The organism is Paraburkholderia terricola, assembly GCF_900142195.1.
In the GTDB taxonomy this organism is placed as follows: Bacteria; Pseudomonadota; Gammaproteobacteria; order Burkholderiales; family Burkholderiaceae; genus Paraburkholderia; species Paraburkholderia terricola.
Map to the genome: position 1 here is coordinate 1 of NZ_FRAB01000039.1, position 56,204 is coordinate 56,204.

At 65.4% G+C, this 56,204-nt stretch carries 54 protein-coding genes (1 of these 54 running past the window's edge); 28 read left to right on the plus strand and 26 right to left on the minus strand.

Going from position 1 to position 56,204, the window contains the following annotated elements:
• Both BUE39_RS25710 and BUE39_RS25715 read left to right on the plus strand, forming a co-directional pair.
• The coding region (locus BUE39_RS25710; RefSeq protein ID WP_200799515.1) for a transposase at nt 1-316 on the plus strand (316 nt) is incomplete at its 5' end.
• Between the two features lie 241 nt (nt 317-557).
• Entirely contained in the window at nt 558-1,151 is a 594-nt protein-coding gene (locus tag BUE39_RS25715; RefSeq protein ID WP_073431532.1) for an acyl-homoserine-lactone synthase, read from the plus strand.
• Between the two features lie 162 nt (nt 1,152-1,313).
• On the opposite strand, the gene BUE39_RS25720 is transcribed toward BUE39_RS25715, so the two are convergent.
• Entirely contained in the window at nt 1,314-2,003 is a 690-nt protein-coding gene (locus BUE39_RS25720; protein WP_073431533.1) for a FadR/GntR family transcriptional regulator, read from the minus strand.
• 288 nt (nt 2,004-2,291) lie between these two features.
• On the opposite strand from BUE39_RS25720, the gene BUE39_RS25725 reads away from it, so the two are divergent.
• From BUE39_RS25725 to BUE39_RS25735, 3 genes are all read left to right on the plus strand, one after another.
• Nucleotides 2,292-2,771: a universal stress protein gene (locus BUE39_RS25725; RefSeq protein WP_073431534.1), complete on the plus strand. Its 480-nt coding sequence runs from the start codon at nt 2,292-2,294 to the stop codon at nt 2,769-2,771.
• A gap of 210 nt (nt 2,772-2,981) precedes the next feature.
• A complete protein-coding gene (locus BUE39_RS25730) occupies nt 2,982-3,770 on the plus strand; it encodes a helix-turn-helix domain-containing protein (protein WP_412534871.1) in 789 nt (262 codons plus the stop codon).
• A 130-nt stretch (nt 3,771-3,900) separates the two neighbouring features.
• Nucleotides 3,901-5,205 (plus strand): SUMF1/EgtB/PvdO family nonheme iron enzyme, encoded by a 1,305-nt coding sequence (locus BUE39_RS25735; RefSeq protein WP_073431535.1) that lies wholly within the window; start codon nt 3,901-3,903, stop codon nt 5,203-5,205.
• 66 nt (nt 5,206-5,271) lie between these two features.
• Here BUE39_RS25735 and BUE39_RS25740 read toward each other — a convergent pair whose 3' ends face one another.
• Nucleotides 5,272-5,898: a TetR/AcrR family transcriptional regulator gene (locus BUE39_RS25740; RefSeq protein WP_073431536.1), complete on the minus strand. Its 627-nt coding sequence runs from the start codon at nt 5,896-5,898 to the stop codon at nt 5,272-5,274.
• Nucleotides 5,899-6,033: 135 nt separating this feature from the next.
• On the opposite strand from BUE39_RS25740, the gene BUE39_RS25745 reads away from it, so the two are divergent.
• The 4 genes from BUE39_RS25745 (at nt 6,034) to BUE39_RS36040 (ending at nt 7,612) form a co-directional block, all read left to right on the plus strand.
• A complete protein-coding gene (locus BUE39_RS25745; protein ID WP_073431537.1) occupies nt 6,034-6,345 on the plus strand; it encodes an H-NS histone family protein in 312 nt (103 codons plus the stop codon).
• A 69-nt stretch (nt 6,346-6,414) separates the two neighbouring features.
• Nucleotides 6,415-6,570 (plus strand): NAD-dependent epimerase/dehydratase family protein, encoded by a 156-nt coding sequence (locus BUE39_RS35645; RefSeq protein ID WP_235004969.1) that lies wholly within the window; start codon nt 6,415-6,417, stop codon nt 6,568-6,570.
• A 98-nt stretch (nt 6,571-6,668) separates the two neighbouring features.
• Complete coding sequence (locus BUE39_RS35650; RefSeq protein WP_227470565.1) at nt 6,669-6,845, plus strand: hypothetical protein; 177 nt, start codon at nt 6,669-6,671, stop codon at nt 6,843-6,845.
• 146 nt (nt 6,846-6,991) lie between these two features.
• Nucleotides 6,992-7,612: a serine O-acetyltransferase gene (locus tag BUE39_RS36040; protein WP_279613267.1), complete on the plus strand. Its 621-nt coding sequence runs from the start codon at nt 6,992-6,994 to the stop codon at nt 7,610-7,612.
• A gap of 80 nt (nt 7,613-7,692) precedes the next feature.
• Here the strand turns inward: BUE39_RS36040 and BUE39_RS25760 are convergent, their stop codons facing one another.
• The 7 genes from BUE39_RS25760 to BUE39_RS33835 all read right to left on the minus strand — a co-directional run bounded on the left by BUE39_RS25760 (nt 7,693) and on the right by BUE39_RS33835 (nt 15,460).
• Nucleotides 7,693-8,610 (minus strand): hypothetical protein, encoded by a 918-nt coding sequence (locus tag BUE39_RS25760; protein WP_235004962.1) that lies wholly within the window; start codon nt 8,608-8,610, stop codon nt 7,693-7,695.
• Between the two features lie 131 nt (nt 8,611-8,741).
• The gene (locus BUE39_RS25765) at nt 8,742-8,996 is read right to left on the minus strand and encodes an RNA-binding protein (RefSeq protein ID WP_073431540.1); all 255 of its coding nucleotides are present in this window, start codon (nt 8,994-8,996) and stop codon (nt 8,742-8,744) included.
• Nucleotides 8,997-9,019: 23 nt separating this feature from the next.
• A complete protein-coding gene (gene fabI, locus BUE39_RS25770; protein ID WP_073431541.1) occupies nt 9,020-9,811 on the minus strand; it encodes an enoyl-ACP reductase FabI in 792 nt (263 codons plus the stop codon).
• Nucleotides 9,812-9,823: 12 nt separating this feature from the next.
• A complete protein-coding gene (locus BUE39_RS25775) occupies nt 9,824-11,002 on the minus strand; it encodes an acetate/propionate family kinase (RefSeq protein ID WP_073431542.1) in 1,179 nt (392 codons plus the stop codon).
• 4 nt (nt 11,003-11,006) lie between these two features.
• Nucleotides 11,007-12,053: a phosphate acetyltransferase gene (locus BUE39_RS25780; RefSeq protein ID WP_176035764.1), complete on the minus strand. Its 1,047-nt coding sequence runs from the start codon at nt 12,051-12,053 to the stop codon at nt 11,007-11,009.
• Nucleotides 11,978-14,299 (minus strand): DUF3141 domain-containing protein, encoded by a 2,322-nt coding sequence (locus BUE39_RS25785; RefSeq protein WP_073431544.1) that lies wholly within the window; start codon nt 14,297-14,299, stop codon nt 11,978-11,980. Before BUE39_RS25785 ends, BUE39_RS25780 begins: the two co-directional genes overlap by 76 nt.
• Before the next feature lie 453 nt (nt 14,300-14,752).
• Nucleotides 14,753-15,460, minus strand: coding sequence for a YadA family autotransporter adhesin (locus BUE39_RS33835; RefSeq protein ID WP_083082825.1), 708 nt, complete (start codon nt 15,458-15,460; stop codon nt 14,753-14,755).
• A gap of 72 nt (nt 15,461-15,532) precedes the next feature.
• On the opposite strand from BUE39_RS33835, the gene BUE39_RS25805 reads away from it, so the two are divergent.
• Nucleotides 15,533-16,237 carry a response regulator gene (locus BUE39_RS25805; protein ID WP_083082827.1) on the plus strand — a complete coding sequence of 235 codons (705 nt, stop codon included), beginning with the start codon at nt 15,533-15,535 and terminating at the stop codon, nt 16,235-16,237.
• A 59-nt stretch (nt 16,238-16,296) separates the two neighbouring features.
• Here the strand turns inward: BUE39_RS25805 and BUE39_RS25810 are convergent, their stop codons facing one another.
• A complete protein-coding gene (locus tag BUE39_RS25810; RefSeq protein ID WP_073431545.1) occupies nt 16,297-16,554 on the minus strand; it encodes a hypothetical protein in 258 nt (85 codons plus the stop codon).
• A 433-nt stretch (nt 16,555-16,987) separates the two neighbouring features.
• Here BUE39_RS25810 and BUE39_RS25815 point away from each other — a divergent pair, with 433 nt between their 5' ends.
• Both BUE39_RS25815 and BUE39_RS25820 read left to right on the plus strand, forming a co-directional pair.
• Nucleotides 16,988-17,833 carry an autoinducer binding domain-containing protein gene (locus tag BUE39_RS25815; RefSeq protein WP_073431546.1) on the plus strand — a complete coding sequence of 282 codons (846 nt, stop codon included), beginning with the start codon at nt 16,988-16,990 and terminating at the stop codon, nt 17,831-17,833.
• A 118-nt stretch (nt 17,834-17,951) separates the two neighbouring features.
• Nucleotides 17,952-18,884 (plus strand): helix-turn-helix transcriptional regulator, encoded by a 933-nt coding sequence (locus BUE39_RS25820; RefSeq protein WP_073431547.1) that lies wholly within the window; start codon nt 17,952-17,954, stop codon nt 18,882-18,884.
• Nucleotides 18,885-18,948: 64 nt separating this feature from the next.
• Here BUE39_RS25820 and BUE39_RS25825 read toward each other — a convergent pair whose 3' ends face one another.
• The gene (locus tag BUE39_RS25825) at nt 18,949-19,845 is read right to left on the minus strand and encodes a helix-turn-helix transcriptional regulator (RefSeq protein WP_073431548.1); all 897 of its coding nucleotides are present in this window, start codon (nt 19,843-19,845) and stop codon (nt 18,949-18,951) included.
• Between the two features lie 123 nt (nt 19,846-19,968).
• Here BUE39_RS25825 and BUE39_RS25830 point away from each other — a divergent pair, with 123 nt between their 5' ends.
• Nucleotides 19,969-20,820 carry a LysR substrate-binding domain-containing protein gene (locus tag BUE39_RS25830; RefSeq protein ID WP_073431549.1) on the plus strand — a complete coding sequence of 284 codons (852 nt, stop codon included), beginning with the start codon at nt 19,969-19,971 and terminating at the stop codon, nt 20,818-20,820.
• 49 nt (nt 20,821-20,869) lie between these two features.
• Here BUE39_RS25830 and BUE39_RS25835 read toward each other — a convergent pair whose 3' ends face one another.
• Nucleotides 20,870-21,502, minus strand: a complete 633-nt coding sequence (locus BUE39_RS25835) for an FMN-dependent NADH-azoreductase (protein WP_073431550.1) — start codon at nt 21,500-21,502, stop codon at nt 20,870-20,872.
• A 410-nt stretch (nt 21,503-21,912) separates the two neighbouring features.
• Nucleotides 21,913-22,596, minus strand: a complete 684-nt coding sequence (locus BUE39_RS25840; protein WP_073431551.1) for a zf-HC2 domain-containing protein — start codon at nt 22,594-22,596, stop codon at nt 21,913-21,915.
• On the opposite strand from BUE39_RS25840, the gene BUE39_RS34470 reads away from it, so the two are divergent.
• Together BUE39_RS34470 and BUE39_RS25845 are read left to right on the plus strand one after the other, a co-directional pair.
• Complete coding sequence (locus tag BUE39_RS34470; protein WP_143031997.1) at nt 22,597-23,115, plus strand: hypothetical protein; 519 nt, start codon at nt 22,597-22,599, stop codon at nt 23,113-23,115.
• 14 nt (nt 23,116-23,129) lie between these two features.
• Nucleotides 23,130-23,534, plus strand: coding sequence for a hypothetical protein (locus BUE39_RS25845; RefSeq protein ID WP_073431552.1), 405 nt, complete (start codon nt 23,130-23,132; stop codon nt 23,532-23,534).
• 116 nt (nt 23,535-23,650) lie between these two features.
• On the opposite strand, the gene BUE39_RS25850 is transcribed toward BUE39_RS25845, so the two are convergent.
• On the minus strand, nt 23,651-24,589 hold the full coding sequence (locus BUE39_RS25850; protein ID WP_073431553.1) for an SET domain-containing protein: 939 nt from the start codon (nt 24,587-24,589) through the stop codon (nt 23,651-23,653).
• A 265-nt stretch (nt 24,590-24,854) separates the two neighbouring features.
• Between BUE39_RS25850 and BUE39_RS25855 the strand changes: the two genes are divergently transcribed.
• Nucleotides 24,855-26,201 (plus strand): hypothetical protein, encoded by a 1,347-nt coding sequence (locus BUE39_RS25855; RefSeq protein WP_073431554.1) that lies wholly within the window; start codon nt 24,855-24,857, stop codon nt 26,199-26,201.
• Between the two features lie 112 nt (nt 26,202-26,313).
• Here the strand turns inward: BUE39_RS25855 and BUE39_RS25860 are convergent, their stop codons facing one another.
• Nucleotides 26,314-28,041 carry an amidohydrolase family protein gene (locus BUE39_RS25860; RefSeq protein ID WP_073431555.1) on the minus strand — a complete coding sequence of 576 codons (1,728 nt, stop codon included), beginning with the start codon at nt 28,039-28,041 and terminating at the stop codon, nt 26,314-26,316.
• A gap of 223 nt (nt 28,042-28,264) precedes the next feature.
• A complete protein-coding gene (locus BUE39_RS25865; protein ID WP_073431556.1) occupies nt 28,265-32,158 on the minus strand; it encodes a hypothetical protein in 3,894 nt (1,297 codons plus the stop codon).
• A gap of 299 nt (nt 32,159-32,457) precedes the next feature.
• Here BUE39_RS25865 and BUE39_RS25875 point away from each other — a divergent pair, with 299 nt between their 5' ends.
• The 4 genes from BUE39_RS25875 to BUE39_RS25890 all read left to right on the plus strand — a co-directional run bounded on the left by BUE39_RS25875 (nt 32,458) and on the right by BUE39_RS25890 (nt 39,206).
• Nucleotides 32,458-35,745: a hypothetical protein gene (locus BUE39_RS25875; protein ID WP_143031996.1), complete on the plus strand. Its 3,288-nt coding sequence runs from the start codon at nt 32,458-32,460 to the stop codon at nt 35,743-35,745.
• A 316-nt stretch (nt 35,746-36,061) separates the two neighbouring features.
• Complete coding sequence (locus BUE39_RS25880; protein ID WP_073431559.1) at nt 36,062-36,871, plus strand: hypothetical protein; 810 nt, start codon at nt 36,062-36,064, stop codon at nt 36,869-36,871.
• 90 nt (nt 36,872-36,961) lie between these two features.
• The gene (locus BUE39_RS25885; RefSeq protein ID WP_073431560.1) at nt 36,962-38,002 is read left to right on the plus strand and encodes a hypothetical protein; all 1,041 of its coding nucleotides are present in this window, start codon (nt 36,962-36,964) and stop codon (nt 38,000-38,002) included.
• 307 nt (nt 38,003-38,309) lie between these two features.
• Complete coding sequence (locus tag BUE39_RS25890; protein ID WP_143031995.1) at nt 38,310-39,206, plus strand: DMT family transporter; 897 nt, start codon at nt 38,310-38,312, stop codon at nt 39,204-39,206.
• Nucleotides 39,207-39,281: 75 nt separating this feature from the next.
• Here the strand turns inward: BUE39_RS25890 and sctC are convergent, their stop codons facing one another.
• The 10 genes from sctC to BUE39_RS25940 all read right to left on the minus strand — a co-directional run bounded on the left by sctC (nt 39,282) and on the right by BUE39_RS25940 (nt 48,847).
• Entirely contained in the window at nt 39,282-41,366 is a 2,085-nt protein-coding gene (sctC, locus tag BUE39_RS25895; RefSeq protein ID WP_073431562.1) for a type III secretion system outer membrane ring subunit SctC, read from the minus strand.
• A gap of 11 nt (nt 41,367-41,377) precedes the next feature.
• A complete protein-coding gene (locus tag BUE39_RS25900) occupies nt 41,378-42,826 on the minus strand; it encodes a helix-turn-helix transcriptional regulator (RefSeq protein WP_073431563.1) in 1,449 nt (482 codons plus the stop codon).
• A gap of 151 nt (nt 42,827-42,977) precedes the next feature.
• Entirely contained in the window at nt 42,978-43,808 is an 831-nt protein-coding gene (gene sctT, locus BUE39_RS25905; RefSeq protein WP_073431564.1) for a type III secretion system export apparatus subunit SctT, read from the minus strand.
• Between the two features lie 3 nt (nt 43,809-43,811).
• On the minus strand, nt 43,812-44,303 hold the full coding sequence (locus tag BUE39_RS25910; protein WP_073431565.1) for a hypothetical protein: 492 nt from the start codon (nt 44,301-44,303) through the stop codon (nt 43,812-43,814).
• The gene (gene sctN, locus BUE39_RS25915) at nt 44,300-45,622 is read right to left on the minus strand and encodes a type III secretion system ATPase SctN (RefSeq protein WP_073431566.1); all 1,323 of its coding nucleotides are present in this window, start codon (nt 45,620-45,622) and stop codon (nt 44,300-44,302) included. Before sctN ends, BUE39_RS25910 begins: the two co-directional genes overlap by 4 nt.
• Nucleotides 45,619-46,440 (minus strand): type III secretion system stator protein SctL, encoded by an 822-nt coding sequence (gene sctL, locus BUE39_RS25920; protein WP_073431567.1) that lies wholly within the window; start codon nt 46,438-46,440, stop codon nt 45,619-45,621. Before sctL ends, sctN begins: the two co-directional genes overlap by 4 nt.
• The gene (locus BUE39_RS25925; RefSeq protein WP_073431568.1) at nt 46,425-47,135 is read right to left on the minus strand and encodes a type III secretion protein HrpB4; all 711 of its coding nucleotides are present in this window, start codon (nt 47,133-47,135) and stop codon (nt 46,425-46,427) included. The genes sctL and BUE39_RS25925 overlap by 16 nt, the downstream gene beginning before the upstream one ends.
• On the minus strand, nt 47,132-47,902 hold the full coding sequence (gene sctJ / locus BUE39_RS25930; protein WP_073431569.1) for a type III secretion system inner membrane ring lipoprotein SctJ: 771 nt from the start codon (nt 47,900-47,902) through the stop codon (nt 47,132-47,134). Before sctJ ends, BUE39_RS25925 begins: the two co-directional genes overlap by 4 nt.
• A gap of 29 nt (nt 47,903-47,931) precedes the next feature.
• Nucleotides 47,932-48,363 carry a hypothetical protein gene (locus tag BUE39_RS25935; protein WP_073431570.1) on the minus strand — a complete coding sequence of 144 codons (432 nt, stop codon included), beginning with the start codon at nt 48,361-48,363 and terminating at the stop codon, nt 47,932-47,934.
• A gap of 16 nt (nt 48,364-48,379) precedes the next feature.
• Entirely contained in the window at nt 48,380-48,847 is a 468-nt protein-coding gene (locus BUE39_RS25940; RefSeq protein WP_073431571.1) for an HrpB1 family type III secretion system apparatus protein, read from the minus strand.
• 308 nt (nt 48,848-49,155) lie between these two features.
• On the opposite strand from BUE39_RS25940, the gene sctU reads away from it, so the two are divergent.
• The 8 genes in view from sctU to hrpD5 are tightly spaced (at most 44 nt apart) and all read left to right on the plus strand, a layout consistent with a single transcriptional unit that may run on beyond the window.
• Complete coding sequence (sctU, locus tag BUE39_RS25945; protein ID WP_073431591.1) at nt 49,156-50,223, plus strand: type III secretion system export apparatus subunit SctU; 1,068 nt, start codon at nt 49,156-49,158, stop codon at nt 50,221-50,223.
• A gap of 18 nt (nt 50,224-50,241) precedes the next feature.
• Complete coding sequence (locus tag BUE39_RS25950; protein WP_084561493.1) at nt 50,242-52,167, plus strand: FHIPEP family type III secretion protein; 1,926 nt, start codon at nt 50,242-50,244, stop codon at nt 52,165-52,167.
• A 14-nt stretch (nt 52,168-52,181) separates the two neighbouring features.
• Nucleotides 52,182-53,003, plus strand: coding sequence for a type III secretion system protein SctP (gene sctP / locus BUE39_RS25955; protein WP_073431573.1), 822 nt, complete (start codon nt 52,182-52,184; stop codon nt 53,001-53,003).
• 13 nt (nt 53,004-53,016) lie between these two features.
• A complete protein-coding gene (sctQ, locus tag BUE39_RS25960) occupies nt 53,017-54,093 on the plus strand; it encodes a type III secretion system cytoplasmic ring protein SctQ (protein ID WP_084561489.1) in 1,077 nt (358 codons plus the stop codon).
• On the plus strand, nt 54,077-54,724 hold the full coding sequence (gene sctR / locus BUE39_RS25965) for a type III secretion system export apparatus subunit SctR (protein ID WP_073431575.1): 648 nt from the start codon (nt 54,077-54,079) through the stop codon (nt 54,722-54,724). The genes sctQ and sctR overlap by 17 nt, the downstream gene beginning before the upstream one ends.
• Before the next feature lie 4 nt (nt 54,725-54,728).
• Entirely contained in the window at nt 54,729-54,989 is a 261-nt protein-coding gene (gene sctS, locus BUE39_RS25970) for a type III secretion system export apparatus subunit SctS (protein WP_073431576.1), read from the plus strand.
• A complete protein-coding gene (locus tag BUE39_RS25975) occupies nt 54,986-55,858 on the plus strand; it encodes a hypothetical protein (protein WP_073431577.1) in 873 nt (290 codons plus the stop codon). The genes sctS and BUE39_RS25975 overlap by 4 nt, the downstream gene beginning before the upstream one ends.
• Nucleotides 55,859-55,902: 44 nt before the next feature.
• Nucleotides 55,903-56,204, plus strand: the 5' end (the start) of a protein-coding gene (hrpD5, locus tag BUE39_RS25980; protein WP_143031994.1) for an HrpD5 family protein. 709 nt of this gene lie beyond the right edge of the window; only the first 302 of its 1,011 coding nucleotides appear in the window; its start codon is at nt 55,903-55,905; the stop codon falls past the right edge of the window.

Consider the following 56,204-nt stretch of genomic DNA (forward strand, 5'->3'; position numbering starts at 1 on the left):
TGAGACGCTGAAGAAGGACCGGGAGAGTCTGCTGGCCTTTTACGACTTTCCGGCCGAACACTGGCAGCACCTGCGCACGACGAATGCGATTGAGTCGACGTTCGCGACCGTGCGTCATCGCACCACGCGCACGCGCAACTGCGTGTCGCGACCGACCTTCCTCGGTCTGGCATTCAAGCTGATCGAGGAAGCCGAGAAAACCTGGCGCCGCATCAACGGCCCTGAGCAGATCAAGCTGTTGCTGGAGGGCATTGCCTTCAGGGACGGCGAGCCGGTGCAAGGCGACCAACCGGTTCAGCAGAAACTCGCCGCTTGACGTCGCCGGCCATCAACCGCCCATACACCAGACTTGACCTTATCTCAATATCGGTTTGCGGTTTCCAGTGATTTTCGAGGAGTTCCATTGTCGTGTCCCGTCGGTTATGTGCAGATGCTGTCTCGAATTCTGCGTTATCCGATAAGCATGCACACCTATCCAGGTAGGTAGGTAGCGCAAAGATTCAGAATGCATAAGTTTTCCTGCGTATTGGGTACCCCAACACGTTCAGGAGAACGTCATGCAAACAGCAATCCGGATTGGAATGCGGCAGGAATTCGACAACGCCGACATCAACGAAATGTACCGTCTACGAGCCCGCGTTTTTCACGGGCGTCTGGGATGGGACATCCCCACCATCGCGGGCATGGAAATAGACGGCTACGACGCACTCGGGCCGCATTACATGCTGATTCAAGGCGAGGACCGGCAGGTGCGCGGCTGTTGGCGCCTGATGCCCACCGAAGGCCCCAACATGCTCAAGGACACGTTCCCGCAATTGCTGCACGGCGCGGAGGCGCCGGTCGGCAGGCACATCTGGGAACTGAGCCGCTTCGCGATCGAAACCAGCGGCGAGGAGCAGTCGTTCGGCTTTGCCGATGTGACCATGCAGGCGATTCACGAGCTCGTCACGTTCGCGGACCGCATGGGCATCACGCGCTACGTCACGGTGACGACGACGCCGATCGAACGGCTGCTGCGCAAGACCGGCATCGAGATCAGCCGGCTCGGCGCGCCGTTGCAGATCGGTGTGGAGCGGGCCGTCGCGCTGGACATCGCGGTGAGTCCGAAAACCCGTACCGCGCTGTTCGGGCCGATCGCCGCCGCGGCTTAGTGGCTGCTTGGTAGTGCCCGCTTAGTCGTGCCCGCTTGGTGGCAACCAAGCGGGCAAATCGCACGCCCCGGGCCGGGAGCTGGACGGCCCGGTGGTGCGGCGACGCAGTGCCGCTCCATGCTCCGCCCGCAACACTGCGGTGAAGCACGCGAACGTCCCAGCCTAGGAGCCGAACATCCGCTCCAGCGCATTCTCGAGATGCGCCCGCATCGCCCTTCCGGCCGCGGGCGCGTCCTTACGGCGAATCGCGTCGAGCACCGCCATATGCTCGGCCTGCACGAGCCGTTGGCGCTCCACCGTTTTCACGAGCGACAGATTGCGCGACAGGTTCATGCTGAACACGATTTGCTCTTCGATAAACGACATGACCGTGATGAAAAACGGATTCTTCGATGCGCGCGCCACCGCCAGGTGGAACATGAAGTCGTCCTTTGCGCCGATACCCCGTGTTTCGATGATGCGCTCCAGTTGCTCCCACGCGTGCTGGATCGCGGCGATGTCGTCGGCGTCGGCCTTGAGCGCCGCCTGCTCCGCCGCGCCCGCTTCCGTCACGATACGAAACTCATAGCAGCGGCGGATGTCGGACAGCGTTTCGAGCGGCGCGAAACGGCGCACATCCGGATCGGGCCGCCGCGCGACCGTGGTGCCCGAACCATGCCGCGTCATGATGATGCCGTCCGCCCGCAAGCGCGCCAGGGCTTCGCGCACGGTCGGCCGCGAAGTCGCAAAGCGTTCGGCCAACGCATGCTCGGTGGGCAGCCGTTCGCCTTCCTTGTATTCGCCTTCGAGAATGCGATTGAGGATGTCGCCGTAGATTTTGTCGGGCAAGCCCGTCGTTTTGCGCTCGTTCATCAGCGGGGCTGAAGCAGCTTGTCTGAGTAGGTTTTGATTGTAAGGCAAATCATGTTTCACCCTAGCCGGCGATATGCGTCATGGATTGCGATGAAGGCCGCCAGTGCTTGCTGCACGGCGCTCTCGCGTCAGGCGGCGGTGTCGTCGAATTTGACAAGTGTTTGATTTACATCCTGCCGCATGGCCGTTTTTCAGCGATCATTAAAACTCGAAGCGGTCATGCACCGTCAAGCCGCCCGGTCCGCCAAGCGGCTGTGGCAATCCGAATCCTTCTGACACGGAGTCGATATGTACCAACGCATCCTTGTAGCGGTCGATGGCAGCCAAACCTCGCGCCGTGCGTTCGAAGCAGCGCTCGCGCTCGCCAAATCCTCGGGTGCGGTTTTGCAGCCGTTGTATGTGGTCGAGAACACGCCGTTGTACTTCGAAGCGCCGGGCTACGACCCTTCGGTTCTGCGCAATCGTCTCATCGACGAAGGCAAGGAACTCGGCGCGGAGTTCGCCAGGTTCATGGCCGCGCAAGGCGTGAAGGGCGAACTCGTGGTAACCGAAGCGTCGTCGCTCGACGACGTTTCCGCGGTCGTGCTGAAGGCGGCCGCCGATTTCAACGCCGATCTGCTGGTGATGGGCACGCACGGCAGGCGCGGTTTCCAGCGTCTGATTCTCGGCAGCGTGGCCGAGCGTTGCGTACGGCAAGCGAGCTTGCCCGTGCTGCTGATTCCATCCGCCGCGGCCAAGGAAAGCAAGGAAGCCGGCTCGGCGTCGTGACGCGCTTCGCGGCGCATCACGAGTGCGGCGGCGCTGCGTCGACGGCTAGAGCCGCGAGCTCCGCCTTCTCACGACGCGCGGCAATTCGCGACGCCAAACAGTCTGACGTCGCGCAAGCGACCCGACCGTGCGAACGCGTCGTTTTGCCGCTAAGCGGCGCGCATGGCCGGTGGGACAATCCGTTGTCATCCCGATCAATGGCTGCCGAACATGCTGACTCCCACCGTTGCTGCTCGCTCCATCGGCAGTGCCGAACCCGCCGCGCAATCGCCGCTGCGCGGCCGCCACATCGCGCCGCCGAGGGCGACCGCGCGCACCGCCGCGCGCTGTTCGAGCTGTGCGATGCGGCAGCTCTGCATGCCCCAAGGTTTGTCGTCCGCCGAACTGTCGAAGCTCGAAACGCTGATCTGCGCCGCGCGCTCCGTGCGGCGCGGCGAAGCGCTGTATCGCAGCGGCGACCGCTTCGACAACATTTACGCCGTGCGCTCCGGCTCGATGAAAACCGTCATGGCGCATCGTGACGGCCGCGATCAGGTGACCGGCCTGCGCATCGCGGGCGAGGCGCTCGGTCTCGACGGCATCAGCGACGACGTGCATGCATGCAGCGCGCTCGCGCTCGAAGACAGCACCGTTTGCATCGTCCCGTACGACGCGCTCAAATCGTTGTGCCGCGAAAGCGGCCCGATGCAGGAGCGTTTGCATAAGCTGCTCGGCGAGCAGATCGTGCGCGAGGCCGCGCAGATGATCGTGCTCGGTTCGCTGTCGGCGGACGAACGTGTCGCCGCATTCCTGCTCGACGTTTCCGAGCGCAATGCGCAGCGGGGCTATTCATCGGCGGAATTCAACTTGCGCATGACGCGCGAGGACATGGGCAGCTATCTCGGCATGACGCTCGAAACCGTGAGCCGCACCCTGTCAAGATTTCAAAAGCGTGGCCTGATCGACACGCAAGGCAAGCGCATCCGCATCGTCGATCTCGAAGGATTGCGGCAGGTCTGAGCCGCGAGCCGGGGACTGGCTCGCGCCGCCGGACCCCCGTCCACATGCTTTTTCAGCGCGCTTTCGCCTTGGCATGGCTGCTGCGACCGGGTACAGTCTTAGTCCGTCCCCCGCAAGGAGACCCGGCGAAATGAATCGCGACCCCGCCCCGCACCACCCGCTCGTCCAGCGTCTCATCGACGCGCGTCAAGTCACCGACGCATTGTTTTCCATCGTCAAACCCGAGTTTCTGTACGAACGGCCGATCCGGGAGCGCCACCGGATCGTGTTTTACATCGGCCATCTGGAAGCGTTCGATCGCAATCTGTTCGATCAGCGTTTGTGCGATCTGCCGGCGTTCGACCCGCGGCTCGATCAGCTCTTCGCTTTCGGCATCGACCCCGTCGACGGCGGTTTTCCGACCGATCAGCCAGGCGACTGGCCGTCGCTCGACACTGTGCGCGCATATGGTTCGCGCGCGCGCGAACAGATCGACCGCGAGCTCGATGCGCTGACCGACTCGGCGCGTGTCGGCCGCGGCGGCACGCAAGCCGACGCGTCGGAGCAGTTGCTGAATGTCGCGATCGAGCATCGGCTGATGCATGCCGAAACGCTCGCGTACATGCTGCATCAGCTACCGCTCGAACAGAAGGTCACGGACTTGCGCGAGCCGGTACGCACACGTGGCGAACGCGGCGGCGAATTGTCTTCGATGGTCGGCGTGCCGGCCGGCGCCGCGCTGCTCGGCATGCCGCGCGACGGCGGCCGCTTCGGCTGGGACAACGAGTTCGGCGAAATGCGCGTCGACGTGCCCGCCTTCGAGATCGATCGCTACATGGTGACGAACGGCGCGTTTCGCGAGTTCATCGAGGCAGGCGGCTATCGCGAGCGCAAATGGTGGTCGGATAACGATTGGGCGTGGAGGCAAGCCGAGCAGATCGAGCACCCCGCCTGCTGGTCGCGGCCCGACGGAGATCAAGGCGCATGGATGCTGCGCACGATGTTCGACGAAGTGCCGCTGCCGCTCGACTGGCCCGTCTACGTGAGCCACGCCGAAGCGAGCGCCTACGCACGCTGGACCGGCAAGGCGCTGCCCACGGAGGCGCAATGGCAACGCGCGGCGCAGGGTGCGCCGCATGCCGCGTCGGGCAATTTCGATTTTCGCAGTTGGGACCCGCAGCCGGTCGACGCGTATCCGGATAACGTCAGCGCGTTCGGTGTCGAAGGTCAATTCGGGAATGGCTGGGAATGGACGTCGACGCTGTTCGACGCACTGCCGGGGTTTGAAGCGTTTCCGTTTTATCCCGGCTATTCGGCCAACTTTTTCGACGGGCAGCACTACGTGATCAAGGGCGGGTCGTCGCGCACCGCGCGGTGCATGTTGCGACCGGCGTTCCGCAACTGGTTTCAGCCGCATTATCAGCATGTGTATGCGGGGTTCCGGTGCGTGAGGTGATGACTCATCAAGCGGAAGTTGGAAACAAACTCCGGCTTCCGCTTTAACGAAGGTCATTCTTGCAGATCAGCGCACCCGCGGCGCCGCGGCCAACAGGCTGCGCAGGAACACCATGATCATGTGTCCAATGGGCGCCTCGGCCAGCATCGACCGCTGCAGCGCGAGGCCTTGTGAGAGACCCATGAAGGCCGCCGCCAATACGGTCGGCGATTCGGGCGGCACTTTTTCCAGCCTGGCGAAAATCTGCCCGATGCAATAGGCAAGGCCATCACGATGAGCGTCCAGCAGCGCCTGTGAGGCCGTTGCAAAAACGGGGTTGCGGCGTCCCTGAAGCTTGAATTCAACGCCCAACACAGACCATTCGGGCTCTGCATCGAGCGTCTGCGCCCAGACCTCCAACGCGTTCAATATGTCGTCCGCAGACGCAGACGGGTCGCTCAACGTTCGGCCAATGTCGCTCACTTGCGTCCTCGACCGCTCTCGCATCAGTTCCACGAACAGATCTTCCTTGCTCGCGAAGTTCGAATAGAAAGCGCCCTGCGTATAACCTGCCTCGGCCGCGATATCCCTGAGAGACGTACCACCGAAACCTTTCTCGACAAACAGCCGCTTCGCCGCAGCAAGCAAATCTGCCCGAGTCTGCAATCGACTTTCTTCGCGGCTCAGCCGCTGGGGTTTGGTCGCCGTGTACATGGCCGGAAGGATATCAGTTGATATTTAAAATTCAACTCGATAGTATTACGATTGCATTTCACATCTCACTTGAAATCTCACAATGTGGTTATCGGACTCTGGCGACAACTTGGTCATGTATTACGGAAAGAGAACATGAGCAGCAGGGTAAAGATGCTGAAGCAGCAGCTCGCGCAACTCGATGAGCGGATATCGGTCGCCTGGCAGCAGGAGCAGAACGCGGCTATCGAACACGTCCGCCAGGTCATGAACTTCTTCAACCTCGTGCCTAACCAGTTACGCGTCGACCGGCGAGGCACCTACAACACCAAACCGCTTCAGATGAAATACCAGGACCCCGTGACCGGTGCCACCTGGAGCGGCCGCGGACGCGCGCCGTCCTGGATCCGGAACCGGAGCTACAACGATTTTCTGGTCAAGCCGTCCGACGACGCCGAATCGGACTAGCCGTGGCCGGTCCTAGCGAGCCCAGCGCAAGACGAGTGCGCCGAGGCGCCGGGCGATCTCGACGAGGCTCTGCCGGTATCGACCACTCATTGCTCGAACAACTACGGCCCCTACCAGCATGAAGAGAAATTCATCCCGACCGTCGTCAGGCGCTGCCTCGAGGGAGCCGATATTCCGGTGTGCGGCAATGGCTCCAACATCCGCGACGGTGGGAGAAACCTATAACGTCGGGGGTGCAACGAATGGAGAAACGTCGATATCGTGGCGCTCATCTGCACGCTGATGGACCGGCTCGACCCGACGGAGCGCCGCATGCGCGTCTCGTGAAATTCGTCGCCGACCGTCCTGGTCATGATTGGCGTTACGCGATCGATGCGAGCAAGACGATGCGCGAACTGCAATGGCGTCCGATCGAGAGCTGTGAAAAAGGGATAGCAAGAACGCTGGAATGGCACCTGAATGGGTCGTCGGCGCTACGGAATGCCGGGCAACGTGGTTGAGTTCCTTGCTGTACCGATGGTGCGATTCGCCGCAAATGGATTCGCCGCATGCTCGTTACGCTAGGGGGCAGGGGCCTGCTTTTACTTCCCACGGATGGTTTTGTACCTCACATATCCTGGCGTCGAATGGGTATAAGGTACCGGAGGTGAAGACTTTTCAACGGTTGCCAAAAACGATGAAAACAACTATTGAACTGATAAAAAGCGACCTCTTTCGCGTGGCGGGGCGAATCGACTTGAAATGCTTCATGAGGAAGTTCATTGGCAACGAGGGCTTCAACTACATGTTCTGGTTTCGCCTGGCGAGCGCTCACCGGAACGGCGTAATCGGTTTCATGCTTCGGGCAAAGTTGCGTGCGACTCAACGAAAATTTGGAATCGTCATTCCCGTTGGAACCACGATTGGTCCGGGCTTCTTCATTTCGCATTTTGGCGGCATCGTGGTCAATGAAACCGCCGTGTTCGGTTCGAATTGCAATATTTCCCAATGCACCACGATTGGCAGCAATCACGGCAAGGCCGCCACGATTGGGAACAACGTATATATCGGCCCTAACGTCTGCATCGTCGAAGCAGTGACTATCGGCGACAACGTCACGATCGGAGCGGGCAGCGTAGTGACGAGAGACGTGGTCGCAGGCGTAACCGTCGCCGGTAGCCCGGCGCGCGTCATGACCAACGACGCGGCGCTGAACCGGGAAGGGCGATACATCACGCGGCGTTGGGTGACGTCGCATCTCGAGCCTCGTCAACGATCAGAGGTTTAGCCGCCGCCCTTCATTCACACATTCGCCCCTTTGACGCTTAAGGCACCCCGACACACGATGCGATAGCGTTCGCGGCGGCGTCAGACCAGGAACTTTCGCTCTTCATCGGCCATGCTGGGCGCCGGCAGTAAATCGACGCGTGCGAATCGCACCAGCGCAAACGCCCGCATCGCACCCGCTGTTTCCGGCATGCTTGCGAGCCTCAATTCGATCGTTGCGCCCTCGCGAGCGTATCCGTTCTCCGCGATCACGTTCATGTGATCGAGCCGCAGTTCCCGCTTGACTACATGCAGGTGTTCCGCAGGCGAGCCGAGTACCTCGGCAATAGTCTCCAGACGACGGTCGATCGCCTCGGTCGCGAGTCCCAGACGCGCCATCTCCGCGTCGTTCTTTTCCAGCTCCGCTTGCAGGTGCGCCACCTCCACGAAACTGGACAACGGCTGCGCGCCCAACACGGCGCTCATCCCGCTGCCTTGCCGCTGCAACAGAGCCAGGCGCGTCTTGAGCAGCGCACGCTCCTGCTCGAGCTCGCCGCGGCGCGACACGTCCGCCCCGATTCGTTCGATGGCGACGAGCACGAGCTGATCCACCACACGGCGCACGATCTCCTCTCGAAGCGTGTCTTCGGTGTCGGCGCATACGCGTGCCCGGTGATCGCTGAAGCTCACGGTGGTGAGTTGCACGTCGGTACGCGCCGTCGATTCGCGTTGCGCCACGCCGAATGTCCGCCGTTCAGTCATCGACATGCCGAGCACGGCGAAGACCTCGTTCGCCAAGGGGTGGGCATCGAAATAGGCATGCAGTTCAGTGGCATGACTCAGGACGCGCGGCACCTCTTCCGGCGTGGCGAAAAAGGCCCGAATATACGGGTCCGTCATCCAGGCGGATGCGCTCGCCTCGCGTGCCGGCGGCATGTCGTCCACCAATGCCCGGACATAGTCGAGCGAAGTCGTGACCGACGCCGCGAGGCGCTCACGATAATGCTCCGCGAGCCGCAACTGCGGAGTCAGTTTTGCAATGCGCTCGATGGTGTCGCTCACCTGTGCGGAATTCCGGGTGTGCTTTTCCGATGCGCCTTCACGATGAAACAGCCTGATCAGAATGCTCATTGGTCGCCCTCTTTTGCGGCTCAGTCTTCCCGTTCCAGCAGGATCTGCGCAGTGATGGTGTGATTCTTCCAGAACATGTTGTGAATTCTCGACCGGAGCAGGTTGAGTGCCTCCGCCGAAAGGTTGCTGAACATTAGCAGCGCGACGGGCCGTCCGATTCCCGCGGGCACGCGCTCGATCGAATCGAACGGAGGGAAGCCGTATCTCTGCAGGAACTCGCTGATTTCCTCGTCCAGAACGCTTTCTTCGACATTACCCAGTAAAAGCTCAGCCATGATGTTTTCTCTCCAAAGCCAGATCAGGCCATGATGTTGACGCCGCCGTCGACATACAGCGTTTCGCCGGAAACCCGCCGCGCGTAGGGCGTGGCGAGAAACGCGCAGGTGTAGCCCACATCCATGATGTCGACCAGCTCGCCGAGCGGCGCGCGTTCGACCGCCTCGTTGAGGAGCAGGTCGAAGTCCTTGAGGCCGGAGGCCGCCCGCGTCTTGAGCGGACCCGGCGAAATCGCATGCACGCGAATGCCCTTCGGTCCGAGCTCATAGGCGAGGTAGCGCGTGCAGGCTTCGAGCGCGGCCTTCACCGGCCCCATCACGCTGTAGTTCGGCACGACCTTGTTGGCGCCGTAATAGCTCATCGTGAGCAGGGTGCCGCCCTGGTCCATGAGCGGCGCGGCAAGCGCCGCCATGCGCACGAATGAATGACACGAAATGTCCATCGCGCGCGCAAAGCCCTCGCTGGAGCAATGCAGCAGTCCGCCATGCAGATCGTCTTTCGGCGCCCACGCGATGGAGTGCAGCAGAATGTCGAGACGTCCCCAGCGCTGCCCGATCTGCCCGAATACCGATTGAAGCTGCGCCGCGTCACCGACATCGAGCGGCAGCAGAAGCTCTGCGCCAAGCTCGCTCGCCAACGGTTCGACATAAGGCTTCGCCTTCTCCGAGGCGTAGGTGATGGCCAGATCCGCGCCGAGCTCGCGAAACGCCTTGGCGCAACCGTATGCAATCGAGTGTTCGTTGGCAATGCCGGTGACCAGCGCTTTCATGCCCGCTAGTACAGGACGTAATCCCTCGGCGGGTTCAGACGACATGACGTTGCTCCTTCATTTGAGAACCTCGCGCGTATGGCGCGCGATCATCAGCTCTTCGTTGGTCGGGATGACCCACGCCGACATCCGGCTCGATGCCGTGGTGATGAGCGCTCCGCCGTTGCGGTTCGCTTCGGCGTCGAGTTCCGCGCCGAGCCAGGCCGCGTGCCGCACCACGCCCTCGCGAATCGCCGCCGCATGCTCGCCGATTCCCGCCGTGAAAACCAGCGCGTCGATCCCGTCCATTGCCGCGGCAAGCGCGCCAAGCTCGCGCGATATGCGGTAGATGTAAAGCTCGATGGCGAAATGGGCGTGAGGATCGTCGCTGGCGAGCAGCACGCGCATGTCGCTCGATACGCCGGATACGCCGAGCAGACCCGAGCGGCGATAGATCAGATCCTCGACGGCATGCGCATCCATTCCGAGCGCTTCCATCAGGTAGAGCACGACGCCGGGGTCCAGGCTGCCGCACCGCGTACCCATCGGCAATCCGTCCACGGCGGTGAAACCCATCGTGCTCGCCACGCTCCTGCCCGCCACGAGCGCGCACATGCTCGCGCCGTTGCCAAGGTGCGCGACCACGGTGCGTCCGCTTGCCGCCTTCGGCGCGACGTCGGGCAGCACACTCGCGATGTACTCGTAGGAAAGCCCATGAAAGCCGTAGCGCCGCACGCCCAGGCCGGTGATCGATCTGGGCAGCGCGAACGCCTGGGCCACCTCGGGTTGCGTGCGATGAAAAGCCGTATCGAAGCACGCCACCTGAGGCACGCCCGGTTGCAATTCGCCGAGAATGCGGACGGCCTTCAGGTTGTGCGGCTGATGCAGCGGCGCGAGCGGCGTAAGCTTCTCCAACTCGTCCGTTATGTCAGGCGTGACTCGCACGGGACCGCTGAAGCGCTGCCCGCCGTGTACGACGCGATGGCCGATCGCGACGAGGCTGTGCCCTTCGCGATGCTCGCTCAGGAACGCGCCGATAATCTCCAATCCTTGCCGGTGGTCCAGCTCGCCGCCGTCGCTCCGTTCACTCGCATGGTGCTCGCCGTGACGGTCGACGGCTTCGAACCGCGCGGTGCTCGTGTACAGGCCCTCGACCTGGCCATGCACGACCAGATCGAGCGCGTCGCCCTGCTCCTCGAATGCGGAGAACTTGATGCTCGACGAGCCTGCGTTCAGAACCAGAATCACATCTGCCATGACGTCACCCGACGATCTTCGCGGCTTCGCGCCGCGCCTGCGCGACGAGCACCGCCACCGCACAGGAGGCGAGTCGCGTAATGAGCGAATCCGCGCGGCTCGTCAGGATGATCGGCACACGCGCTCCGAGCACGATGCCGGCCGCGTCCGCGCCCGCGAGGAACGACAGGCTCTTGGCAAGCATGTTGCCCGCTTCGAGGTCGGGCACCATGAGGACATTGGCGCGCCCGGCCACGGGCGAATCGATCTGCTTGATGCGCGCGGCCTCGGGGTCGATGGCGTTATCGAGCGCAAGCGGGCCGTCGACGAGCGCACCCGTGATCTGCCGCCGATCCACCATCTTGCATAGCGCGGCGGCTTCGATGGTCGAGGGCACCTTTGGGCTGACGGTCTCCATGGCCGAGAGAATCGCCACCCGTACCTCCGGAAACTGAAGCGCGTGCGCAAGGTCGATCGCGTTTTGCAGGATGTCGACCTTTTCCTCCAGCGTCGGCGCGATGTTCACGGCGGCGTCGGTGACGATCAGCGCGTCCGCGTGGGCGGGCACGTCCATCACGAAGCAATGGCTGACGCGCCGGCCGGTGCGCAGCCCCGCATCGCGCCGGACGACCTCGGCCATGAGCTCGTCGGTGTGAAGGCTGCCTTTCATCAGCGCCTCGGCCTTGCCCTCGCGCACCAGTTGCGTGGCCGCGGCTGCCGAGGCCTCGCTGAACGGCGCGTCGACGATCTGATAATCGCTAATCGAAAGCTTGCACTCGGCGGCAAGCGATTCGATGCGAGCGCGCGGCCCGACGAGGATCGGCACGATCAGGCCGCTGCGCGCCGCTTCCACGGCGCCTTCCAGCGAGCTTCTGTCGCATGGATGGACCACGGCCGTGGGCATCGGCGCGAGTGTCTGACAGTGGGCAATGAGCTGGCGATACTTCGCGTGTCTGGGTTCCACGGACGAGTCCTCAGTGGGAAATATGGGCACGCTCATGACAGAGCGTGCTCTGGCCGCACCGCGGGAGCCGCGCCGAGCACCGCGCGAATGCGTTGCAACGCGTCCCATTGGTGCGCGGTCGGCGGCACGCTTTGCACGCGCGTGTCGGCCAGCAGACTGTCCAGCAACGTCAGCAGCCGCTGGCGGTCGTCCGGTTTGGCGAGCAGCGCGGGAAGCGTCGCGATGGCCTGTTGCGGCTCATAAGTCGCGATGAGTTCCTGTTCGCCGCGAACGCGCCGCCACTGATCGGGCGGCAAGCTCGGCAGATATTCGGCGTAGGCTTCAGCCAGTTCACGCTGCGTCGCAAGCCGGGCAAGCGAGAGCGGCTCGCCGCTGCGTCCAAGCAGGAAGGCCGCGCGCGCAACCGCTTCGTCGTAGCCGCCCTGCGCGATTGACGCCAATGCCTCCTTCACGAAAGGCAGTTCGCGCGGATTAGTAGCCGTGGACACGGCGATCTCGCGACTGCGATACCGTTGCGCGAAATGAAGCAGGAAGGGCGCGGTGTAGAGGCTGAAGAACAGCGACTCGGTGCCGGCGTCGCGCATCGCCCGATAGTGGTCGAGCGAGGCGCTGACGATTTCCGCGCCGCGATGTTCGAGCGCGCGCCACGGCGCGATATCGTCGGCATGCTGCCGGTTCGCCTTGACCGCTTCAGCCGCCGGGCGCAGCCAGGCAAGCCACGGATTCAGATCCGAAAAGGCCCAGCGCTGAAAGCGTAGCGGATGAAACTGGCGCAGGCATCGCGCAGTGGTCTCGTTCGACATCCACTGAACGTAGGGCTGCATGAACAATTCATAGGCGCGCTGGTTGAATTCGGAAAGCTCGGCAACGGCTTCGAACGGCTTTTCGTCCTCGCGCTTGAAGCGGTTGAAATGCTGCGCGATTTCTTCGAGACGATGTTCGACGAATGTCACCTCGTAAGCGACCTTCCCGTCGGCGCCGTTCACCTCGTCGATCAGCATCGCGTAGAGGCCCGGCGCGAGCGTCTCGATCATCTCGAGCACGTTGACAATCTGCGCATGCTGCTTCTTCGCCACCTTGCCCGACACGAAAACGCCAAGATGTCCGGCCTCCTGGTCCATCAGCCCGATGATGACCTGGCCGCGCGCCTTGATTTCCTCGGTGCTGCCATAGAGATCGGTCACCCAGTTGAAGGCCTGCTGCGGCGGCGTGATGTTGTCGCCCATCGAGGCGAACAGGATGATCGGCGAGCGGATCTCGCGCAGGTCGAACGCCTTGCCCGAAACGCCGCGCACTTCGCCCGACCAGAGCTTGTTGCCGATGAACAGATTGCGCGTGATCCACTCGATCTCTTCGCGGTTCATCAGGTAGTAGCCGCCCCACCAGCGCTCGAATTCCAGAAAGCGTGGCGGCTCCGTGTCGATGTTGTCGTAGACGTGGTAGTACTTGTCCCACAACGTGTTGGCCGGGTTCAGGTTCTCGAAGTTCTGCACGAGATAGGCGCCATCGAACTTGCCGTTGCCGAGATCGGACGAAAACGACGCGAGCCACGTGCCGCCCAGTATCCCGCCCGCATAGCGCATCGGATTGTCGCCTGCGCCGTCGCTCCACGCGCCGCTCCAGTACGACATCGGCGCGCCGTTGATGACGACGGGACCGGTATCCTCCGCCGACGAACTCGCGAGCATCATCGCGGCCCAGCCGCCCTGGCAGTTGCCGATGATGGCCGGCTTCGCGCTGTCGGGATGCAGCGCACGCACCTTCCTGACGAACTCCTGTTCGGCGGCGCATACGTCGAGCAGGGTCTGGCCGGGTTCGGGGTTCTGGAAGAACACGACGAAGTACACGGGGTGGCCCGCGCGCAGCGCGACGCCGACCTGCGAATCGTCTCTGAAGCCGCCAATGCCCGGACCGTGGCCGGCGCGCGGATCGATGATCAGATAAGGCCGCTTTTTCGCGTCGACGATCACGCCTTCGGGCGGCTTGATATACAGCAGCGCGTAATTGACGGGGCGCGGGAAATGCCTCGCGTCGAGCACGATGTCGTAGTCGAAATGAAGCGCGGGCTTGAGTTCCTGCGAAGCGCGTTCGACGTATTGCGTGCCGCGCTCGCGCATCGTGTCCCAGAACAGCAGCGAGCGCTGTGCGACGTCGACGGCGTAATGCCATGCGCTCAAGGGGTTGAGTTGCGCCGCGAATGAGGTCACGCTCTGGTCGCTGCCGGCGTCGCCGTCGACGGCTGCGCGCAACCGTTTCCCGTATTGCTCCATTGCGTTCTGCGTGCGCTTTTCCAGCACGCACGCGACTTTCCCGGCAATTTCCTGACTGCGCGCCAATTGCGTGGCTGCGTCCATGACACCGTCCTCCGTTGCTACATTGATTGAGCCGCGCTAGCGGCTGCCCCGCAGGCTGCTGGCGGGCTCGATGATTCGTGCGCGCACCGATAACGCATGCAACTCGTGCAGCGTACGCGTGCGGCTTTGGTCTGTTGTGACCTAGATCAATCGTGCGGCTGCCGATAGACGAAGGCAGGATGCCGCACCAATGCGGGGCGCATCTAATGGTGCTGACGAAGTGTCCGCGCCTGCTTCGAAACACGCGGCGGCGTGGTCACGTTTTGAACGACGAAGTCAGCAGTGCCAGCCACGTCGAGGAGGTGGAGGGAATGCACGAGCAGGTAACGCGGGAAACAAGGGGAGCATTGCCGGCACCGCGACAAAACCTCGACTCCATAAAAAAAGGACGCCGATTTCTCGAACGTCCTTGGCCCTGCAATGACTGCATGCAGCAGTCAGGTCATCGGCGAATTACCAGACATACCCGGCACTAGCGCCGACCGCTACCGTGCCGCGCGAGTTGGTCGAACCACCGCCCTTCAGGATCCACTTGCCGTTAGGCGTGTAGGTCGACAGACCGAATGCGACTGCCGACTGTCCGCCATATGTGCCGCCCGACATGCCCACCACGCTCTTTCCGGCAGCCGGTGCCTGCGGCAGCATGCTCAGTGCGACGGCGGACGCCGTTCCCGCGTTCGAGTCGCGGCGATAGCCTTCCATGTCGGAGCGCACGCTGCCGATCTGGTCGTTCATCTGCTGCACGTTGACCGCATCGGTCGGTGCGGTGCCCGCCGCGACGTTGGTGATCTGGCGTTCGTTGCCGATCGAGCCCACCGAGACGCTGTTGTCCCGATCCGCCACCGAACCCGCGCCCAGTGCGACGGAGTTGTTTCCATTCGCGCTGGCGTTCGCGCCCAGTGCCGTGCTGTTCTCACCCGATGCCATTGCGCCCGCACCGTTCGCCGTGCTGCTGCTACCCGACGCCGTCGCGCCGACACCCGTGGCCGTGCTGTTGATGCCCGTTGCCACCGCGCCGTTGCCGAGCGCCGTGCTGTTCGAACCCGACGCGTTCGCGTTTGAGCCCACCTGCACACTGCCATCGCCGCTGCCCGGCAGCGACGGATCGATCGTGCCGCCACCCGACGCGCCGCTTTCGATGTTCGACACACGGTCGTTCATCTGAGGGTCAATTTCGGGTACAGTCACGAGCCAGTCCGCCTACATTCATTCTTATATTCTGCGGGGGTCCACATGAGCACGATGAAGATTCGTGTCGTACTCGCCGACGATCATCCGGCACTGCTTTCGGGTATCAAACATGCGCTGTCCGTGCTTCCCACGCTGGACGTCGTGGGTACCGCCGGAGATTCGGGCGAACGTATCAGGCTGCTGAACGCGGTGCCCTGCGACGTCGTCATCACCGACTACGCAATGCCCGGCGGCGAGTATGGCGACGGCATGACCCTTCTCGCTTACCTGCGAAGGACTTATCCGGCGCTCAAGATCGTGGTCTTCACAACCATAGAAAACCCCGCTATCGCTCAGGAGATCGCCAACCTCGGGGTGCATGGGGTATTGGGCAAATCGCATGACACCGGTCACGTGATCTCGGCGATTCATGCCGTGTACGCGGGCGCCACGTACTTCCGCCTCACGTCGCGCGCGCCCGAGGGCGCACACGCCGAACTCGCCTCTAACGCGAGCGCACGCACGCGCACGCTGACCACGCGTGAAATGGAAGTGGTGCGGCTTTTTGTATCCGGCATGTCCGTCAACGAAATCGCGGAGCGGCTTCATCGCACGAAGCAGACCATCAGCTCGCAGAAGACGCGGGCAATGCGCAAGCTCGGTATCGACCGCGACGCCGATCTGTTCCGGTTTGCGTACGAAACGGGGCTCGCGGTCGCGACCGATGCGCCCGGAACCAGTTCCGCGGGCAACCTCGCCATCGAATGAGCGGCGCGCTTGCGCGCCGCCGCGAAGCCGCGAGGAGAAGGCACAGGCTTCCACTCGCGCTATGAACGGCGCTTCTTCCATGCATAGTCCGCGGGTGGGTCCGCTGCGCCCGAGCGTCCAACCGATTGCGGATTCTCGCTGCACAACGTCACAAAGCTGACGCCGCCGCCTTGCAATTGGGCATTGCGTAAAACCTCGGTGAATTTGAGCGCTTCCGCGAGCGCGCCAGGGTCGAAGCGCCTGAAGCGGGCGGATTCCTGTCCGGGGTTGCCGCTCGCGCTGTCGAGTCCACTTTCGAGCCAATAGACAACGAACATCACAGGCTCCATTTCGAGCGCAATGAGTTAAAGAAACCGCGATCGCACAACCGCGATCATCTGAAGGCACGAACCGCACGCGTCATACCTGAAACCAGAAATGCTTTAATAAAAATGTGGCAAACCGTAAAATCTGCCGAATTAACGGCTTTCGTTAAATCAATCGGCATATCGTTCCCGCGGCGCCTTCGAATTAACTCGCCATTGCGGTTTCGTCACGCGAGTTCGTAGTTTTACGTCACCCGAAACCCCTGCACACTCCGAAAACTACGCGAGTGCCAATTGTCGGACGATTTATTCGCTTCTAGAATTGAGCCACGTCCCGGCGCTCGCTTGCCCGAATCGGCGCGAGCGCGAGCCAGCTCCGCGTAGGCCTGTCGGGCGCTTGCGGAGCGGCAAAACGGAACACGAAGTTCCAGCGGAAAATCAATCAATGAGCGAAACGGGCGAAGAGCACACCGCTTTATTCACCTTCGGCGATACCCAACTCGATCACGAGGGCGCACAGGCGGCGCCGGACACGGCGCTGAGCGCCGGTGGGCAGGGGCTGGCCGGTATCGGCCGGCAGTTGCTCGAAGCACCGGGCAGCGAGGCACGGCAAGCGCTCATGCGTGAAGTGATCCAGCGCGCGGGGTTCGACTCGCTCTGCTATTGCCATATCGTGCGGATTGGCGAATTCGTCAGCCGCGCCGCCTGGTTCGACACTTACTCGCCGCCCGGCTGGGCCGAGCGCTATGGGCGCGAGCAGTTCTTCCAAATCGATCCGCGCGTGGCCTATGCGTGCCGTTTCGAATGGCCGTTCGCGTGGGATCTGGAATCGATGTTTTCCACGCCGATGGCCGAGCGCTGCGAAGCCTTCGCGCGCCGCTTCAGCCATGCGGCGAAGCAGGCGGGCCTGCAGAGCGGCGTGAGTGTCGGCCTCGCCACCGGCAATCCGCTCGAGCACTGCATCATCACGCTGTCGAGCACGCAAACGGGTCGCGGCTGGATCGCGGACACCACGCTCGGCGAAGCGTACGCAATCGGCGTGGGCCTGCACACCTTCATCGAGGCGCGCGCGCGCAGTCTGCTGCCCTCGCTGACGGCCGATACGCTCAACGACGTGCAGCGTTCGATCCTGCGCTTCGTCACGCAGGGCTTGAGCGATCGTGAAATGGCCGAATCCCTGTCGATGTCGGCGCACAACGTCGGCTATCACTTGCGGCAACTGAAGAAAATCTATAACGCGCAGAACCGCGTGCAGCTCGCGTATATCGCGGGCTGCATTCTCGGCGACTGACGCTGTACGCTCGCGGCCGCTGTCACGCGGACGGCCGCACCACCACCTGGCTACGGGACATCCGGCGACACGATTCGCCGGGGCCGAGGTGTGTCCATAACGACAACAGGGGGAGCGTATGACATACGGAACGGAGGTTCTGAACGAGCCTGCGGGCCTCGCGGTGCGCCGCATGGCGATGAGCGGCTACGACCGCAAGCCGTCGGCCTCGGCGAGCGAGGCGGCGGTCACGGCGCGAGCCGTCGACACGCCTGACATCAGCTACTTCGACGAAGCGGAACTGCTGGGCACGATCCGCCGCGACGAACTGGGCGGCGAAACCCATATCGCCGCCAACCTCGGCGCCGCCCGCAATACCGACGAGCGGATGCGCCTCGTGCGCGGCATGCTGCGCCTCGTCGGCTTCAGCGAACTCGGCTATCTGACGGTGAAGCTCGACGCGCAGGGCCGCCCGGAGCGTCTTTATTTTCCGCGCAGCTATCTGTCGGCGAATCTCGCGCCGCACTATTTCGAAGCCGGCTATCACCGTCATGATCCGCGCTTCGCCGCCGCGCTGACAGGCAGCGCGCCGCACGTCTGGGACCGGCGGCGGCTCGTCGAAGCGTGGCGCCGCGCGGGCTCACCGCCGGGCATGCGCGCGATGTTCGACGAGATGCGCGACGGCGGCATCGGCAGCGGCCTGATCTTCGGCCTGCCGATTCCGCACACGCGGCTGCGCTCGATCATCAGTTTCGCCGCGCCGAGCGAGCAGGCGGGATGGATCACCGACAGCGTCGTGGTGCAGTCGTTGACGTTGGGCCTGTCGGTGCATCAGCGCTTTTCGGCGTATGTGCGCGCGATCAACCGGCGCGAATCGGCAGCCGAATTATCGGCGCCGCAGATGCGCATTCTCGGCTTCCTGGCGGCCGGCCTGTCCGACAAGGAAATCGCGTTGCGCATGCATATCACCGCGCACAACGTCGACTACCATCTGCGGCGGCTGCGCCAGAAATGCGGCGTGACCAACCGCACGCAACTGGCTTTTCTGGCGGGGCAGATGCCGACCTCGTGACGTCAGCGCGCTCGTGCGGCGCGTGAGGAGGCCATGCAGCACGATCGCGCACGGACGTTCGCGTTCATCCATTCAAGCGCAAACGTCCCGCCAGATACGCCAGCTCCGAGCGATGGCGAACGCCATACGTTTTGCGCAGCAGCCGCAAGTGATAGTCGACGTTATGCACGCTCGTATGCAGCCGCAACGCGATCTGCTTGTCCGACAGACCGGACGCCACGCACAGCAGAATCTCCCGCTGCCTCTCCGACACCGTCGCCCCCACGGACTGCCGCGCGATCGTGCGCCGGTACGCGGCCGCAAGCTGATGCAGCGATAAACCGAGCCCAAGCGTCTGCGCGAGGATGCTGCTGTCGATCCACTTGTTCCTCGGGTTCATCGACGTGAAACTGACGATCACCTGGAAACCGCTCGATGGAACCGGCAGGCCGAGCATGATGCCCGAGCGCATGCCGTCGGCGTCCATCTCCTGCAGGAAGCGGTTCGCGCGCGGATCGCGGCCGCGGCTCCTGCACGCCTTGTTCAGTTGCGACAGGTCCCACACGACCGGCGGCGCATGCGCACGGCCGATCGCGAGGCGAGGATCGACTTCGAAATAACGTTCGTGGAAGTAATTGCCGCGAAACTGCGCCGGCACCAGGCCCTCCACCATGAACGCGCGCGCCACCCGCTCGTTGACGACTTGCAGCGTCACATAAGCGACCGTATTGAAGCCGATGATCCGCAGCAAGCCCGCGAAAAGCCGCATGCGCTCCGCCGGCGTGGCCGCCGACGCCAGTTCCCGGATCAGATGCGATTGCGCGTCCGGGCGGCGCGCGGTGGAATCCGCCGCGAGATCGCGATCCGTATGCCAGATCAATTCCGGCGGCGCGTCGGCGGTCTGCGCGGCTCCCGCCGCGGCGGGTTGCCCGCCGGCCTGGCGGCGCTCCATGTCGATCAACGGTACCGAAAAGCCATGCATTGGACTGCTCCGGTGAACGTGAGAGTAAAGCGGTAAGCGATCCGTCCTCGTCACACTATCCCAGCCTGTCTTCGTGAATTGAAAGTAACATCGTCGGACTTCAGGGAGCGTTTCGAGTGAACCATGTTTGATACCGTGCTTCTGCGATCCTTCGTGACCGTCGTTCAGGAAGGCGGCTTCACGCGCGCGGCGAACCGTTTGCATCTGACCCAATCCGCGATCAGCGCGCACTTGCGGCGGCTCGAGGAACAGGCCGGAAAAAGCCTGCTGTTTCGCACCACGCGTTCCGTCACGCTGACATCGGACGGCGAATTGCTGATGGGCTACGCGCGCGCCATCCTCGCGCTCAATCAGGACGCGCTCACGCAACTGACCCGCGTGTCGCCCCGAGGTCCGATGCGCATCGGGCTCTCCGAGGACATCGTCAGCGCCGCGTTGATGCAGGCGCTGCAGCGATTCGCCGCCAGCCGCCCCGGCCTGACGGTCGACGTCAGAGTCGGCATTCCCGCGCATCTGCTGCAAATCATGGACGAAGGCGAACTCGATCTGGTGATCGGCGGCCGCTGCCACGACGCGCGCCCCGGCCGCCTGCTGTGGCGCGAACCGCTCGTCTGGGCGTTCGCCGAAGGCGCGGCGCTCGACCCTGCGCTGCCGGTGCCGCTGGCACTCTTTCCCGAGCCCTGCCCCTATCGCGAAGCGGCGCTCACCGCGCTCGCGCAAGCCGGCGTAAGCTGCCGCATCGCGATGGTCTGCCCGAGCAGCGCGGGGCTGCGCGCCGCGGCACTGGCCGGCTTCGCCGTGATGCCGGCCGTGCGCGGCCAGTTGGGAGGCGGACTCCAGACGCTCGCCGGCGAGCCGCGGCTGCCGGCGCTGCCGAAGGTGGAATTCACCGTGTTCGCCGCGCCCCATGCCGCGCCCGCCACCGTCGATGAAATCTGCAACGCGGTGCTGCCTACTCCTGGCGATCCGAACTAACGCAAGTTCGCCCCGACAGCACGCGAGCGCAAGCTGCCAGCATGCCGCGTCAAAAATCGCGCGCCAACGTGCGCGCGGCGCCGAGCGCCGCGGCGCGGTCGGGCTCGCCGTCCGCCCCGAAAAGCGTCTTCTCCACCACGATCGGCTGCACGTCCGTCACGCCGACGAATTTCAGCCACATCTCCATGTACGGCCGTTGCAGGTCGTACTCACGCGCCGGCGTGAAGGACCCCGGCGACGCGTAATCCAGGCCGCGCGCGTAAACAACCGCCGCCTTCTTGCCGGCCAGCTTGCCGCTAAAGCCCGCGCCGTCGAACGTGAACAGCACGTCTTTCTGCGAGATCACGTCGATCAGTTGCTTGAGGCGGTACGGTATGCCGAAATTCCACAGCGGCACGCCGAACAGCAGTTTGTCGGCCTCGTGAAACGGCGCCGCGAGCGCTTCGATTTGCCGCCACGCCGACGCCTGCTGCGGCGTCAATGCGTCGCCACGCAGACCGGCGTACTTGGCCGCCAGCGCGTCGCCGTCGAACTCGGGCAGCGTGAGCGCCCAGATGTCCAGCGTCTCGATCGCGTCGCCGGGATGCGCGGCTCGGTACGCGTCGAGAAACGCATTGCACACTTCAATGGATGCCGAATGCTGCTTGCGCGGCGAGCATTCGATGTACAGCAGCTTGGCCATGACGTTACGCTCCGCTCCTGGGATGAAAGAAGACACCGAGGTCGGGACGACGACGTCGCCCGATGCGTAGAGGGTATGGCCGGAGCGCGGGACGGACAAACGAAGAAAACCGGCCCGATTAAGTGGCTTTGGTGATGAATGGCGCCCAACCCGCCGGGGAGAAGCGTCTCCGAAACGCATCATCTGAACATCTTTGCGACGGAATTAAAACTACGGATCTTCGCTGAAACAGGCGATTGAAACGACGCGCGGCGGGAGAGCGCCCGTCAGGCGGGACCGGACGGCCGCCGGACCCTGCATCTGAAGGCGCGAGGGGGAAGCGCTCAGGAAGCGGCTGCAAAGCGCCGCGCCATTGCACCGCGGGCGCCAGGCTCCGCACCGGAACCCGCGCGGGCCAAGCGTTCACGTCGTCAAGGCGTGGCGGCGGCTCGTCCCACAGGCTCGGCAAAACGCACGCCGGGGGTGGCGCGCAGCACGGCGATCTGCTTCGACGTATCGGCATTGGCCTGCATCGACGCGAGCGAATAGACGCCGGCTTCGCTCGGCCCCGCGACGATCTGCAATTGCAACTGAGCCAGAACGGACTGCAGCCGACCGATCGGCATGGCCGGATCGACCACGAGCCGCACGGTCGGCGCCGCGCTCGTGTCCTCGGCCTGCGACAGCGTGCGATATTGCGAAGGGGGCAGCCGGCTGAACCATTGCCCGCCCAACACGGCCAGCGCGCCGGCCTGGAGCAGCACTGCGGCGGCGAGCCCATACGACAACACCGCGAGGCGCCCGCGCGAGGCCCAGCCGGCCAGTTTCGCCGACGGCGCGGGCGAGTGTTGACCGGCATCGTCGAAACGCTGCCAGAAATGCGCAAGACCGCGCTCGGCGGCACTGTCGGCGGCCGCGTCCGTCGACTGTTCCTCCGTCGACATCGCGATGTAAACCTTGCGCTGAAATTCCCACTCGGCCCGGCACCGCGCGCACTCCCGCAGATGCGCCTCGACGGCACGGCGCTGGTGTTCCGACGCGCTGCCGTTGAGCACCCAGGGAATCAACTCCCATGCGTGCCGATGCACAGCGTCCCTATCGACCGGAGGATTCACTTGTCGCTCCTCCTGAAACCGGCCCGCGCCGGCCGGCGGTCGAGCGGTTTTCCCGCGCCGCGCGCGGCGGCTAAAACGCGGCTCTGGTTGACTCCCTGGCTCGGCATGCGGCTGTCCTCGAACGTCCTGATCCCAATGTTTGGACGTAAGTGCCCGCCGCCGCCCCTAAAGTTGCGGCGCGGCAAAAATAAAACGGTGCGGATCGCGGAACGCATCCTTGCCGGAGCGCCACATCGACATCGACGCGCGGCGCGGCGCGTCGTGCTTGCGGTTCGGCTGGATGCGCGGGGGTTCGGTCCCCGTGGCGCGGATGCCAGTGATGCGATGGGACAATCGAGGTTTGCGCTGCCGCGGCGCATCGGCGCCAGGCCGTTGATGAACCTCGCATTGCAGCGCGGCGAACGGGGCTTCTCGCGGGCACGCAAGCTGCGCGGCGCGGCCAACCGATGTATCGTTACGTCGATTGTCGGCTGTCGCGTCGACTGCGAGCCGAGCCCGTTACATATGATGAATTGCTGAATACTCTTCGATACATGAAACCTTTGAAGCGCTCGTCCCGTGCCGGCGAACCGCGCGACGTCGACGGCGATGCGCCCCGGCTCGCACTCACTTATCCGCCGGAGCAGTTTGCCGCGTTGCTCGAAAAACACTTCGAGCAGATTCGCGGCTACTGCGCGCAACTCGACCTGTGTCTGTCCGAACACCGCTATGCGGATGCGCTGTCGATCGCTCGCCAACTCACGGGCACGGCGCAATGCCTCGGAACATCGGGCGACGACATCGCCGTGTTGCGCGAATACGAACGCGCGCTCGAACGCCAGGAGGCCGACGCCGTCGAGCGGGCCGGCGGCGAGGCGCAAATCGTCGCCTTCCGTCTGTGCGTCGCCATCAAGGAAGCGCTCGCGGAGCGGTCGGCGAAACGCGACCGCTCCGACTGACGCATCGTTTCACGCACGCGCGCTTCGGCGCATGCGCCTTATATCGGCCGACGCGCCGGATCGAAGCACGGCGGCCGGCAGCAACGCTTCCACGAATGAACACGCATGCCCGCGGGTCAGCCCGAATAGAGCTCGCTCGCGCGCACTCGTTGCACTTGCCGCCGCGCGCCGCCAAAGACATGCTCGACGATTTCCGGCGAATAGCGATAGTTCCACCTCAGTTCGACGCCGGGCTCGATATCTCTTCGAGCGAAGAACGCGCGGATCGAAAAGTGCCGGCCGCAGCGTGACGACGCATCGAACGTCTGCGCCTCCATGTTGTAGCCGTCGTCATCGGCCTGGGCAACCGGCACGCCCTCGGCGTCGTAGGCGAGAGACGTGTTCGCCATCGCCAGAATGTTCTCGCCGTCGATGAAAGCGACGCTATCGCCCGAATTCGCGCTGAGCACGAACGACTCCTCGACGCAGGAAAAAAACATCGCCGCGCTCATGAGGCGTCCGCCGTAGACCCCGAGACATTCGCCCGCGCGAATCGCCCGCACCGCGAACGCGCCGCGCTCGCCGATCAGCGCATGCTCGCGCGCATCGCGCAAGTCAGCGGGGCTGATCGTGCGACAGTGCATTGCGTTCGCATAGGCTTCGGCGCGCACGCGATCAGGCAGAGCCGGATCGATATAGGGCTGCACCGCGGCGAGACGCGAGTCCGCCGTCGCATCCGTCGTGCCCTGCTTCGAGCGCAGCGCGACGATGTGAACCGGGTTCGCCAACTCATCGCGATACGGATAGCGCGCGTCGATTTGCGGCGAGTACGGCAGACGCGCAATCGCGTGGTCGCGTTTGAACGCTTCGAAGGCTTCGCGCAGCGACTGCAGGGCTTGGCCCGCGGCGAGCGTGTCGCCGGCCAGCGACGCGTCGATTTGCGCCTTCAACGCGGGCACGATGTCGAAGATGGCTTCGTGCCGCGCCGCCAGTCCCGAAACGCGCGCCGCCTCGGCAATGCGCTCGCGAATCGTGTCGACAAGCGCTTGCGCGCGCGGTTGGATTATTGCTGTCATCGGACCTCGCCTTGCCGTATCCGGCTGGAATCGCTTCTATGAATAGCGCGACGTTAGCCAGTTCGACCCTTGTCCGCGCGACACGGCGGCGAAACGGCTGCGCCGGCAGCGAAGTCGTCACGACGCTTCGTTTGCGGCGCCACGGCGTCGCCGCGCGCGCGGGCGGCGCGGGCCGCGCGGGTCTACGCTCCGATATCCGCGCGAGCCGCAAACCGGCCGCTCATCACATCGCGAATGCGCGCATCCGCGGCACAAGGAGCATCCGATGCCCGATCGAATCACTTCCTCGCCCAGCATTTCGACCGTCGATAGACCGGACACGGCGCCGGCTCAGGACCACGCCGCCGCGCGAGGCAATCGGCCTTCGCGCGCCTTGAGCGCCGGCTTGCAGGAGGGGCCCGGAAGCGCGGCTTCGTTGCAGCGGCGAACGCAGGGTGCGCCCGCGCCGCGCACGTTGCGGCGCACGCTGTCGCATAGCGACATCACGAATCGCGTCGCCGCCTTCTCGCGCCGCTTTCAGGCGGATCAGGAAACGCCGCCCGCCGCGCGGTTCAGCGTCGCGCGCGCGCGTGAGGCAGAAGAGCGGCCGGCGCCGCCAACGCAGAGGGATGCAGCGGTGGAGCACCCGGCAACGGCAACGGCGTCGTCGACCGGCAACGCGAGCAATCCGCCAAGCGCAACCAGCGCGACCACAACGGAGACCACGGCGACCACTCCTGCCGCGCCCGGCCAAACCACCGCCGGCTCGCATGAGGCTCAAAGCGGCCACGACGCTCCCGCCTACCCGTATCCGGTGCCGTATTTCGGTCCGCATCTCGGGCCGAGCTATGCGTCTTACGCGTCCTATGCGTACGCGCCGCACATGCAACCGTGGGCGGCGCCGTACCACGCGCCCTATCATTCGAACTGGAACTGGACGGCCCAGCATACGCATCCCGCAACGGCGTCCGCGTTCTCGCCGCACGGATACGCGGCCTACACGCAACCGCAGCACTGGCAACCGCAGCCGACCTGGGGCATGCCCTCCTATCACAGCCGGGTAGTCGGCGCGAACAGCCGGTTCGGCTTCAGCTACGGCTCCGGCGACGGTCCCGTCGGCAAGCAGATGCACATCGGCTTCCATTTCAACGGGCGCTTTCGCACGTTGAGCTTCGGGCTCTATCCGAGCGCGACGCGGCCGTTCTTCGTCTCGACGCAAAGCGGCCGCATGAACGCGATGCCGCCTGCCTGGCCCTCGGCGGCTCCGTGGCACACGCCGCCCGCGTATCACTACGGTCCCGCCGCGCATGCCCATCATGCGGCTTACGCTCCAAGCGGAGCGTCGTCGGCGGCCTCGAACCAGCGCGTTGAAGGCGAACCGGCGCAAGTCGCCGGTCACACCGCCGGTACACATGCGGCGCGCCCTTGGCACACGGTGCTCGGTGTGCCACAAGATCAAGCGACGGTCGAGTTCGTGACGCGGCGCTATTTCAGCAAGAAGCGTGTGCTGAACCCGGAGACGGCCAGCGGCAAGATCGCACTCCTCGAACTCCGTGCGGCCTACGAAAGCGCAATGGAAGCGCTCGCCATTCGCGCGTCGTTGGAAGAGACGCCGCGAGCGAATGTAGGCTGAAGCTCACCGCGTCTTTCATCGTTGGAGGGCTCAAGACGAGAAAACGCGCCCCGCGGGGCGCGTTTCTCATCGACGCCGGCCGACGCGCGAGCGCCGGTCAGCCAGGCAACGCTCAGTGCACCGCGGCGTCCAGCGGACGCCCGTTGTGATCGACACCCGCGTTCGTATACGCTTCATCACGCGCGGCGCGCAAGGCCTCGGGATCGATGTGCGGACCGTCGTTGACGCGGCCGTCGCCCGACGAACGCAAGCCCTTTTCCACGAAGTCGCGAGTCAGCACGTGCCGTTCGAATGCCCGCACCTTCGGACGCGCCTCCGTGAGCACGCGATCGTAGTTGCCCGTCTTCACCGCGACACGCGCTTCCGGCGTCAATTGGTCGAGCAGCGGCTTATACATGTTGCCGGTTTCCGCCCAGGTGTCCTTGACCTGCGGATTGAGCGCGTCCGAGCCGAACAGGAAACGATCGGGAAACTCGTTGATGAGCGCCGCCCACGCATGCACGGATTCGTGATCCGGCACTTCGGTGCCGTCGGGCTGCGTCTTCATGACGATCTGACGGGCCACGCGCGACCACGAAATGTCGATGTGGATGTGGCTCATCTGCGGATCGGAGAGGATCGTGCGCAGGTTGTTCGCATGGTCGATCGGCTTGCGCACGAAGCGTCCGATACCGCCGCAATGCGCCCAGATCAGCGTGGTCTTGCTGGTCTCCGGCGACGCGAAAAGCTTCTTGAGGTCGTTCAGATACTGCGGCTGGCCGATGCCGTTGGCTCGCTGATTCTCCGTCGAATCGACGTCGCAATGCAGCACCACCGGCATGCCGATCACGCCGGCCGTCGCCACCAGTTGCTTGAACGACTGCACGTTGTTGGTCAGGTTGGCCTGCCGCGATCCCTCGTATTGCTGCTGCACCAGTTCCTTGTGGATCGTCACCTCGCCCACGCCGGTGAACATGCCGGGATGCGTCGCGAGCTTGAGCAGCAGCGCTTGCGGACTCAGCGGCGAACCCAGGTGCAGGCCGGTCACCATCGGGTCGAGGCGGTCGCGTTCGGCGTGCGAGAGCTGCGCGATCTGCATGAACAACGCGGTGTCGGCGTCCACCTGCTGGTTCAGCATCAAGTGCGCGCCCTGCGTGATTTCCTTCTCGACCTCGGGCGTCAATTCATGCGGCTGAATGTTGGTGTGCTTCTGCTGCACGTAGTACGACTCGGCGGGAATCTTGTTGTGGTTCGGCGCGTGCGTGTGCTCGTCATGGCTGCCGCACGGCATCACGTCCGTCGGGATCGGCGACATCACGCTGCGGTGGATGCCGACCTCGTCCATCATCTTCAGCATCTCGCGCGGCACCATGCCCTGCTGCACGTAGTTCGTCGGGTGGAAGTGCGAATCGGACATCCAGTCGCCGGTCGCGTTGCGGCTCGCGTGCGCATTCTCCAGCGGATGCTGCGCGAGGGTGTCGACGGTGGCGGTCAGCATGGCGGACAGCTCGGGCGTGCCGCGCAGCGCCTGCGAAACCGCGCGCTTCTGCCCCGCCGCGCCGGGCCCCGCGGGAGACACGTCGAAGCCCCGCACCGACACGCTGTTGTCGTCGAAAAAGCGTGTGTGAGCGCGCAGCAGCTTGTCCGCGCCGGCCCGCACCGGCGGATTGGCGGTCTCGCCGCCGCCGGTGGCGGCGCGTTTGGGCGCCGACGGCTGCGGGCTGCCGGTGCCGCCCAGCGACGTGGCGCCGCGCTTGCGCGACGTGCCGCCGCGGCGCGCGGCGGGTTGGCCGGCGCCGGACGAGCCGGCCTCCGAGGTGTGATCGGTCGCCGGCGTATGAGCCGAATTGATGCGAGTCATGTCTTTCTCCAAGAGAGTTTCGGGGTGGCGCGCGAAAGCATGCTAGGCGTCACCCGGTGCTCTCCTTCGCAGCGGCAGCGAAACATGGCATCCCTTAACGAAAACCTCGCGAAACCTCGCGAAACCTCGCGCAACCCCGCGAAACCCGAAGAAACGCCGACGCAACCCGGCGCCACTTCGAGGAAACCCGTGCAGACTCATCGATATCCGGCCCTTCGACACCTCACGCTTTCGAGCGCAGCAGTTCACGCTGCGCGAGCACGCTTGCCGAAGCGACGCCGCCGATCGGCGTAATCACGCCCGGTGTGCTGTGCACGCGTCCCGCCACTTCGTTGACCGCGATCCGCTCCGGCAGCCACGACGCGCGCTCGCGCAACATGGCGTCGAGCGGACGCGACCAGTCCTCGCCCTTGCCGCCCGCCCCTTGCGCGGCGGCATCGTGCATGCGTTCGAGCGCGCGATAGACGTCGCCGCGCCGCGCGTACTCCGGCTTCAGGCGGCGCCGCACGAGGAACGTGTGATTCGAGCGCTGATGGCTCTGCAGCATCGCGAGGTCGGCGTTCATCTTGACGACCGCCGTCGGATAGTCGCAGTTGTGATTGTTCCGGTACATCTCGATCCATTCTTCGCGCGAACTGTTGACCGCCGCGACAAAGGCGTTGAACGACGCGAACTGCTGGTCCGCGTAGCAGCCGCGATTGAGCAGCCGCCCCTCGCGCTCCGGCAGCATCACGCGCGCGGCAACGAGCCGCTCCGGCAACGCGCCGCCGATGCCGAGCGGCGACGCGCCCGGCAACCCGCCCGTCAGATCGCCCTTGTGCCACGCCGGGCCGACGCCGACCGTGCCCTGCGTGGAGACGCGCACGCTCGATGTCACGGTGCGGCGGTCGTAGCGGAGCGAACCGGTTGCCTCGTTGACGGCCGTGTCGTTGCGGCTGTTCAGGTCCACGGTCACCGTGCCGTCGAGCCCTAAGGTGCCGCGTCCCTTCGACTGCGGACCGGACACCGACGCGCCGCCCGTCGCCTGAATGCCCTGGCGCGACGCCTTGGTCTTACCGTCCTGCCAGCCGATCGAAATATCGGTGCGATCGCCGATGCGCGCCGCGAGACGCTCGAACAGCGAGGTTTCGGCGCCCTTCTCGCGCACCGGTTCGCGCGCTTCCTCGAACAGGAAGTCGACCATGTCGAGCACGGTTTCGGTGGTGCGCGGATCGTCGTACTTCATCGCGACCCAGTCGAGGTTCTCGTCGGTCAGACGCTCGCGCGCGACGCGGATCATCACGCCGCGCGGCTCGCGCAACTCGCGATCGACCGGCGCGATGCGCAGCGAGCCGCCCAGGCGCAAGCCGCAGAGCCAGTCGAGACGCCTGGCGTAGCCGATGCGCGCGCCCACCTTGAGTTGCGAGCGCTTGATATGTTCGGTGCCGATGAAGATATCGAAGCCGACGTTATTGCGCTGCAGGGTCACGAGAGCGCGGCGGCCGCGGTAATGCCCAACCGTGAGTTCGCCTCCGAACGGCAAGTGGTGATGCAGCCCCTTGGTGGCCGAGACCGACAGACCGCGCGTGCTGAAGCCGTAACGCGCGCCGTCCGCGAAGGCGACCTGGGTCGATTGCTGCAGATCGTTGATCAACTGACGCAGCACGGTTCTGACTTCCGCGCGGCCCAATTTCTCGGGCTTGAGCGCCTTGGCCTCGCCGACCTTCTCGGCTTGCGCGAACGCGGTTTTCACGTCTTGCCAGCGATGGACCTGAAAGCGCTTCGCGCAGTCGCGCAACGCGCCGAGGTCGAGCAGCAAGGGCGCGTCGTCGCGTTGCGCGACGCTCGGCACCGGCTCGCGATTTTCCAGCGCGGCCCTGGTGGCTTCGTCCAGTTCGAGATCGCCGATGTGCGCCGCGGGCCGCGCGGCAATCGCCTCCAGCGCCGCCGCCGCGGCTTCGCGCGCGCGCGCCTCGGGACCGTCCGGCGCGCCGGTCGCGAGACGCGGGTTGCGCAGCGAGGCGGCGAGGGTCGCGCTGGCCGCCTTGAGCGCGCCGGCGTAACGGCTCGCCTCTTTCGTGTACGACGCGAGCGCCGCGCTCGACGTGCCGAGCATCATGCTGCGCAACGCGGACTTCTTCATGCCCCACATGCGCTGAAAAAACCAGTTGGCCTTGTCGAGCCGCAACATCCCGCGCGTCACGAAACGATTCAGCCGCGTTTGCGCCTGCTTCAGCGGACTGCCCGGCGCGTCGCTGCGAAACGCCTGGCGCCACGCGAACAGCGCCGCGGCGTCGCGCGGCGTGCTCGAACCCGACAGCGCACGCAGCACGCGCGGAGCGAGGTTGCCTTTGTCGTCGACCGTGGCGTGCGCGGCGGCGAGCGCCGCATCGAGGTCGGCGGGCGGCTCGGGCAACGCCTGCCATGCTTGCAGCACCGCGAGCGCGGCCGCATTGTCGGCGCCCGATGCGCCGCTTTGAGTGAGGTTCTTCAGTAGGTCGAAGCCCAGGTGGGTGTTCGCGAGCGAGCGGGCAATGCGCCACGCGTCCGCGTGCGCCTGATTGACCGGCGCGTGAGACGAAGTGGGATCGAGCGTATCGGCCACGCGGACGTTGCCGTGGTCTTGCGTGATTTCGCTTGCGTCTTCCGACGTGATTTCCTCGGCGGATGCGTCGGCTGCATAGCTCAGCGGGAGAGGGTTGCCATTCCGCGGTGACTGAGGAGGCGTCGTCGTGGCCGAGGCGTGCTCGGCGTTCGGGTCGAACGCCGCGGCCCGCTGCGCGATCTCCTGGATGCTCACTACTTCGGGCAACGCCTGCAATGCCGCCGCCGCGCGCGCGGGTTCGTTCGAGCCGAGCGCGGAGAGCACGGCGTAGCCGAGCATCAGCGAAGGCGCGAATCGGTGCGTGCCTTCGGTTGCGGATGGATCGGCTGGCTCGGTGGCGTCGCCCGTGGCGGCGTGGACGGACCCCGTTGACTGCGCCGCCTGAGCCAGCAATGCGGATAGGGTGGCGACTGGATCGGCTGGTGCGGGAGGGCGGTTGGCGTTGTTGTTCTGGTTGACGTTGTTGGTGTCGTGAACGTTATCGCTAACGTGTAGCTCGTCGCTACCGTTGGCGTTGTTGCTGCCGTTGACGTCATCGCTTCCGTGTACGTTATCGTCCCCGTTTACGTCATCGCCCCCGTGTATGTCATCGCTTCCGTGCACGTCCTCGCTTCCGTGCACGTCCTCGCTTCCGTGAACGTCCTCGCTCCCGTGCACGTCCTCGCTCCCGTGCACGTCCTCGCTCCCGTGAACGTCCTCGCTCCCGTGAACGTCCTCGCTCCCGTGAACGTCCTCGCTCCCGTGAACGTCGTTGCCCCCGTGCACGTCCTCGCGCCCGTGAACGTCGTTGTTCTCGCTGACGTCGTCGCTGCCATTGACGTCACTGCTCCGGTTAACGTCGTCGACTTCACTCCCCTCGTTAACATCACCCTCCTCGCGCACCCCGCTTGCCGTCCCCGCCCCGCTGCCGCGCGCCGCGCTGAAATACTCCCGCACCCAGCTATCCAGCCCCTCCCGATGATTCAGCCAATGCTCGAGTTCGGCCGCATCGCGCGGGCGTCGATTTGCGTGCGCGGCGTCGACGTTCGCCGACTTGTCCGCGCGCTTCGCCGTGAACTTGCCGATGGTCTTGGCCAGCATGCGCTGCGCCTTCGACGCGCGCCGCTGGGCGGACGCGCTCGTACCCGGCGCCGGGCCCGTCTTGCTCGCCTCGCCCCACGCGCCGGACGGATCGAGCGGACTAGCCGGTTTCTGCGGCGCGATCCGCACGGCGTGTGCCGGAAAGGAGCGGCCGAACCTGTTCGCGCGCACGAACGGCATGCGCCACTCGGTTTCCACGAGCGCGCGGCGATCCGTCGGCACCTTGGGTGACGCGTAGGGCGGACGGCTCAATCCAAGCAGGCTCTTGAAGCGCTCGCGCGTGGCCGAGAAGCCGGCCTTGATGCCCGCGCGCGCGCCGCCCGACGACGACGGTGGCGGCGCGCCCGCTCCCGTCGATCCAACGGGACTCGCGGTCGGCACCACTGTGGTCGACGTGTGCGGCGTGCCGCGCAGCACCGCGGTCGTATTCCTCACGAAGCTCCTGAAGTCCATCGTCGTTCCTCCTCCAATCTCGCCGATTATCGGGACCGTATATGTCACGCCCGGCCCAGCGGCGAAACCATATCGACCGCAACGAAACTTCCGGTTTTTCGGCCGCGCCAACGCATCGCGCGTGATTTCGCCAGCACGCACGGCATTTCGCAGCGGCCGGCCCAAGGTCGATGCTTCACGCCGCTACCCTGTCGATACCCCGGCGCCCTTGCTTCGACCTTGCATTCCTGCGAGCCGCCGCGAGACTCGCGCAAGCCGCGGCCGCCTGCGTGCAACGTCCACTCTTCAACACGACGCCCATGAACCCTCCTAACGTATCCAGTTCGAACCGCGCGCACTCGACCGTCGCCACCGACGAAGTCAGCGTCGACACCGCGCCGAACGCCACCTCTCCCGCACGACCGGAGCCGACGCGGCCCGCCACGAGCCGGCGCAACGATAGTTTCTGGGCGAACATGAAACGCAAGCTCGCGCCGCGGCCCGTCACGATCTCGAACTCGCTGCTCGGCAGCATCACGCGCACGCGGCCCACGCCCGCGCGCGCGCGCGTCGGGGTGACGCCGGATCAGCGGCATCAGCCCGATCCGAATGCGACGCCGCCCTCGGCCGTCGCGAAGCACAAGCACAACGCCGCCCTCGCGCTGGCCGGCGCGACGAAGGGCGCGCCGGTCGCGAATATCGTCGGCATAGGCGGCGCGGAAGCCACTGCGGCCCAACTGTTCAATCCCGCTGGACCGGCAGCGCAACGCCAGCTCCCGCAGGACATCGCCGGCTATTTGCGGCAGCATCTCGGCGCACCTGATGACGCCGATGCAGGGGCGCAACTCGAAGCGTCAGCCCGGCAGGAACTGGTGCTGCGCCGTCTGCATCAGGCGTTCGGCGCGAACGCCGAGCCCGCGCGCGCGGCGCTCCAGGATCTCACCGGCGCCGAGTCGCTGCTGGAAGTGCAAGGCGGAGCGTTCGAACTGGCGCGCCGGCTCGCCGCGTCATCGCTCGGCTACGGCGCGTTGAGTGAACTGCGCGGCGGCATCGCGACGGATGCGGACCCGGTCGCGCGAGCGGTGCGCGACGACGCGACCAAACTGTCGCTGCGCGCGGCCAACGCGTTGATCGCCGCGCTGCCCGAAGGCCATCCGCCTCCCAGCAACATGGACGACGTGGTGCGCCTCGCTCTCGCCGCGCTCCCCGAGCACGAGCGTCCGACGGGCATCACGGGCGTCCCCGCGCCATTGCGGATGAACGGCGACGTGAGCGTGCCGGCGAAGGCGCTGATCGCGGCGCTGCAACTCGCCGAGGACCCCGCCGCCGAACCGCAGGGACACCTGAAGTCCGCCTATTTCACCTGGCGCTGCGGCTTCACGCACGAGGGACCCGGCACGCCGCTCGCGCGCACCCAGCACCGCCTGATGAAGCTGTCGCGCTATGCGCGGCGCGCGAGCCAGCCGGGCATGCTCGCCAATCTGAGGCGCATGTTCGGCTTCAACAAGTCGCCGATGTCCGCACTTGCGCTCGGCACCGGCGGCGCGAGCCTGCGCCATCCCGAGGACGATTTGCAGAAGGCCGACGTGATCTGGCAGTTGGCCGGCGCGCTGGCGGAGCGCGCGCAAACGCGGAGCGCGGGACCGCTCGAGCCGCGCATTGCCGACGCCGTGCAAGCGGCCACGCTGGAAGCCTGGTATCAGCGCGTGGCGCACAAAGGTTGGCGCGATCAGACGAAGGTGCCGAAGCACATGCGGCACGCGATCGCCGCGCGCGCCGCCGCGTTGGCGGGCGTGAGCGAAGGCGAGATCAAGCTCAGTCCGGAATATGCCGCACTGAAATCACGCGCCGGCTCGCGGCTCACGACCGATACGCTGACAGGCTTGATCGACCAGTTGGAATCCAGGCAGCCGCGCGAAGCCATCCCGTCCGGCAGACTGCAAATCGTCCCGGAAGAAATGCTGGACCCAGAGCTGGAAGACATCGCGAACGACCCGCATGAGGCATCCGGCCCGGGCGGCCAGATCGCCGCCTCGCGGGAGAGCGCGGCCTCGACGGCCGCCAGGCTGAAAACCGCGCTGACGCAACTCAAGACGCTCGAACGAAACGGCGAGGCGTCGCCCGACACGTCCACGCCGCAAACCGTGCTCGATAACTTCAAGCGCGTGATCACCGAACCGCGCATGACCTACGACGTGCGTCTGTCGGACGGCGGCCAGTTCGGCATCAACACCGGCGTGGCCGAACTGCTCAACTTGCCGGGCGCGAGCAAGCTGCCGTTCGTGCTCGCCGGGCCCGACGTCAAGGTCATCCACGGCCGCCACGCGATGATCAACGGCGGTTCGTCGGCGAATCACGGGCAACTGTTCGTCGGCAGCGATCGACGCTGGGCGTCGCATGCGGGCGTGAGCGCGGCAGGCGGCGTCAATCTGTTTCACAAGAGCTTCCAGGTGATCGGTTCGGCGCAAGTCCTGCCGGCCGTGTTCGACATGTCGCAGCCGAAGGGCGTGATGGTGCGCGCGCGGCTTCAGCCGACCGGCACGTTGCCGGCCGGGCAGCAGCCCGCGGGCGAGCCCGACCCGTGGCGCGCGAAGATGCTCGGCGTGATCGACGCGGCAACCGCGAGCGGATCGAACCACGGTCTGCCGCGCGACGCGGGGTCGATGTGGGACGCCATTGCTCACTCGTTCTACAAGGACCCGGACGTGTCGGTGAACTGGCTCGACTCCAAGGCGCAATCGCTTTCGACGACGGTCAGCGCGTCAACCGGTGCCCGTTACGAACACGATGGATACAAGATCGGCCCGTCGCTGCAGGCGGGCGGCACGAAGACCTGGTTCACGCGCACGCGCCGCCAGGAAACCGGTCCCTTGAAAGCCGAGTTCGCGGGCAGCAGTAGCTCGCGGATGGCGGCTGCATCGGCGACGCTCGTCGCCGGCCTCGCGCCGCAAGGCAATTTCTCCGACGAGACCGGCCATGTGAAATCGGTCGTGCTGCCCAATGTCTCGATCGTCGGCTTCGGCACCACGGTGCTGCAATCGGAAACCGGCTCGACATGGCGAATCGCCGAGGAAGACGGTCACATCGACGCATCGCTCAGCTATCGCGACACCACCTTCACGAGCATGAAGGAGTTCAAGCGCTATGTGGACAGCCGCCGAGCCTCCTGGGACGACACGTACAACAGGCAGCCTGCGGGCGCCGCGCAACCCGAGCCGATCGACGAGTATCTCGCGCGCGCCGAGCACGACGCCGACCGCGGCAATCAGCTCTTTGCGGAGCGTGTCTGGCTCAAGCCCGACGCCGCGCGCAAGATCAACGTGCTGCGCGAATTGCGCGACGCGGTGGTTCAGCCTGGCGCCAGGCCGGACGCGCGCGAGGCTGCGGAAATCAACACGCGCAATGCGCAGATCGCCACGCTGCTCGAGGCGGACGACAGTTGGGATAACCGCTTCCTGTACACGCTCGAAACGAACGGCACGTCGCGCACGCTCGGACCGAGTTTCCTCGCGACGCTGCAACGCGTCACCGAGGTCTCCCATCCGCGTCAGTTGAGCGTGCTGCGCGCGGAGCGGCCGGTCGCGCCGCCGGAGCCCGAGGGTTCCTGAACGTTCCTGAACGTTCCTGATCGTTGATCGGTTGCCGGTTCACCGGTCATGGCGGCGCCGCGCGTTTCGCGCGGCGCCGCATCGTCTCTCCCCCCGTGGGCTCCTCTGCCCTGCGACGCCATCCCCGCCAATTCGCCGCCAATTCGCCGCCACGCTTGGTGTTTCGTTTACCGAAACAGCCCGACCCATCGAGTCTCTTACGCTTGGTTACGGGACGGTTGCCATGCTGCGACCGTCGCGCGGCCACCAGGATTTCATACGCGCAGCGTGCTCAAGCCGCTGCGCTTCTCTCATCGTCTACTGTAAGAGGCTATTCATGAGCAAGGTTACCAACGACTCGGGCAACAGTGCCATTCAGGCCGATATCCAGCAACTGGAGTCGGATCTGCAAGGCGGCGGCAAGCTCAGCAACAACGATATCGAGAAGCTGCTCGAACTGATTCTCGCGATCATCGAACAGAAGCTGGGCGGCAGCTCGCAGAGCGGCAACACGTCCACGGGCGGCGGCGATAACTCGACGCAAGATCCGGGCTCCACACAGGATCCGGGCTCGACGCAAGATCCGGGCTCGACCCAGGACCCGAGTTCGACGCAGGATACGTCGGGCGATAACACCGTCGATTCCAGCAACAATTCGAACGACGTGCAAAGCCAGATCATGTCGCTGTTGCAGCAGATCCTGAAGATGCTGCAACAGTCGTCGCAAAACGGCCAGGGGCTCGACAAGCAGACCGGACAGATCGTCGATGATCTGCTCAAGCTGCTGCAACAGATCGAAGGCGCGCAAGGCGGCAACCAGGCCGGCGGCGGCGGCGACCCGAGCAAGGGCGGCGGCGACCAGACCTCGCAGATCCAGCAGTTGCTGTCCGAAGTGATCCAGTTGTTGCAACAGCTTCAGGGGTCGTCGCAAACCGACGGTTCGAACAGCGGCGACACCGATCCGAACAGCACGAATGATCCGAGCACCGATCCGAGCAACACCAGCACGAACGGCACGGACGGCTCGAACAACAACACGAACGGCACGACCGATCCGAGCACGCTCACCAACGAGTTGCTCAAGCTGCTGTCGCAATTGCTGCCGCTGCTCACCAAGGCGATGAACGAGCAAACGTCGAAGACCTGAAGCACCTTCATCCACTTCGTCGCGCGGCCTCGCCACGACGCCAGCTAAACGGCCCCGCTCGCGTGGGCCGCGCGCATTGAGGAGCAAACAATGAGTATATTTTCAAAGATCAAGCATGCGTTCCAGCATCTTGGCCACGATATCGAGAAGGCTGCGAAGGCAGTCGTGCACGGCGTCGAGCATGTGGCCCACTCGCTGGAGAACGACCTCAAGAAGGTGTTCCAGGATGCACTGGCAATGACCGAGGCGTTGATGCAGGGCAATCTGAAGCTGGCGATGCAAGACCTGCTGAAGACGGCCGAGGATGTCGGCAAGACGGCGACGGACGCGGCCACCGCGAGCGCGGAGGCCACGCTCGAGGGTTTGCAGGGACTGCATCTCGGCAAGGGTTTCGACAAGGTGTTGAATAGCGTCGAAAAGGAAGTCGAGACCGTCAAGAGCGATGTCAACAAGGGCCTCGATGCCGCGGCGGAGGACCTGGTGTCGTCCGTCGAAGGTGTCGTGTCGGGTTCCGTGAGCGCATTGAAGGATCTCGCGCATGGCAACCTCCACGGGATGATGAACGACCTCGCGAAGGTCGGCGAGGATGCGATCCAGGTCGCCGCCGACCTGACGCCCGAAGGGCTGGGGGCGACTGTCGTGGCCTCGACGCTCGCCGCGGCGCATATCGGCAACGCCCAGCTCGATGAAACCATCGCGGCCGCCATGCATGGCGGCGTCGGCAAGGTCGTCAAGTCGGTCACCGAACTGGAAGTGGGCCAGGGCGCGCAGAAAGTCGGCGAGAAGCTGATGAGCAGCGGCGGCGACCCCACCACGGCAGCCACCACGGGCGGCGACGTGCTGGCGCTTGCCTCGATGGTGCCTGGCGGCACCGGCCGGCGCGGTGGACGTCGCGGCTCGGAAGGCTCGCATGAAACCCGTTCGGCGGAAGGTGAAACACCGAAGAACGGCGGGGCCGACGGGCACGAGCGCGACGGGAAGACCGAAACCAAGACCGACTCCAAGGAAAAAACGGACGACTCGAAGGAGAAGGAAAAGGACGAGAAGACTCAGCAGGCGGGACCGCCGCCGAACACGCTCGATACGCTGTTGCTCAGTTATCTCGCCGACAACCATCGGCGTATTGCCTGACGATAGATAGATAGGGGTTTTCCAGGTCGTAGTAAGAATGCGGCCCGCACATTGTGCGGGCCGCATTCGTTTGGGAAAACGGAAGGCATATTTCGCGGTATTTACGCGACTGCCGGTTCTACTACCGGTTATGTGATGCTCTCCGACAGGAGAAGCAGGAGCGCCTGATTGTTTATGAAAATCGGTGAAGTCAAAGTAGTGCATTGCAACGGTTTTGATCGGCCGCAGCGCGAATCTCACGTTCTCGCCGCACGCAATTGATGACGAGCAAGGCATCCACGGCATTGCGCAACACGAGACAAGACCAATGAAATACTTCCTGTACATCATCGCCTCGGTCGTCATGCAAGCCTTCTCATACGGCTACGCATCCAGAACAATGGACAGACCGTCGAACCTGCTATTCGTCATCCTCGCGTTTCTCTCCTGCACGGTCTTTTACTTCTTCCTGGCAAGGAAACAAAAAGAGAGGATCAAGAAAAAAGACATCGCACCATTGGCGTTATTGAACATAGGGACAGCCGTTGCGTTCGTTGCCTTCTACTCCTCTATTTCCCTCACCCAGGCTTCGGTAGCGAGTCTGGTCGAGGCTGCCGTTGGCCCGCTGTGGATCGTGATCTTTTCACGATCTTTGCGGAACGGCAGCGGTCAGTGGCGAGAATTGACAGTGGCGACGATCGTCCTGGCGTGCGCGGTTTTTTCCGCAAAAACGACTATGCAGACGTACACGATTGCAGACGGTCTCGGACTCGCGCTTGCGCTCATGGCGGGCGGCGGCGCGGCACTGGTAGCGATCTGGTCGCGGAAAGCCGACGCGTTAGGCATTTCGCCTCAACTCATCCTCGCACACCGATTTCACGGCACCTATCTCGTCGCATTGGCTTTGCTCATGTTCCATGGCGGCGTGCCTATCGATGCAAGCCATCTCGCGCGCGATTTTCTGATCGCCTGCTTCGGCGTCGTCGGTCCGATGTATCTCCTGCAATTGGGCATGCAGCGCTGCGAACCGATCGCGACAATGCTATGCCTCAGCGTCGTTCCTCTCGCCACCTATGGATTCGAGCTTGCATTGGGCGGAGCATTCCACTGGAGCACGCTCCTGTTCCTCTCCTTGGGCGTGACCTGTTCCAGTATGTATCTGATCTTCAAAGGTTCGTTCGAGCGGCGCAATGCAAAGCAAGCGTTAGGGGCAAGCCCAAACTGACCGGCACACCCTTGGCCGGCCCGCCGTACTCAGGCGAGCCCCCACAATCCCACGCGTCTCGCCGAACGCATCGACTCAATGCTTGTCGTCCGAAGCCGTGCTGACGTTGCCGCCCGCACCGCCCATTCGCCGCGGCGGCAACCCGACGAGTTGCGCGACACGAGCCGCACCAGACTGACCAGGAAGATTCATCGCACCCGAGGGCGGCGGCGGTGGCGGCGCAAAGCCCGCCCCATCCCCGTTACCGCCAGGCACGCCATCCGCACCACCCGGCGCGCCGTTCGAAGGCCCGCCCGCCGCCGCCGACAACACCCGCGGCGTCAACAGAAACAGCCGCTGAAACCGCTGTCCCTGATGCTTGCGATAGCGGAACAAGCCGCCTATCAACGGAATCTTCGAAAGCCCAGGCACCGCCGTTTCGGTGTGATCGTCCTGATCCACCGAATAGCCCGCGATCAGCAGACTGTCGCCCTCGTTGATCAGCGCCTGCGTGTCGATCGTGCTGTTGCTCACGACCGGCAACTGCCCGACTTGCTGGTCGGTGAGCTTGCCGTCCTCGATATGCACGTCCATGCGAATCTGCTCGCCATTGCCCGCGCTCACGATCGACGGCAGCACGCGCAGCGACACGCCCGCTGAAACGCTATACAGGTCCGCCGACTGATACCCGGACACCTGCACATAGAAAGTCTGCTTGTTGTCCATCAGCGCCTCGACATTGTCGAGCGTCTCGACTTTCGGGCTCGCCGTGATGCGCGCCTGGTCGGTCTGCTGCATCGCGCTGATGCGGGTCAGCAGATAGCGTCCCGCGCCGCCGACCACGGCGGTCAGCACACCGCCCGCCGGCGTCGCCAGCACGCCCGCGGTGGCCGCGTCGAGCGGATTGCCAAAGCCCTGCGGATTGAGCGAACCGGGGTTGCTGGTCTGCGATTGCTGGCCATTGCCGGTCTGGATGTCGACGTGCCCGGAATGCAGCCGCCAGTCGACGCCGAGTTCCTGCAACGCGTTGTCCGTGATCTCGATGATGCTGGCGTCGATTTCGAGAATGCCCGGCCGCGTATCGAGCGATTCGATGAGCGTGCCGAACGCGGCCATGTTCTCCGCGCGGTCGCGCACCAGGATCGAATTGCTGCGCGAATCCGCCTCGATGGTCGGCGCGCCGCGCGCAGCGGAATTCTGCCTCGCGCGGCCCGCCGTGGACAGCGCCGTGCCGTTGCCGTCGCGCCCGGAGGCGGGCTCCATGCCGGCATCCGCGATATTCCCGGCAGGCGGCGGCACCGCGCCGTCACCCGAGCCCGCATACGACTGCGCCGCGCCGAGGCCGGGCAGCGTCGGCAACGGCGGCAGGTGCGAGCCGCCTTGCGTTCGCGTCGCGCCGGTCGTCATGCCGTCGTCCTGCATCTCGCGCACGCTCGGCACGCGGTAGGCGTCGCGCCGCGCCGGCGGCGGATCGCCGCCCGCGTCGCCGTTGGCGGGCACCCCCTGGCCGTACAGCGTGCGCAGCAACGACGCGACGCCTCGCACGGTCACGCCGCGGCCGTTGATGGTGATGGTCCGGTCGGTCGCCCATGCGTAGTGCAGCGGAAAGCGTTGCACGACCACCTTCGCGCCGGACACCGATTTGTGATCGATCAGATGCGCGACATCGGTCACCAGTTCGACGAAGCGCGGCGGTCCCGACACCACCGCCGTGCCGGACACGCTGTCGTAGCGCACCGGAAAGCGCGGATCGTCGATCTGCAAGCGCCCCAGCGCGCGCCGCAAGTCCTCGGTGCCCGCGTGGGTCAGACCGAGCGTCGCGCTGCGGGCTTCGTTGGCGCCGTAGATGCGCAGCACGGAGCCGTCGTAATACCAGAGCACGCCGAACGACTCGGCCATCTGATCGAGAAAGCGCTGTGGCGCGGCGTTGAACCGGCCCGACACGCTGCCTTCGACATGCGGCGAGATCCACGTCATCACATGCTGGCTCGCGCCGAAATCGCGCAGCACGTCCTTGAGGTCTTTATGGTCCGCGACGTATTCGAAGCGCGTGCCCTGCCACGCGACACGTTCTGCATGAGCCGGCAACGACGACGCCAGCGCGCCGGCGGCGACGAGGGCCGCGCACAGCGTGCGCACACGGAGAGCCGCGCCGCGACGGGCGGAAACGATAGCTTTCATGGCGGCTCCGCTTAACGATGGATCGTCTCGGACGGCGATTCGTTGAACTCGCGGCGATAACCCTTCGCGAGCGCGGAACGGCTTTTCACACCCCAGCGGCTTGCCGTATCGAAGATCGAGCCTTGCATGCGCTCGTCGTTCAACAGGTCGTTGCGAATGCCTTCGAGCCGCAGCTTGCGGATCAGCGCACCGGGCGACATGCCGATCGAACGCTTGAAAGCCAGTTGCAGCGCGCGCTCGGTGACGTCGATCTGCGAGGCGATTTCGCGCGTATTCAAATCGGCGCGATCGAGGTTCTCGATGATGTAGCGATACGCGCGGCGATACTTCGCGGGCAGGCGCGCTGAAACGTCGTCCGCGGGCAGCGCGCGGCTCGCCGGCGATTGAATCGCGCCGAGGCCCGGCGTCTCGCTGCGCAGGCAGCGCAATGCTTCGGACGCGTAGCTGGCGTAAAGCTTGAGCGCCTCGGTCGGATTGCCGCGCCATACCGCGATCTTCGAGACGCAATACAGGTAGTCGAAATTGCAGCGGCGCGTGCCGGTATCGGCTTCGGCGCGGCTGATCTTGGCGAGCACCGAGTCGGCGACATCGTCGAGTCCGCCGGCGAGTCCGGCGAGCACGATGTCCAGCTTCGCGAGAAACGCCTGGCCCGCGCCGCGAAAATGCTGCGGCCGGCTGATCGCGTCGAAGAGCGGCGCGGCCGCAATGCGCTCGCCGCGCGCGAGCGCCGCAAGCTGTTCCAGATACTCGTGGCGCTGCGCGAGAAGCGCGGGCATCGGCGACATCAGGACCGTTGTCTCGGTGAGCTTGCGCGTCACTTCGGCGCGGTCGCCGGCACTCTGCGCGCGCGTCACGTGCGCCGAACTCCAGAAGGCGTGATCGCTCAGCGTGGTCGCCGTGCGAATGCGCAATTGCACGTCGAATTCGCGGGCGAGCAGCGCGATCACGAGCCGCCAGCCGGGTTCCTCATGCATGTCGGCGAGTTCGGCGGCTTGCACGAGCGCGTCGTCCGCATCGCGTTGACGTCCCACCTGATGTTGCACCATGGCCGAGGCGATCAATGCTTCGAGAACCTCCGCGGGACTCGCCGCCTCGTCCTGGACGATGCGCGCAAAGCACTTGGCGGTGGCCGCGTAGCGGTCACGCATCATCAATTGCCAGCCGGTGTTGCGGCACGACATGATGCGCAGACGGTCGTCGTCGCCGACGATCGTCTTCTGAGCGCGCCGGTACATCTCTTCGGCATCCTGCTCGTAGCCGAGCAGAAGCGATGCATCGGCTACGGCGACGAGACGCGCGACGTCCGCGTCGTCCAGTTTGTGCGACGGGCGTTCGAGCACGTCGTCGACGAGGCAATAGCCGCGTTCCGACGCGCCGTCGAGCATGGCGGCCGCGTACGCCGGCAAACGGTTCTTCTGCGCGAGCCCCGACGACAGAGCGAAATAGATTGTCGAAAACATGATGGTTCCACCTCAGGAGTGACCGATGTGGCGGACCATGCGATCCGCCCTGAGAACCTGTGGCCCCGACAATTCGCCGGGCACGGAAACCATGGTAGAGACATCGTGCTCAACAAAACTCAACAATCCGCAGGGGACTTCACAACAATGTTCAGTGCGCCGGTTCCGGCAGCATGCCCTTCGCCAATGCCGCCGATAGACCACCGAGTTGCACGTCGCCGACAACCTGCGAAGCGAACACCGCGACGAGCGCGATCAGCATCAGCACGCCGATCACGCCGCGCAGCGGCTGACTGAGCGAACTCGGTTCGAGCTTGTCGGCCGCGCGCGCGACGATGCCGAGGCCGAGATCGACCAGCACCAGCACCAGCATCACCGGCGTGCCGAGCTTGGCGAGCGCGGTCCAGATCGTGTCGGTGCGCTGGATCAGAAACGTCTCGGCCGAATTGGAAAGCGACGGATACAACACATACGGCGGCCACCATTTGAACGATTGAAAGAGCGCGCCCAGCACGAACAGCATGCCGCCGCCGACATAGAAGAGCGTCACGACGAGTTGCAGCAGCAGCGTCGAAACCGGCGTGCTCTGATCGCCGCGCAACGGGTTGGTCATCTGCACGTTGTTGAAGCCAGCGAGGTCGTCGATCAAGGTGCCGAGCGACTGCGCGATCCAGAACACCGGCGCGGCGCAATAGCCGAACGCGAAACCGAGAAACGCTTCCTTGCAGGCCAGCACCAGCAGCGCCGCGCTGTTGAGCGAATCGAACGCCTGCGGAACCTGGCCCGCCGCGACGAACATCGTCAGCACGTACACCACGCCGTTGCGCGCGGTGCCGGGCAACGCGGTGTCGCTCGTCGCGGGCAGCAGGATGAACGTCACCATGATGCGGATGCCCGTGAGCATCAGCATGATGATGAGGTTGTGATACGCCTCGAAAAAGCCGAGCAAGGCCTCGGACCACGCGTGAAAATCATGTGTCATCGGCTACCTCGCGTAACGGCGCGCCAGCAGGTTTTCCGCGGCATCCTCGTCGGCGGCGAGTTCGGCGGCCGTGGCGGCGGCCCGCACCAGGGTATCGAGCTTGCGGCGGCATTCGTCCACCGCGGCTTGCGCGCGCGCGAGCGCGGCTTGCACCTCGGCCACCTTCTGCCGCTGACGATCCAGCGCCGTGCGGCGCTTGTGCTCCGCCGCGCGCGCGGCTTCCAGCGCCTCTTTCAGCGGCGCGCGCCAGGCGTCGTGACACAGATAGTCGGAGGTGGCGACGCGCGCCTCGCCGTCGAGCAGGGCCACGATGCGCGCCTCGTGCTCCGCGCGTTTTTGCCGCGCTTCGACATGCGCCTGCGCGGCTTCGTCGAACTGCGCCTCGCGCTCGGCGAGCGCCGCGCGTTCGCGCGCGAGATCGGCCTCGATGCGCTCGCAACGCCGGACCTTGGCGGCGACGATGGTGCGCCACTTGCGAATCACGAGCGCCCTCATGACTGCGCGAAGCCGGAGATGAACGCGTGGCTGTCCTCGCCTTCGGTCAGTTCCTCGGTGCTCTGGCCGAGGAACGATTCGATGGTCTCATGCTGCGCGATCGCTTCGTCGGAGAGCGGGTCGGCGCCCTGCTGATATTCGCCCATCTGCAGCAGCAATTCGACCTCGTCATAGCGGGCGAGCAGCTTGCGCACGTGCCCCGCGCCGCTGCAATGCCCGGGGCTTGCGACCAGCGTCATCACGCGGCTCAGGCTGTGCAATACGTCGATGGCCGGATAACGGTTGCGCGCCGCGATCGCGCGCGACAGCACCAGGTGTCCGTCGAGAATGCCGCGCACTTCCTCGCTGATCGGATCGTTGCCTTCCTCGTCCTCGGCGAGCACCGTGTAGAACGCGGTAATCGACCCCTCCTCGCCCATGCCGGCGCGTTCCAGCAAGCGCGGCAGTTCCGCGAAAATCGACGGCGGAAAACCGCGGCGGGTCGGCGGCTCGCCGGCCGACAGGCCGATCTCCCGCTGCGCGCGCGCGAAGCGCGTCAGCGAGTCCATCATCAGCAGCACGCGCAAGCCGCAATCGCGAAAGTACTCGGCGATCGCGGTGCCCACATAAGCCGCCTTGGCGCGTTCGATCGAGGAACGATCGGACGTCGCGCACACCACCACGCTGCGAGCCATGCCCGCTTCGCCCAGAATCAGTTCGATGAACTCGCGCACCTCGCGGCCGCGCTCGCCGATCAGCACGATCACGTTGACGTCGCAGGCCGCGCCGCGCGCGAGCATGCCGAGCAGCGTGCTCTTGCCGACGCCCGCGGGCGCGAAGATGCCGACGCGCTGGCCCTCGCCCACCGTCATGAGCCCGTCGATGACCCGCACGCCGGTATGCAGCGGCGTATCGACCATGCGCCGCTTCAGCGGATCGGGCGCGGCGGCCATCACCGGGCGCGGTGCGTCGCAGTGCAACGGCCCAAGGCCGTCGATCGGTTCGCCCAGGCCGTCCACCACGCGTCCGAGCAGCATCTCGCCGACCGGCACCGACAGCGGACGCCCGAGCCCGGTGACGCGCGTGGTGCGCGACAGGCCGGCGACGCTGCCGAACGGCGCGAGCAGCGCGAACTGACGCGTGAAGCCGACCACTTCGGCGCGTTGCAGCAGCACGCCGCGCGCGTCGCGCAGCTCGCATTGCTCGCCGAGCGTCGCGTCGAGCCCGCCGACCTTCAGCAAGGTGCCGACGGCTTCGACCACCTTGCCGTGACGCGTCGTACCGTCGGAGACGGCGAGCTCCTGGGTCAACGCGTCGATGAAAGCGGTGACTTCGTTCATTGCGGCGCTCCGGCGGGCTGGTCGGCGAAATGCGGGACATCGAACTGCGGGTCGTCGATTTGCCGATCGTCGAAATGCGGCGCATCGTCGAGCAGTTCGTCGGCGGCGATGTTCACGGCGGCGGCAGTTTGCGGCTCCGTGTCGGTGCGCGTCACGCGTCGAATCGCGCTCGCGATCGCGCGCAACTGCATCGGCAGTCCGGCTTCGATCAGACCGTGGTCCCATTCGCACACGCAACTGCCGGGCTCCGCCTCGGCGTCGCTCACCACCTCGGGATTCACCGGCCAGCGATGCTCGTCGCACACGCGCCGAAACGCGCGCGTCGCCTCGTCGAGATCGCATTCGGCGACGCGCACGGTGAGGAACGATGTGCCCTCGAGGCTGCGCGACAATCCCACCGCGATCTGCGCGAACAACGCGTCGCGCTCGGCTTCGCCCAGCACCCGCGTGACGGTGCGCATGACGATGTCGGCAATGCGCTCGCGCAACGCCACCAGCAGGTCGCGCTCGGACGCCGCGCCGTGCAGCATCGCTTCATGCGCTTCGCGGATCGCGCGACGGCGTCCAGCCTCGTAACCCAGGCGCGCGGCGTTGTCGTATTTCGTTTGCGCGGCGCGCAATACCCGCTCAGCCTCTTCCTCGGCCGCCCGCTGTATCGTTTCGGCCTCGCGCCGCGCGCTTGCGAGCAGTTCGTCGGCACGCCGTTCGAAGTGGCCTGACGCGCGATCCAGTTCGATCAACTGCGCCAGGTCCGCTGCTCGCACGACATCGCGCTCGATGCCGATGCCGCCCTGCTGGGCTCTTAGCCAAATAACCATGTCAGCTCCGGAAACAGCATGCAGGCCGCATATAGAAATTCCTCGGATTCGTCCTCCGCCGCGAGCCCGGCATCGGACGTCGCCGCTTCGCCTGGACGAGCGCAAGCGGTGGAATCGGCCTCATCGTGGGCGTCGGCGTCCAACGTCAAGCCGATCAATCGACGCGCCGGCGCAAGCGGCCAGGCTTCGTCGCGTTCGAACAGCGCGCGCCCGGCGCCGACCAGCGCATCGACGGACAGATCGGCGGGAAGCGGCGCGCTGGCCGTCGACGCGTTCACGCCCAACTGCGTGAGCGCGGCCAGCGCATGCTCCCCTAACGCATCGGCGAGCGCGCGCCGCCGCGCGCCCGACACGATCCGGCGCAGCGTGCCGCGCGACGGATAGATCGCGCGCGCCGCCAGCACCGGACGCAGCGACGCCGCGTCGAGCAACGCAAGCCGGTTCGCGCGCGGCGCGTAGGCGCTGAGCGGCAGCGGCGAGCCGAGCCATAGGCCGCGCGCCGCGTAGGCGTCGCGGCGCGCGCGGCCGGTGAACGGCACGCCCCAACGCCGGCATTGCCGCTCGCCGAAGCGGGCCGCCGCGTCGGCAACACGCGCTTCGTAGGAATGCAGCCACCGAAGCTGGCGTCGCGGGTCCGGTACGTCAGCGCCGGTCTCGATGGCGGCCGCCGCTGCCTGCGCGCCGCTCACGCTCACGTCGCCGCCCCGCCGGTGCGCCCGCGCAAGCGCGTGCCCATGCCCTTCAGCGCCGCGCCGAAGCGGCGGGCGAGATACGCCAGCGCGGCGGCCAGCGCGGCAGCCCCGGCGATTCCGCCGGCCCACAACCACTCCTGCGGCACACCGGGCGCAACCGGCGGCGGCGGCTCGGGCGCCGCCGAACCCGGCACCATCGTCACGCTGACGTTGTCGTAGGTGAGCCCCTCGACCGCATGCACGACGAGGTTCTTCAGATTCGGCGTGAGCGTCGACACATCGGTGCCCGGCAGATACTTGATGAACACCGCAGCCGACGACGGCTTGACCGTCGCGGCGAGGGGATCGTTATTCGGCAGCACGATCTGCACGTTCGCATACGCCACCCCGTCGATTCGCGACAGCACCTCGGAGAGTTGCTGCGACACGCCGTAGATAAAGCGCACGCGTTCCTCGGTCGGCGTGGAGATCAGTCCGTCCTTCTTGAACATGTCTCCCAGATTCTGGAAGCGCTGATGCGGCAAGCCATGCGCGCGCAGCACGTCCATCGCGCGGGCGAACTGACCGCTTTCGACCGCCACGCTCCAGGTCTTGCCGCCGTCGTCGCTTTGCTTCGAGACGTCGACCCGCGCGTCGAGCAGCACGGCCAGCATGTCATTCGCGTCGCTCTCCGACAGTTGCGCGAACAGTTGCTTGCTGCAGCCGGTCATCAACGCGATCACGCAGCACAGCAGCACGACCGTGCGCGCCAGTTTTGAATAGGAAGCCATTTGAGTCCGTCCTGTCGTTCGCACGCCAACTACTGGTTCTTCATCAGCGTCTGCACGGAGCCCTTGGTGCCCTGAGCGACCGCCTCGCCGACGTAGAGCTTGCCGACCATCTCCGACACCTGAAGCTGCACCTTGATCGACTGAGCCGCCGCTTCCTGCACGGTCATCATCGGCGCTTCGCCGGCGAAACGGTCGACCTCGCCGCGCAGGCTCGCCACCGCGTGGTCCTCCTGCGTCACGACTTCCGACAACGCGGACGGACCATGCGTGTGCGAGGCGCTCGGCGGGGACAGACGCGCCGCATCGAGCTTGCTGCGAAACAGGTCGACGAGTTCCGAGGCGGGCTCGGGCAGCGCGCCAGGACCCGACGCGCCGCCGGCTCCCGCGCGGCCGACCGGTTCGTCGGGCCGCACCGCGGAGGCGGCGTCGAGCGGCGGAATGGGTGGGATCGTTGCGTTCATCGCGGTACTCCTCGCACTAGGCGCGCAGATGGCGGTGCTGCATCAACTTCTGAAGCTCGCCGCGGTCGATTTGCACTTCGGCCGCGGGCTTCGCGGCCGAGCCCTGCTTGCCCATCAAGGTCATCACGAGCTCGACGGAATCCGGGTCCTCGTTGCGGGTCGCCACCTCGTTGGCATAGACGCGCCATGCGGGATCGTCGAGACCGCATAGCGACACCGCGAGCAGCGCGGCGACGTAAGGACCGAACGAGCCGCGCAGCGTGCGCTGCTCGAGCGGACGCAGCAGGCGCACGGCCTCGGCGAAATCGCGCCGGCGGATCATCAGCCACGCGTCGTAAGCATGCAATTCGACGAAGTCGGGACGCAGCACGTGCAGCGCGGCAAGCAGCCGCTCCGACTGTTCGATATGGCCGTGCTTCGCGCCGAACATCAGCGCCTCGATCAATGCCGACACAAGCCGGTTACTGCATTTCGTCAGGGACATGGAGCACTCCTTTGGTGATCAGAACGCCGTAGTTCCGCGTGTCTGCCGAGATGGCGGACGACAACGCTGTGGCCGGCGGTGAGCGAACCGTAACGCGGCGTGCTTGCCGCGGCCGCGCGGGACGCCGAACCGCGAGCGCGCCGAACGAACAGGACGCTTCGCCGGCAAGCGGCCCGGAGGCGGGTTCGGCGCCGGACCCATCGCTTCGCCGCGCGCGCGGATCACGGCGGCGCCGGCCGATGACAATCCGCCGCAATCCACTGCAATTCGTTGCAATTCACCGCAATCCACCGCACGAAGGCTTCGCGATGTCCGACGAGAAGACCGAACAGCCCACCGACAAAAAGCTGGGCGACGCGCGCCAGGACGGCGAGACCGTGAAGAGCACGGACCTGCCGTTCGCGGCGATCCTGCTCGCCGCAGCCGTTGGCTTCGGCGTCGGCGGCCCGCGCATGGCGGAACAACTGCGCATCGTGATGCGCAACGGCCTCGACGTGGCGCACTTGCAGACGCCCGATGCGCCGTTGCACGACCTGCTCGCCGAAGCCGGCCTGCACGCGCTGCTGCTGGTCTTTCCGATCGCACTGGGCGCGGCCCTCGTCGGCATCGCCGCGATCGCCGCGCAAGTCGGTTTGCAGATTTCGCTCAAGCCGCTCGAACCCAAGTTCGACGCGATCAATCCCGCGTCCGGTCTGAAGCGCATCTTCTCGGTGCGCTCGCTGATCGATCTCGCCAAGACCGTCATCAAGGCGGTGGTGATCACGGCGGTGCTTTGGAAAACCCTCGTGCTGCTGGTGCCGCTGATGGTCGGCGTGGTGTATGAGCCGATCGGCAGCATCGACAGCATTGCCTGGGGCACGCTGTGCCGCGTGCTCGGCATCTCGGGCGCGCTCTATCTCGTGATCGGCGCGGCGGACTACGGCGTGCAGCATTGGCTGTTCATCCGCGACCACCGGATGAGCAAGGACGAAGTGAAACGCGAGAACAAGAATTCCGAAGGCGATCCGCATATCAAGGGTCAGCGCCGCAAGCTCGCGCGCGAGTTCGCTTCGTCCGATCAGCAGCAGCCGGTCAAGAACGCGAGCGTGGTGGTGGTGAACCCCACGCACTACGCGGTCGCGCTGCGCTACGTGCCCGCCGAATCCGGCTTGCCGCGCGTGATCGCCAAGGGCGTGGACGCGGAAGCGCGCGTGATCCGCGAGGAAGCGGCGCGGCGCGGCATACCGATCGTCGGCAATCCGCCGCTTGCGCGGGCGCTCTACCGCGTGGCGCTCGAAGACGCGATTCCCGAACCGCTGTTCGATGCGGTCGCCTCGGTGCTCGCCTGGGTGGAAAGCATCGGCGGACGGCGCGACGGCACCGAGGCAACCCCCTGACATCCGATGGAGAAGGCCATGTTGAAGACGCTCCGCCTCAATGAGTTCGGCGGCGAGGTGGCGATCGCGTCGCTGATCGTCGCCGTGATTTCGCTGATGATCCTGCCGCTGCCGCCGTTTCTGATCGACGCGCTGCTCGGGCTCAACATCACGATCAGCGTGGTGCTGCTGATGGTGACGATGTACATACCGTACGCGACTTCGCTGTATTCGTTTCCGTCGCTGCTGCTGTTCACCACGCTGTTCCGGCTGTCGCTGAACATCGCGTCGACCAAGTCGATCCTGCTGCATGCGGAAGCCGGGCACATCATCGAGAGCTTCGGCGAGCTGGTGGTGGGCGGCAATCTCGTGGTCGGCCTGGTGGTGTTCCTGATCATCGCGACAGTGCAGTTCATCGTGATCGCGAAGGGCTCGGAGCGGGTGGCCGAAGTCGGCGCGCGCTTCACGCTCGACGCGATGCCGGGCAAGCAGATGAGCATCGACGCCGACGTGCGCGCCGGCAACATGACCGCCGAGGACGCGCAAAAGCGCCGCGGCATGCTGGCGATCGAAAGCCAGTTGCACGGCGGCATGGACGGCGCGATGAAGTTCGTCAAGGGCGACGCGATCGCGGGCCTCGTCATCACGCTCGTCAACATTCTCGCGGGCATCGTGATCGGCGTGAGCTATCACGGCATGACCGCGGGCGAAGCGGCGAACCGCTTCTCCGTGCTGTCGATCGGCGACGCGATGGTCTCGCAGATTCCCTCGCTGCTGATTTCGGTGGCGGCGGGCATTCTCATCACGCGCGTCGCCGACGAACACAGCAAGCCCAGTTCGCTCGGCACCGAGATCGTGCGCCAGCTTTCCACCAGTTCGCGCGCGCTGTATAGCGCCGCCGCTCTGCTGGGCGGCTTCGCGCTGGTGCCGGGCTTTCCGTCCGCGCTGTTCGTCGTGCTCGCGGTCGCGCTGTTCGGCGCCGGCCACGTGCTGCGCAAGCAGTTGAAGGACAAGCAGCCGCACGCCGGGCCGGAACTGTCGTCGTTGCGTACCGACGGCTACAAGGGACAGCCGCCGACCATCGGCGAGCATCCGCCTTCGTTCGCCGCGCCGCTCTCGGTGCGCCTCGCGCCGCAGCTCGCGGCGAAGCTCGACACGGCCGAACTCAACCGCGCGTTCGACGCCGCGCGCCGCGCGCTCGTCGACGAATTGGGGCTGCCGTTTCCGCGCACCGCCGTCTGGACCGCGGCGGCGGTGCCGGACGCTTCCTATCAGATCCTGCTGCACGACGTGCCGCAAGCGCCGGTCGAACTCGCGCCCGCCCGCAGCGGCCGCGAACAGGCGCTCGCCGATGCGGTGGGCAACGCGGTGCGCGAACACGCGCATCTGTTTCTCGGCTTGCAGGAGACACAGTGGATTCTCGAACGCGTCGGCACCGAATATCCGGGGCTCGTCGCCGAGGTGCAGAAGGTGGTGCCGGTGCTGCGCATCGCCGAAGTGCTCAAGCGGCTGCTGGAGGAGCACGTGCCGATCCGCAACTTGCGCGCGATTCTCGAAAGCCTGGTGAACTGGGGCGCCAAGGAAAAAGACCTGCTGCTGCTCACCGAATACGTGCGCGGCGATCTGGGCCGCTTCATCGCGCATCGGGCGACGGGCGGCACCGGGCAGTTGCCGGCGATCGTGCTGGACGTGGAGGTCGAGCAGACCATCCGTCAATCGATCAAGCAGACGCCGGCCGGCAACTTTCTCACGCTCGAACCGCAACAGGTCGAACAGTTGCTCGAGACGCTGGAGGAACTGGTCGGCATGCAGCCGCCGCCCAACCTCGCGATCGTCACGTCGATGGATATTCGCCGTTACTTCCGCCGCATGATCGAGCAACGGATGAAGTGGCTGCAGGTGTATTCGTTCCAGGAACTGGGGGATGACGTCGATCTGCGGCCGGTCGGGCGCGTGGCCTTCTGATCGGGAGCGACGCGATGACACGAATTCGCTCCACGCGCGAAGTGCGCATCACGCCGCCGGCTCCGCCGCGTGCGTCGGCCACGAGCGCAACTAGCGCAGCAAGCGGCAAAACCGCCGAGGCCGACGCCGACGCGCAACGCTTCGGAGCGCTCTTCGAGACCGCGCGGCTGCGCGTCGGCGAAGGCGAACGCGATGACATGCCCGACCAGGAAGCACCGGACGATTCCACGCCTGACGACGACGGTTCCAGCGACGACACGCAAGATCGTGAAGCGGCCGAGCCCATCGACGCCGCCGATGCTCCCCTGTCCCTGCTGCCTGCCGTGCCTCCGCTTCCGCCCCTGCATGCGCTGAACGGCGCATTGCTCGCGATCCGCGAGCAACGCCGCACGTCCGCGTCGGACGCACAAGGCGTGGCGCGCAAGACCGGCTTGCGCGGCGCGACGAGCGCATCCGGCCGGCAGACCGCGCAAGCCACGCAAGACGCGCGGCACGTGGCCGCCGAACCTTCATTCGACACGCAGATGATCCGCCGCTGTACGCAGGCGATCGAAGGCGATCTTCTCGCCGAGCATCTCGCGGAACGTGTCGCCGGATTTTGCACGAGTCCCGCCGTCGAACGCACGGGCCAGTGGGACGTCGCGGTCGAACTCGACCCCTCCATTTTGCCGCGCACGGAGCTGCGTTTGAGTCTTTCGGGCTGGGGTTTATCACTTCGTTTCGATAGCCGGGACGCGCGGGCGCGGCAGCTAATCTGTGACAACAGCAACGAGCTTAAGACCCGCCTCGAAACGCGTCTCGGCGGTCGTATCGCGGTGGAAGTCACGGTCATCTGAAGGGTTCGAGATCATGTCAATGCCTCAAGGCTGCACCAGCATCGGCGACCGGTTGCGCTGCTATACACCGGCGCTCGCCGGCGTGTCGCGCGCGCTGTTCGATGCGCGCAGCCGGTTTGGCGTGAAGCCGGCAGCGGCGCAATCCTCGTCGTCCCGCACGGCGCGTTTGCGTATCGGCAGCGCGCATGGCGAACTGTGCGTGCGTGTCGACGTGAGCGGTCATGCCGCGCTCGAAGCGATTGCCTCGGAGCCGGACCAGGACCGCCGCGCGGCGCTCGGCAATCTGTGGCTCGCCGCGCCGCTCGACACGCTTGCCGGTCACGGCGTCGCGCAACCCTCGGTGCTGGACATTTCGCTCGATGCCGAACAGCCCGGCAACCACGACACCGCGAGCGCGCTCCACTTCGAATTCGGTCACGCGGACACCGCCGCCCACACGGCGGCGCTGCTGGAAGCCCCCGCGCCGCTCGCGGCCGCGCTGGAGCGCCGCATAACCGGCACGCGCACGGCTTCGACCGCGCTGCCCGACGCGCTTGCCGCCATCGCCGTGCCGACCCGCATCCGCTTGCGCAGCCGCCGTTGCACGACGGCGCTGCTCGCTTCGCTGCGCGTGGGCGACGTGCTGCTCGGCTGGCCGCGTGCGAGCGGCCATGCACAAGGCGCACCGCTCGAACATGCGAGTGCGCTATGGGGCGCGGCGGATGGCCGCGTCGCCTGCGCGCAGGCCCGCATCGACGGCCACCACCTGATCCTTGAAACGTTCCCTGAGACGATGAGCCACGATCCCGATCTTTCCCTTGAGAGCACTGCCGGGTCCACCGGCGAGACCGCCGCCGCGGAGCGCACCGTCGATCTGAACGATATGGAACTGCCCGTGCATATCGAGGTGGTGACCGTCAATCTGCCGCTCGGGCAAATCGCCGCGCTGCGGCCCGGCTACATCCTGACGTTGCCGCTCAAACTCGCCGATGCGGAGATCCGTCTCGTCGCGCATGGGCAGACGCTCGCGCTCGGCGAACTCGTCGCGGTCGGGGACAACCTCGGCCTCCTCATCCAGCACATTGCGAACTCCGATGAACGGCACACCTGAAATCGCCTCGCTGCTCGTCGCGGCGCTCGCGCTGGCCGTCCTGCCATTCGCCGCGATGGTGGTCACGTCCTACACGAAGATCGTGGTCGTGCTCGGGCTGCTGCGCAACGCGCTGGGCTTGCAGCAGGTGCCGCCCACTTCCGTGCTGAACGGCGTCGCCATCATGGTGTCGTGCTTCATCATGGCGCCGGTCGGCATGGAAGCCATGCACCGCGCGCAGCTCTCCAACGACGCCGGTTCCGGCATGCAGGTGATGCCGCTTCTCGACGCCGCGCGCGAGCCGTTTCGCGTGTTTCTGAAACGTCATGCGTCGGAGCGCGAGAAGGCCTTCTTCCTGCGCTCGGCGCGCGAAATCTGGCCGCCCGAGCGCGCCGCCGAACTCAAGCAGGACGACCTCATCGTGCTCGCGCCCGCCTTTACGCTGAGCGAGCTGACCGCGGCCTTCAAGATGGGCTTTCTGCTGTATCTCGCCTTCATCGTGATCGACCTCGTCATCGCGAACGTGCTGATGGCGCTCGGGCTGTCGCAGGTCAATCCGACCAACGTGGCGATTCCATTCAAGCTGCTGCTGTTCGTTTCGATGGATGGCTGGTCGACGCTGATTCACGGTCTCATCTCCACCTACAGGTAACGCCGTGGAATACGACGCGATCACTCATTTCACCACCCAGGCGCTCACCCTGTGCCTGCTCGTGTCGTTGCCGCCGGTGGCGGTGGCGGCCGTGACCGGCCTGCTCATCGCGTTCCTGCAAGCGGTCACGTCATTGCAGGATTCGAGCATTTCGCAAAGCGTGAAACTGGTGGTGGTCACGGTCGTCATCGTGATCGCCGCGCCGTGGGGCGCGGCCGCGATCCAGAACTTCGCGCGCAACCTCGTGCAGGTGATGTTCACATGAGCATTTCACGCATAGGCGGCGGCTATACGCCGCCCGCCGATCTTTCCGCGGATGCCGATGCCGCCGCCCAGCAGCAGGCGGTGCAGGTCCCCGCGCCTCACCATCATGGGCATGGGCTGTCGCGCGCCAAGCGTCAGTCGCTGAGAAAGCGACGCAGCGCCGAAAGCCCCGATGCGAACGACCCGGCCGCCGAGAGCGAAGAACTCTTGATGATGCTGGACCAGCATCTGAAACGAAGCGAAACCGGCCTGACCCGGGTCGAGGCGCGCGAGTCGGGCGGCAATCAGCATGCGTTCGATCAGGACGAGCATGCCGCGAGCGCGGGGCCAAACGAGAAACGGGCACGTTCCGACGACACGCGCGATCTACCTGCGCGCGCGCTGCCGATGCGCTTTGCGCCGCGCACGGCGCGTGACGAAACGGCCTTGCTCAAGCACTGGCGCGCGGCCATTCATGGACCGGCACGCTTGCATACCGATCGAACCGGAGCCGCGCTCATCGGCGTGCAAACGGCGACGCGCATCGACGAACCGGCCACGGCGGGCAAGGATGCCGCGCGTGCGAGCCCGACCTATGCCGTGCTCGCCATCGTCCGCGAATTCCTGCAGATGCCGGACGACAAGCGCACCTCGCGCGCCACCCTCGCCCAGATACGCGACGAGCTTGTGTCCGCATCGACGCGAGCAGGACGTGAAACGCACAACGGCATGCGTGGGGCCGCTCAACGCCCGCTCTCCGCCGCGGAGGAATCGATGAATCTGCTGTTGCCCATCGCGCTGCTCAACCTCGGACGCAGCCGCACCCGCGCGGGCCGCGCGATGGGCATGTCCGCGCTTGCTGCACTGATCCGCCGCGGACGCGGATGGTGACGGCGGGCGCCATCCCGTCAATCACAATCGAAGAGGTTTCGTTCATGTCCAAAGAAATTCGCGTACTGACCGGCTTCCATGCCGGCGCTCAAATAGAGTTGAGTACAACAACGATGTCGATCGGCGCCAAACCCGATGCGGACATCCTGATCAACGACTGGAGCGAATGCACTATGCAGTTGGCAATCGATGCGCAAGACAACGTGACGATCGGCGTGCCGGACGACGCCGACGTCATGTCGATGGACGACTTCATGCCGCGACGCTTCGGTGAAGTCGTGTTGTGCGCGGGCCCTGCCGACGCGCGCTGGCCGTCCGATCTGCAACTGATGGAGTCGATGCTGGC

What these genes read in the sequence shown, in the direction of transcription:
- BUE39_RS25825 (WP_073431548.1), bottom strand. Translation starts at nt 19,845, where the DNA reads ATGCATGGCTTTTCGGTACCGTTGATCGACATGGAGCGCCGCCAGGCC.
- BUE39_RS25720 (WP_073431533.1), bottom strand. Translation starts at nt 2,003, where the DNA reads ATGAACGAGCGCAAAACGACGGGCTTGCCCGACAAAATCTACGGCGAC.
- BUE39_RS25730 (WP_412534871.1), top strand. Translation starts at nt 2,982, where the DNA reads ATGCTGACTCCCACCGTTGCTGCTCGCTCCATCGGCAGTGCCGAACCC.
- BUE39_RS25725 (WP_073431534.1), top strand. Translation starts at nt 2,292, where the DNA reads ATGTACCAACGCATCCTTGTAGCGGTCGATGGCAGCCAAACCTCGCGC.
- sctT (WP_073431564.1), bottom strand. Translation starts at nt 43,808, where the DNA reads ATGACACATGATTTTCACGCGTGGTCCGAGGCCTTGCTCGGCTTTTTC.
- BUE39_RS25765 (WP_073431540.1), bottom strand. Translation starts at nt 8,996, where the DNA reads ATGGCTGAGCTTTTACTGGGTAATGTCGAAGAAAGCGTTCTGGACGAG.
- BUE39_RS25820 (WP_073431547.1), top strand. Translation starts at nt 17,952, where the DNA reads ATGACATACGGAACGGAGGTTCTGAACGAGCCTGCGGGCCTCGCGGTG.
- BUE39_RS25805 (WP_083082827.1), top strand. Translation starts at nt 15,533, where the DNA reads ATGAGCACGATGAAGATTCGTGTCGTACTCGCCGACGATCATCCGGCA.
- BUE39_RS25855 (WP_073431554.1), top strand. Translation starts at nt 24,855, where the DNA reads ATGCCCGATCGAATCACTTCCTCGCCCAGCATTTCGACCGTCGATAGA.
- BUE39_RS25850 (WP_073431553.1), bottom strand. Translation starts at nt 24,589, where the DNA reads ATGACAGCAATAATCCAACCGCGCGCGCAAGCGCTTGTCGACACGATT.
- BUE39_RS25860 (WP_073431555.1), bottom strand. Translation starts at nt 28,041, where the DNA reads ATGACTCGCATCAATTCGGCTCATACGCCGGCGACCGATCACACCTCG.
- BUE39_RS25950 (WP_084561493.1), top strand. Translation starts at nt 50,242, where the DNA reads ATGTTGAAGACGCTCCGCCTCAATGAGTTCGGCGGCGAGGTGGCGATC.
- sctC (WP_073431562.1), bottom strand. Translation starts at nt 41,366, where the DNA reads ATGAAAGCTATCGTTTCCGCCCGTCGCGGCGCGGCTCTCCGTGTGCGC.
- sctL (WP_073431567.1), bottom strand. Translation starts at nt 46,440, where the DNA reads ATGGTTATTTGGCTAAGAGCCCAGCAGGGCGGCATCGGCATCGAGCGC.
- BUE39_RS25810 (WP_073431545.1), bottom strand. Translation starts at nt 16,554, where the DNA reads ATGTTCGTTGTCTATTGGCTCGAAAGTGGACTCGACAGCGCGAGCGGC.
- BUE39_RS25740 (WP_073431536.1), bottom strand. Translation starts at nt 5,898, where the DNA reads ATGTACACGGCGACCAAACCCCAGCGGCTGAGCCGCGAAGAAAGTCGA.
- sctU (WP_073431591.1), top strand. Translation starts at nt 49,156, where the DNA reads ATGTCCGACGAGAAGACCGAACAGCCCACCGACAAAAAGCTGGGCGAC.
- BUE39_RS25715 (WP_073431532.1), top strand. Translation starts at nt 558, where the DNA reads ATGCAAACAGCAATCCGGATTGGAATGCGGCAGGAATTCGACAACGCC.
- BUE39_RS25865 (WP_073431556.1), bottom strand. Translation starts at nt 32,158, where the DNA reads ATGGACTTCAGGAGCTTCGTGAGGAATACGACCGCGGTGCTGCGCGGC.
- BUE39_RS25880 (WP_073431559.1), top strand. Translation starts at nt 36,062, where the DNA reads ATGAGCAAGGTTACCAACGACTCGGGCAACAGTGCCATTCAGGCCGAT.
- BUE39_RS25940 (WP_073431571.1), bottom strand. Translation starts at nt 48,847, where the DNA reads ATGTCCCTGACGAAATGCAGTAACCGGCTTGTGTCGGCATTGATCGAG.
- BUE39_RS25885 (WP_073431560.1), top strand. Translation starts at nt 36,962, where the DNA reads ATGAGTATATTTTCAAAGATCAAGCATGCGTTCCAGCATCTTGGCCAC.
- sctQ (WP_084561489.1), top strand. Translation starts at nt 53,017, where the DNA reads ATGTCAATGCCTCAAGGCTGCACCAGCATCGGCGACCGGTTGCGCTGC.
- BUE39_RS25775 (WP_073431542.1), bottom strand. Translation starts at nt 11,002, where the DNA reads ATGGCAGATGTGATTCTGGTTCTGAACGCAGGCTCGTCGAGCATCAAG.
- BUE39_RS25975 (WP_073431577.1), top strand. Translation starts at nt 54,986, where the DNA reads ATGAGCATTTCACGCATAGGCGGCGGCTATACGCCGCCCGCCGATCTT.
- BUE39_RS25875 (WP_143031996.1), top strand. Translation starts at nt 32,458, where the DNA reads ATGAACCCTCCTAACGTATCCAGTTCGAACCGCGCGCACTCGACCGTC.
- BUE39_RS25815 (WP_073431546.1), top strand. Translation starts at nt 16,988, where the DNA reads ATGAGCGAAACGGGCGAAGAGCACACCGCTTTATTCACCTTCGGCGAT.
- BUE39_RS25935 (WP_073431570.1), bottom strand. Translation starts at nt 48,363, where the DNA reads ATGAACGCAACGATCCCACCCATTCCGCCGCTCGACGCCGCCTCCGCG.
- BUE39_RS25900 (WP_073431563.1), bottom strand. Translation starts at nt 42,826, where the DNA reads ATGTTTTCGACAATCTATTTCGCTCTGTCGTCGGGGCTCGCGCAGAAG.
- sctN (WP_073431566.1), bottom strand. Translation starts at nt 45,622, where the DNA reads ATGAACGAAGTCACCGCTTTCATCGACGCGTTGACCCAGGAGCTCGCC.
- BUE39_RS25745 (WP_073431537.1), top strand. Translation starts at nt 6,034, where the DNA reads ATGAGCAGCAGGGTAAAGATGCTGAAGCAGCAGCTCGCGCAACTCGAT.
- sctP (WP_073431573.1), top strand. Translation starts at nt 52,182, where the DNA reads ATGACACGAATTCGCTCCACGCGCGAAGTGCGCATCACGCCGCCGGCT.
- sctR (WP_073431575.1), top strand. Translation starts at nt 54,077, where the DNA reads ATGAACGGCACACCTGAAATCGCCTCGCTGCTCGTCGCGGCGCTCGCG.
- BUE39_RS25910 (WP_073431565.1), bottom strand. Translation starts at nt 44,303, where the DNA reads ATGAGGGCGCTCGTGATTCGCAAGTGGCGCACCATCGTCGCCGCCAAG.
- fabI (WP_073431541.1), bottom strand. Translation starts at nt 9,811, where the DNA reads ATGTCGTCTGAACCCGCCGAGGGATTACGTCCTGTACTAGCGGGCATG.
- BUE39_RS25835 (WP_073431550.1), bottom strand. Translation starts at nt 21,502, where the DNA reads ATGGCCAAGCTGCTGTACATCGAATGCTCGCCGCGCAAGCAGCATTCG.
- sctJ (WP_073431569.1), bottom strand. Translation starts at nt 47,902, where the DNA reads ATGGCTTCCTATTCAAAACTGGCGCGCACGGTCGTGCTGCTGTGCTGC.
- BUE39_RS25830 (WP_073431549.1), top strand. Translation starts at nt 19,969, where the DNA reads ATGTTTGATACCGTGCTTCTGCGATCCTTCGTGACCGTCGTTCAGGAA.
- BUE39_RS25785 (WP_073431544.1), bottom strand. Translation starts at nt 14,299, where the DNA reads ATGGACGCAGCCACGCAATTGGCGCGCAGTCAGGAAATTGCCGGGAAA.
- BUE39_RS25735 (WP_073431535.1), top strand. Translation starts at nt 3,901, where the DNA reads ATGAATCGCGACCCCGCCCCGCACCACCCGCTCGTCCAGCGTCTCATC.
- BUE39_RS25890 (WP_143031995.1), top strand. Translation starts at nt 38,310, where the DNA reads ATGAAATACTTCCTGTACATCATCGCCTCGGTCGTCATGCAAGCCTTC.
- BUE39_RS25780 (WP_176035764.1), bottom strand. Translation starts at nt 12,053, where the DNA reads ATGGGACGCGTTGCAACGCATTCGCGCGGTGCTCGGCGCGGCTCCCGC.
- BUE39_RS33835 (WP_083082825.1), bottom strand. Translation starts at nt 15,460, where the DNA reads ATGAACGACCGTGTGTCGAACATCGAAAGCGGCGCGTCGGGTGGCGGC.
- BUE39_RS25845 (WP_073431552.1), top strand. Translation starts at nt 23,130, where the DNA reads ATGAAACCTTTGAAGCGCTCGTCCCGTGCCGGCGAACCGCGCGACGTC.